This is a genomic window from Rothia sp. 11273D007AR (assembly GCF_053547255.1).
This window is the reverse complement of record NZ_JBPPWJ010000010.1, coordinates 57137-114807: the sequence shown is the minus strand read 5'-3', so window position 1 is coordinate 114807 and position 57671 is coordinate 57137. Positions and strand designations below refer to the sequence as shown.

48 protein-coding genes, 1 tRNA gene, 1 other RNA gene and 2 riboswitches (2 of these 52 running past the window's edge) are annotated in these 57671 nt (G+C 61.4%); of the genes, 14 read left to right on the top strand and 36 right to left on the bottom strand.

Annotated elements, in window-relative coordinates; genetic code table 11:
- Positions 1-43, bottom strand: the start of a protein-coding gene (locus tag ACED88_RS07310; RefSeq protein ID WP_237186906.1) for a DUF6290 family protein. The gene continues 179 nt to the left of window position 1, outside the view; only the first 43 of its 222 coding nucleotides appear in the window; it begins with the start codon at positions 41-43; its stop codon lies off the left edge, out of view.
- A 136-nt stretch (positions 44-179) separates the two neighbouring features.
- Here ACED88_RS07310 and ACED88_RS07305 point away from each other — a divergent pair, with 136 nt between their 5' ends.
- A complete protein-coding gene (locus ACED88_RS07305) occupies positions 180-617 on the top strand; it encodes a GNAT family N-acetyltransferase (protein ID WP_449109204.1) in 438 nt (145 codons plus the stop codon).
- 67 nt (positions 618-684) lie between these two features.
- Here ACED88_RS07305 and ACED88_RS07300 read toward each other — a convergent pair whose 3' ends face one another.
- The 9 genes from ACED88_RS07300 to ACED88_RS07260 all read right to left on the bottom strand — a co-directional run bounded on the left by ACED88_RS07300 (position 685) and on the right by ACED88_RS07260 (position 10332).
- Positions 685-1458, bottom strand: a complete 774-nt coding sequence (locus ACED88_RS07300; protein WP_449109203.1) for a trimeric intracellular cation channel family protein — start codon at positions 1456-1458, stop codon at positions 685-687.
- Positions 1459-1908: a gamma-glutamylcyclotransferase family protein gene (locus ACED88_RS07295; protein WP_237207009.1), complete on the bottom strand. Its 450-nt coding sequence runs from the start codon at positions 1906-1908 to the stop codon at positions 1459-1461.
- A gap of 152 nt (positions 1909-2060) precedes the next feature.
- Positions 2061-3275 carry a glutathionylspermidine synthase family protein gene (locus ACED88_RS07290; RefSeq protein ID WP_449109202.1) on the bottom strand — a complete coding sequence of 405 codons (1215 nt, stop codon included), beginning with the start codon at positions 3273-3275 and terminating at the stop codon, positions 2061-2063.
- Positions 3276-3280: 5 nt separating this feature from the next.
- Positions 3281-3901, bottom strand: a complete 621-nt coding sequence (locus tag ACED88_RS07285; protein ID WP_449109201.1) for a hypothetical protein — start codon at positions 3899-3901, stop codon at positions 3281-3283.
- A 127-nt stretch (positions 3902-4028) separates the two neighbouring features.
- A complete protein-coding gene (locus ACED88_RS07280; RefSeq protein ID WP_449109200.1) occupies positions 4029-6137 on the bottom strand; it encodes an AMP-binding protein in 2109 nt (702 codons plus the stop codon).
- A 317-nt stretch (positions 6138-6454) separates the two neighbouring features.
- Entirely contained in the window at positions 6455-7381 is a 927-nt protein-coding gene (locus tag ACED88_RS07275) for a type IV toxin-antitoxin system AbiEi family antitoxin domain-containing protein (RefSeq protein ID WP_449109199.1), read from the bottom strand.
- Positions 7382-7616: 235 nt separating this feature from the next.
- Complete coding sequence (locus ACED88_RS07270) at positions 7617-8474, bottom strand: ABC transporter permease (protein WP_449109198.1); 858 nt, start codon at positions 8472-8474, stop codon at positions 7617-7619.
- Between the two features lie 2 nt (positions 8475-8476).
- A complete protein-coding gene (locus tag ACED88_RS07265; protein WP_449109197.1) occupies positions 8477-9517 on the bottom strand; it encodes an aliphatic sulfonate ABC transporter substrate-binding protein in 1041 nt (346 codons plus the stop codon).
- 8 nt (positions 9518-9525) lie between these two features.
- Positions 9526-10332, bottom strand: a complete 807-nt coding sequence (locus ACED88_RS07260; protein ID WP_449109196.1) for an ABC transporter ATP-binding protein — start codon at positions 10330-10332, stop codon at positions 9526-9528.
- A gap of 4 nt (positions 10333-10336) precedes the next feature.
- Positions 10337-10430, bottom strand: a riboswitch (SAM riboswitch).
- Between the two features lie 201 nt (positions 10431-10631).
- Positions 10632-10732, top strand: a riboswitch (SAM riboswitch).
- Between the two features lie 108 nt (positions 10733-10840).
- Between ACED88_RS07260 and ACED88_RS07255 the strand changes: the two genes are divergently transcribed.
- Positions 10841-12307, top strand: a complete 1467-nt coding sequence (locus ACED88_RS07255; protein ID WP_449109195.1) for an LLM class flavin-dependent oxidoreductase — start codon at positions 10841-10843, stop codon at positions 12305-12307.
- Between the two features lie 95 nt (positions 12308-12402).
- Here ACED88_RS07255 and cls read toward each other — a convergent pair whose 3' ends face one another.
- Positions 12403-13902 (bottom strand): cardiolipin synthase, encoded by a 1500-nt coding sequence (gene cls / locus ACED88_RS07250; RefSeq protein WP_449109194.1) that lies wholly within the window; start codon positions 13900-13902, stop codon positions 12403-12405.
- 141 nt (positions 13903-14043) lie between these two features.
- Between cls and ACED88_RS07245 the strand changes: the two genes are divergently transcribed.
- Together ACED88_RS07245 and ACED88_RS07240 are read left to right on the top strand one after the other, a co-directional pair.
- Positions 14044-14700, top strand: coding sequence for a TetR/AcrR family transcriptional regulator (locus ACED88_RS07245; protein ID WP_449109193.1), 657 nt, complete (start codon positions 14044-14046; stop codon positions 14698-14700).
- A gap of 111 nt (positions 14701-14811) precedes the next feature.
- A complete protein-coding gene (locus ACED88_RS07240; RefSeq protein ID WP_449109192.1) occupies positions 14812-15774 on the top strand; it encodes a phosphoglycerate dehydrogenase in 963 nt (320 codons plus the stop codon).
- A gap of 331 nt (positions 15775-16105) precedes the next feature.
- Here the strand turns inward: ACED88_RS07240 and ACED88_RS07235 are convergent, their stop codons facing one another.
- Positions 16106-17857, bottom strand: a complete 1752-nt coding sequence (locus ACED88_RS07235) for an ABC transporter ATP-binding protein (RefSeq protein WP_449109191.1) — start codon at positions 17855-17857, stop codon at positions 16106-16108.
- A 119-nt stretch (positions 17858-17976) separates the two neighbouring features.
- On the opposite strand from ACED88_RS07235, the gene ACED88_RS07230 reads away from it, so the two are divergent.
- Entirely contained in the window at positions 17977-18555 is a 579-nt protein-coding gene (locus tag ACED88_RS07230) for a hypothetical protein (RefSeq protein ID WP_449109190.1), read from the top strand.
- Positions 18556-18646: 91 nt separating this feature from the next.
- On the opposite strand, the gene ACED88_RS07225 is transcribed toward ACED88_RS07230, so the two are convergent.
- The 10 genes from ACED88_RS07225 to ACED88_RS07180 form a co-directional block, all read right to left on the bottom strand.
- Entirely contained in the window at positions 18647-19858 is a 1212-nt protein-coding gene (locus tag ACED88_RS07225) for an ABC transporter permease (protein ID WP_449109189.1), read from the bottom strand.
- Positions 19858-21390, bottom strand: a complete 1533-nt coding sequence (locus ACED88_RS07220; protein WP_449109188.1) for an ABC transporter permease — start codon at positions 21388-21390, stop codon at positions 19858-19860. The genes ACED88_RS07225 and ACED88_RS07220 overlap by 1 nt, the downstream gene beginning before the upstream one ends.
- A 149-nt stretch (positions 21391-21539) precedes the next feature.
- Positions 21540-23294 carry an ABC transporter family substrate-binding protein gene (locus tag ACED88_RS07215; protein WP_449109187.1) on the bottom strand — a complete coding sequence of 585 codons (1755 nt, stop codon included), beginning with the start codon at positions 23292-23294 and terminating at the stop codon, positions 21540-21542.
- A gap of 253 nt (positions 23295-23547) precedes the next feature.
- Positions 23548-24027 (bottom strand): GNAT family N-acetyltransferase, encoded by a 480-nt coding sequence (locus ACED88_RS07210; RefSeq protein ID WP_449109186.1) that lies wholly within the window; start codon positions 24025-24027, stop codon positions 23548-23550.
- A 123-nt stretch (positions 24028-24150) separates the two neighbouring features.
- Positions 24151-26286 carry a glucose PTS transporter subunit IIA gene (locus tag ACED88_RS07205; protein WP_449109185.1) on the bottom strand — a complete coding sequence of 712 codons (2136 nt, stop codon included), beginning with the start codon at positions 26284-26286 and terminating at the stop codon, positions 24151-24153.
- Between the two features lie 257 nt (positions 26287-26543).
- Positions 26544-29066 (bottom strand): HAD-IC family P-type ATPase, encoded by a 2523-nt coding sequence (locus tag ACED88_RS07200; RefSeq protein WP_449109184.1) that lies wholly within the window; start codon positions 29064-29066, stop codon positions 26544-26546.
- A 92-nt stretch (positions 29067-29158) separates the two neighbouring features.
- Positions 29159-29935, bottom strand: a complete 777-nt coding sequence (locus tag ACED88_RS07195; protein ID WP_449109183.1) for a heme ABC transporter ATP-binding protein — start codon at positions 29933-29935, stop codon at positions 29159-29161.
- Positions 29932-30924: a FecCD family ABC transporter permease gene (locus tag ACED88_RS07190; RefSeq protein ID WP_449109213.1), complete on the bottom strand. Its 993-nt coding sequence runs from the start codon at positions 30922-30924 to the stop codon at positions 29932-29934. The genes ACED88_RS07195 and ACED88_RS07190 overlap by 4 nt, the downstream gene beginning before the upstream one ends.
- A gap of 48 nt (positions 30925-30972) precedes the next feature.
- Positions 30973-32187, bottom strand: coding sequence for a heme/hemin ABC transporter substrate-binding protein (locus tag ACED88_RS07185; protein ID WP_449109182.1), 1215 nt, complete (start codon positions 32185-32187; stop codon positions 30973-30975).
- A 71-nt stretch (positions 32188-32258) separates the two neighbouring features.
- Complete coding sequence (locus ACED88_RS07180; protein WP_449109181.1) at positions 32259-34433, bottom strand: HtaA domain-containing protein; 2175 nt, start codon at positions 34431-34433, stop codon at positions 32259-32261.
- Positions 34434-34631: 198 nt separating this feature from the next.
- On the opposite strand from ACED88_RS07180, the gene ACED88_RS07175 reads away from it, so the two are divergent.
- Positions 34632-35288 carry a biliverdin-producing heme oxygenase gene (locus ACED88_RS07175; RefSeq protein ID WP_449109180.1) on the top strand — a complete coding sequence of 219 codons (657 nt, stop codon included), beginning with the start codon at positions 34632-34634 and terminating at the stop codon, positions 35286-35288.
- 192 nt (positions 35289-35480) lie between these two features.
- Here ACED88_RS07175 and ACED88_RS07170 read toward each other — a convergent pair whose 3' ends face one another.
- Positions 35481-36587, bottom strand: a complete 1107-nt coding sequence (locus ACED88_RS07170) for a YhgE/Pip domain-containing protein (RefSeq protein WP_449109179.1) — start codon at positions 36585-36587, stop codon at positions 35481-35483.
- Between the two features lie 109 nt (positions 36588-36696).
- Between ACED88_RS07170 and ACED88_RS07165 the strand changes: the two genes are divergently transcribed.
- Positions 36697-37314 carry a TetR/AcrR family transcriptional regulator gene (locus ACED88_RS07165; RefSeq protein ID WP_431463626.1) on the top strand — a complete coding sequence of 206 codons (618 nt, stop codon included), beginning with the start codon at positions 36697-36699 and terminating at the stop codon, positions 37312-37314.
- A 225-nt stretch (positions 37315-37539) separates the two neighbouring features.
- A complete protein-coding gene (locus ACED88_RS07160; protein WP_449109178.1) occupies positions 37540-38436 on the top strand; it encodes a hypothetical protein in 897 nt (298 codons plus the stop codon).
- Positions 38437-38599: 163 nt separating this feature from the next.
- Here ACED88_RS07160 and purL read toward each other — a convergent pair whose 3' ends face one another.
- From purL to purS, 3 genes are read right to left on the bottom strand one after another with little or no spacing between them, the layout of a single operon-like run.
- Positions 38600-40918 (bottom strand): phosphoribosylformylglycinamidine synthase subunit PurL, encoded by a 2319-nt coding sequence (gene purL, locus ACED88_RS07155; RefSeq protein WP_449109177.1) that lies wholly within the window; start codon positions 40916-40918, stop codon positions 38600-38602.
- Positions 40919-40943: 25 nt separating this feature from the next.
- Entirely contained in the window at positions 40944-41753 is an 810-nt protein-coding gene (gene purQ, locus ACED88_RS07150) for a phosphoribosylformylglycinamidine synthase subunit PurQ (protein WP_449109176.1), read from the bottom strand.
- Between the two features lie 5 nt (positions 41754-41758).
- Positions 41759-42010 carry a phosphoribosylformylglycinamidine synthase subunit PurS gene (gene purS, locus ACED88_RS07145; RefSeq protein ID WP_135013794.1) on the bottom strand — a complete coding sequence of 84 codons (252 nt, stop codon included), beginning with the start codon at positions 42008-42010 and terminating at the stop codon, positions 41759-41761.
- Between the two features lie 482 nt (positions 42011-42492).
- Between purS and ACED88_RS07140 the strand changes: the two genes are divergently transcribed.
- Positions 42493-43479, top strand: coding sequence for a Fic family protein (locus ACED88_RS07140; RefSeq protein WP_449109175.1), 987 nt, complete (start codon positions 42493-42495; stop codon positions 43477-43479).
- On the opposite strand, the gene ACED88_RS07135 is transcribed toward ACED88_RS07140, so the two are convergent.
- Entirely contained in the window at positions 43476-44051 is a 576-nt protein-coding gene (locus tag ACED88_RS07135; RefSeq protein ID WP_449109174.1) for a TetR/AcrR family transcriptional regulator, read from the bottom strand. The two genes, ACED88_RS07140 and ACED88_RS07135, sit on opposite strands and share 4 nt — an antisense overlap.
- A 94-nt stretch (positions 44052-44145) precedes the next feature.
- On the opposite strand from ACED88_RS07135, the gene ACED88_RS07130 reads away from it, so the two are divergent.
- Both ACED88_RS07130 and ACED88_RS07125 read left to right on the top strand, forming a co-directional pair.
- The gene (locus ACED88_RS07130) at positions 44146-44529 is read left to right on the top strand and encodes a DUF1304 domain-containing protein (RefSeq protein WP_449109173.1); all 384 of its coding nucleotides are present in this window, start codon (positions 44146-44148) and stop codon (positions 44527-44529) included.
- A gap of 54 nt (positions 44530-44583) precedes the next feature.
- The gene (locus ACED88_RS07125) at positions 44584-45591 is read left to right on the top strand and encodes an NADP-dependent oxidoreductase (protein WP_449109172.1); all 1008 of its coding nucleotides are present in this window, start codon (positions 44584-44586) and stop codon (positions 45589-45591) included.
- 121 nt (positions 45592-45712) lie between these two features.
- Here ACED88_RS07125 and ACED88_RS07120 read toward each other — a convergent pair whose 3' ends face one another.
- From ACED88_RS07120 to ffs, 6 genes are all read right to left on the bottom strand, one after another.
- Positions 45713-46633, bottom strand: a complete 921-nt coding sequence (locus tag ACED88_RS07120; RefSeq protein ID WP_449109171.1) for a 3-methyladenine DNA glycosylase — start codon at positions 46631-46633, stop codon at positions 45713-45715.
- A 427-nt stretch (positions 46634-47060) separates the two neighbouring features.
- Complete coding sequence (locus ACED88_RS07115; RefSeq protein ID WP_431463637.1) at positions 47061-47681, bottom strand: hypothetical protein; 621 nt, start codon at positions 47679-47681, stop codon at positions 47061-47063.
- A gap of 231 nt (positions 47682-47912) precedes the next feature.
- Positions 47913-49202, bottom strand: a complete 1290-nt coding sequence (locus tag ACED88_RS07110) for an aspartate kinase (protein WP_449109170.1) — start codon at positions 49200-49202, stop codon at positions 47913-47915.
- Between the two features lie 147 nt (positions 49203-49349).
- Positions 49350-50459 carry a recombination mediator RecR gene (gene recR, locus ACED88_RS07105; RefSeq protein WP_449109169.1) on the bottom strand — a complete coding sequence of 370 codons (1110 nt, stop codon included), beginning with the start codon at positions 50457-50459 and terminating at the stop codon, positions 49350-49352.
- A 12-nt stretch (positions 50460-50471) separates the two neighbouring features.
- Positions 50472-53417 carry a DNA polymerase III subunit gamma and tau gene (locus tag ACED88_RS07100; RefSeq protein WP_449109168.1) on the bottom strand — a complete coding sequence of 982 codons (2946 nt, stop codon included), beginning with the start codon at positions 53415-53417 and terminating at the stop codon, positions 50472-50474.
- Positions 53418-53691: 274 nt separating this feature from the next.
- An RNA gene (ffs, locus tag ACED88_RS07095) (signal recognition particle sRNA small type) lies at positions 53692-53788 on the bottom strand.
- Positions 53789-53987: 199 nt separating this feature from the next.
- On the opposite strand from ffs, the gene ACED88_RS07090 reads away from it, so the two are divergent.
- Positions 53988-54072 (top strand) — tRNA-Ser (locus ACED88_RS07090).
- Positions 54073-54118: 46 nt separating this feature from the next.
- On the opposite strand, the gene pnuC is transcribed toward ACED88_RS07090, so the two are convergent.
- Together pnuC and ACED88_RS07080 are read right to left on the bottom strand one after the other, a co-directional pair.
- Positions 54119-54994 (bottom strand): nicotinamide riboside transporter PnuC, encoded by an 876-nt coding sequence (gene pnuC, locus ACED88_RS07085; RefSeq protein WP_449109167.1) that lies wholly within the window; start codon positions 54992-54994, stop codon positions 54119-54121.
- Positions 54995-55024: 30 nt separating this feature from the next.
- On the bottom strand, positions 55025-56212 hold the full coding sequence (locus tag ACED88_RS07080) for an AAA family ATPase (RefSeq protein WP_449109166.1): 1188 nt from the start codon (positions 56210-56212) through the stop codon (positions 55025-55027).
- Between the two features lie 117 nt (positions 56213-56329).
- On the opposite strand from ACED88_RS07080, the gene ACED88_RS07075 reads away from it, so the two are divergent.
- Positions 56330-56653: a type II toxin-antitoxin system VapB family antitoxin gene (locus ACED88_RS07075; protein WP_237207049.1), complete on the top strand. Its 324-nt coding sequence runs from the start codon at positions 56330-56332 to the stop codon at positions 56651-56653.
- 15 nt (positions 56654-56668) lie between these two features.
- Here ACED88_RS07075 and ACED88_RS07070 read toward each other — a convergent pair whose 3' ends face one another.
- Positions 56669-57337: a TetR/AcrR family transcriptional regulator gene (locus tag ACED88_RS07070; protein WP_449109165.1), complete on the bottom strand. Its 669-nt coding sequence runs from the start codon at positions 57335-57337 to the stop codon at positions 56669-56671.
- A gap of 219 nt (positions 57338-57556) precedes the next feature.
- Here ACED88_RS07070 and ACED88_RS07065 point away from each other — a divergent pair, with 219 nt between their 5' ends.
- Positions 57557-57671: the beginning of a queuosine precursor transporter gene (locus ACED88_RS07065; RefSeq protein ID WP_449109164.1), read on the top strand. The gene runs 596 nt beyond the window's last position; the window shows 115 of its 711 coding nt (coding positions 1-115); its start codon is at positions 57557-57559; its stop codon lies off the right edge, out of view.

Sequence of the window (57671 nt, the reverse complement as noted above, 5' to 3'; positions counted from 1 at the left end):
GCTGTGCCTCTTCAGTAGCTGTAAACTCAACATGCACGGTCATAGGTTCTCTCCTTACTGTGCTTTCCAGTATGGCAAACGGCTGTACTTTCAACAATAGGATATTGTTCTGGGCTTGCTTTCTGTGATGAAGAAGCTGGGAGTATTTTCAGGGATAAGCGCACGGTAAAGTTTTGCCCATGAACACCGCTTTTACTTTTTCAGTAGGTCTGGTACCCAGCCAGCAGGAACTGGTAGACCTCTACACCTCTGTTGGGTGGAGCGCTTACACCGACCACCCTGAAGACCTGGTACCCATGTGCACCGGTAGCCTTTACCTGGCGGTAGCCCGTGAGGACGCTACTGGTCGACTTGCCGGGCTGGTGCGGGCCGTTGGTGATGGGGTCAGCATTAGCTATATTCAAGACCTACTCATTAACCCGGACTTTCAGAAGTCCGGCCTTGGCTCCCGCCTGCTCGACATGGCGCTGGCTGCCGTGGGTGGCGTCCGCCAGGTCTACATCACCACAGAAACCCACCCTAGCAACCAGCACGTGATTGATCTTTACCGGAGCAGGGGCTTCAATCCTGTCGAGAGCTACGGCTGCGTGACCCTGGCACAATTTACCTTTGACTAGGTCAAAGGGGTCTTTCTTAGGCCCATCATTTTATACTTTTTATACTTTGGAAATCCTAAACTATCCCTTACAGCCGCCCCTCGCGGTGGGCGCGGGCTGTTTCTTCGTCAATAATGCGCATTTCCTGGGTCAGCGGGGCACCGGGCACCCACCGGTCGCGTGAACCTGAGCGGCGGCGTCCTAACCGCAAGCGGGGGCGGGGAACCTTGAACTGAACCGGCTCCGGCAGCTGCCAGCGGCGCCACCGCGCCATAATACCCATGACCAGGCAAGTCACAATGGAAAGAGCCATACCCAGCACCTGCTGATCCCACAAAACCACGCACAGGGCAACCTCAGAAGCCCCCACAAAAGCCACCGTGGCATAGAGCGGGCTCCCACCCAAAATCGCCGGAATACGGTTGACCATAATGTCGCGCAGAGCCCCACCGCCCACAGCCGTCACCACACCCAGGGCAATCGCCGGCAGCCAGTGCAGCCCCAAGGCGAGGGCCTTGATGGTTCCGGTGGCGGTCCAACAGCCCATGCCCAAAAAATCCGCCACGAGCAGGGTGCGGTCAGCCCAGCGGGACCCAAAATCCATCAGATAGGCCAGGGCAGCAGACCCCAGCGCAGCCACCCAATAGTAGCTATCGGTCAGAGCGACGGGAAAACCGGTATCGAGCAAAACATCACGAATAATGCCCCCGCCCATCGCTGTAATGACCGAGAAAATAATGAACCCCACAATATCGAAACGGTGGGCGCGAGCAACCGCCCCACCCAACAGACCGTTGGTGACAATAGCGGCAACATCAATCACACGGAACCAGGTTTCTGGCTCAAAATCAAAAGGGGGCATTTACTCGGTCCACTCGCCGCCCGGCACCAGGGGGTAGCGCTCGCGCAGCTGCGCCTGCTTGCTCACCGGCGGAATGTAGACCCAGGCGGTGACCGGCTCACCGGCGTCCGTTACAACCTCGGCCAGTACCCGGTTGTAGAGGTTGTCATCGTGCACAGGACGCGCGGGGTCGGTTCCCTCAAGCTCATCGAGGGAGGCAGCAACGGCCTCCCAGTCGGCGGGGTCTACAAAGACCAGGGTGCCGCGCACCACCGGGGCGTCCTGCCCGGCGGCGTCGCTGCCGACCGATGCGGACGCCGGGAGCAGGTAGGGGTAGGAGCCGTTCGTGACCAGCTCGTAGCCGGTAATAGTCGCGTCAGTGCGGTTAGAATCAGCCCCGCGGAACCAGCGATTATTGCTCATACCGGGGCGCAGGGTGCCGTAAACAAAAACGGGGTGGTGGGCTGTCATGCCTCTATCGTACCCATTGGGTTTATTGAAGGCGTAGGTGAAGCAGGCTCGCAGCGAAGCTGCTGGCTCGGCGGCTGGCGTGAATCGCTTGTGAGCGTCAGCGAACCAGCGAGAGGGTCGGCAGCGAGCGCGAGCCTGCTTCACCTACTCGCTTACTTGAGCACCGTCGGCACGAACCGGCAGTAGCCGTCGGTAATTGCCCCGTCTGATTCGCGCACGCCGAAGCCCACGGAGCGTCCGCCCACCACCCAGGCCCCGATAACGGGGTAATTGGGTTTGCCGGCGTCCCCGGTGAAGTTGGGCGGCTGCACGTACTGCTGGTAGATGTACTCGTGGTCGGCGGCGGTTTCGGTCATGTAGCCGTCGGTGTGGGCAACCTGCACCCCGTGGGTCGGGGCGTTCACCACGATGCCGTCGCCCTCCCGCCCAAAGATGGGTTTCTTGACCCAGCTGGTGAAGCCGTGGTCTGGTGACAAGGACGCCGGCAGCAGCAGCGGGTGCCCCGGGTAGAGTTCCCAGAGGGCCACCATCAGTACCTTGTTGGAGAGGAACATCTTCCAGGCCGGTTCAAACCAGTTCTCCATGGCAGCGTAGCCGCCGTTGAAGAGGACCTGCCCGTAGGCGTCCTCAACCATGTCTTCCCAGGGGTAGAGCTTGAAGAGGTTGTGCACATGCCGGTCGTGGTGATCGAGCCAGATGCGGCGGTTGGTGTCCCAGTAGAGGTCGTCGATGTGCATGATGTGGGTTTCCCAGCCCGCCATGTGCGCGGCGTGGGCTACGACCTTGAGGTTTTCAATGTCCTCGCCGAGCTCGTCGATTTCTTCGTTCACGCAGGCCAGGTGCAGAACCGGGTGCTTGACCCGCTGGCGGATCTGCGCCCAGCGGGCGACAAAGGCGTTACCCAGGTCGTTCCACTCTTTGAAGCCGCGCAAATCCAGGCGCTGATCCTTGAACCAGGTGGACTGGCTGACTGCCGCCTCCACCAGGCCGGTGGGGGTATCGGCGTTGTATTCCAGGATTTTGAGCGCGTGAGCCTCGGGGTTGTAGACAAAATCAAAGCGGCCGTAGAAGTCGTATTCGTGCCAGCGCCAGGAATCAATCGCCAGTTTCAGCGCAGCGTCGCTCAGCCCAAGCTTGTACTTGAGGGGGCCGGCAATGATGTGGTCGATGGCCGCAACGCACATGCGGTGGGCCTCTTCGACCTGCTCCTGCAGCCAGAGGGCCTCGGCCACGGTGAACTCGTAGGCAGCAAACTCGTTCCAGTAGTGGTCGGTGTCGTCGGGGCCTTCGAGCGAATAGATCAGCCCTTCGGCGGCGATAGTCTGCTCCCAGTTATGGCGGCCCAGGGGGAAGGACAGTCGTCTCATTGGCCTTAGCCTCCCTTGGTTCCGCCGCCGGTCTTCGACCCGCCGCCAAAGCCGCCGCGACTCTTCTTGGTGGTGGTGTCTTTGTTAGCGTCCTGATTGAAACCGCCGTAGGAGTCCCCGCTCTGGCTCGACTTCACCTGCGAGTTCTCCACGGTATAAGAGCTCTTTGACTCGCGAAAAGACTCGGCAAACCCGCCACCCTGCGAGGGCAGGTTACGGAAAATCGTGCCATCGGACGGGCGGCTCTCCGACCCGCCTGCCACCTTCTCACCCACTTTGGGCAGGGTCGATGACGAAGAATAGGGAACCCAGTAGGAGCGCCCGGTGCCGCCCCCGCCGCCACTGCTGCTGGAACCTGAGCCGCTGCCGTCCTCGCACTCGGAGTTCTCAAGACGCTGCCCGGTGCCGGGGTCGTAGCAAATCTCAGCGTACTCCTTGGAGCTGCCGCTGATCTGCGAACTGGTGGAGGAACGTCCGCCCTGCTTCTGCGACGACGAGGACGAGCCGCCCACCAGGGGTGCAACACGGGCCGGGGTGGCGTGGTTGGTGGCGCCAATACCGATAATGGCTGCCCCGCCCGCAAGCAGGGCAAGCACGGTCTTGGTCGCGCGTGAGAACCTTGGCATGGAATCTCCCGATGGTAGGTGAGTGTGTTCCCTCCCTATTTTAGGTCGGGTAGGCGCTCACCTGCGCAAAGGGGGCGCCCGCGGGGCGGGCAGGCGGACGCGGACGCGCGGGGCGGTTCGGGTACCTTTAGCGGGTTGCTAGCACCTGGGCGATAGCTTCGAGAGCTTCCTCGTTCTGCAGGGATGAGGTATCGCCCAGTGACCGGCCCTGGTAGAGCTCACCGAGCAGGCGGCGGGTAATCTTGCCCGACCGGGTCTTAGGAATATCGGCTACCGCAATGACGTCCTTGGGCTTGGCAATCGGCCCAATCTCGTGGCGGATATGCTCGGTCAGCGCCGCCTTCAACTCTTCGGCGCTCAAGGCGCGGCCGGCCTCAGAGAGAGTCACATAGGCAACCGCCTGGTGGCCGGTCAGCTCATCCTCCACCGGGCAGACACCTGCCTCTACCACGGCTTCATGGGTGACCAGGGCAGACTCAATCTCAATGGTCGACAGGCGGTGGCCCGAAATGTTAATAACATCGTCGATACGACCCAGAATGTAGACGTCGCCCTCCTCATCGACCTTGGCGCCGTCCCCAGCCAGGAACCAGCCGCGCTCGCCGTAGTGGCGCCAGTAGGAATCCAGGTAGCGCTGCGGGTTGCCCCAGACCGTGCGGGCCATGGAGGGGCCAATCTTATCGACCACAATAAAGCCCTGGACGCCAGGCTCAACGTCGGCTCCGTGCTCGTCAACCACGCGGGTTGAGATACCCGGAACTGCCCGGGTCGCACAGCCGGGCTTGGAACCGGTGTGGGGCGCGTCGTCCGCGAAGGTGCCAGCGGGCGCGAACTGGGGGTCGTGCGGACGCGGCGAGCAGACGGTCGAGCCCGTCTCGGACTGCCACCAGGTGTCGATGAAGGACGCGGTGCCCCCGCCCACGTGCGTCCGTAGCCACCGCCAGGCCTCGGGGTTGATGGACTCGCCCACCGACCCCAGCAGACGTACCGACGAGAGGTCGTACTTGTCGGCGGGTGGGCCGTCGGGGAAGGCCCCCATGAGGGAACGAATCAGGGTGGGAGCGGTGTAGTAGTTGGTCACCCCGTAGCGTTCAAGCACCTCAAAATGGCGCTCAAAAGTGGGGGTGTTGGGGGTGCCTTCATAAATCACCTCGGTAACGCCGTTGAGCAGCGGCCCGTAGATTTCGTAGGTGTGGGCGGTGACCCAGGCCAGGTCGGCGGTGCACCAGTGAACGGTGTTCTCGACCTTGGCGGGGTCGTTGACGGTTGATAGCTCGTCCACGCGGCGCTGGCCACTCTCGTCCTCAATCTCGGGGAGCAGGTCAAAGAGCAGGGCGTGGGTGTAGGCCACCTGGGTCAGGTAGCCCGCGGACGTGTGCACCAAGCCCTTGGGCTTACCGGTGGTGCCGGAGGTGTAGATGATAAAGAGCGGGGTTTCAGCGTCAAAGAGCTGGTAATCGTGGGTGTCGGGCAGGTTATCGACCAGGTCGTGGTACCAGACGTCGCGGCCCTCGGTCCAGGGCACAGCGGCGTGGGCTTCGGGGGTGCCAGCGGTGCGGTCAACCACAATGACGTGCTCGATATTGTTCTCACCTGAGCAGGCTTCGTCGGCGGTCGCCTTAACCGGGACCACGGTGCCGCGGCGGTTCTGCCCGTCGGTGGTAATGAGTACCTTAGCGCCGGTATCTTCCACGCGGAACTTCAGGGCCTCAGCCGAGAAACCGCCGAAGACCAGGGAGTGAATAGCGCCAATACGGGCGCAGGCAAGCGTGAAGATGATGGTTTCGGGAATCACCGGCAGGTAAATGACCACACGGTCACCCTTGCCGATGCCCAGCTTCTCCAGGCCGTGGGCTGCCTTAGCGATCCGGCGCTGCAGCTCGGCATAGGTAATGGCCTCGCGGTCACCGGGTTCACCCTCGAAGTAGAGGGCCACCTTATCGCCCTTACCCGCTTCGACGTGGCGGTCTACGCAGTTGTAGGCAACGTTGAGCTTGCCGCCCTCGAACCACTTAATCTCGGGCACGGTGAACTGCTCGATACCCTCATCATCGAGGCCCAGGCTCTGAGGCTTGGCGAAGGTGTGGGGGTTGGCTTCGTCAAACATCTCACCCCAGGTCAGGCGGGCCTTGGCCTGGTCAGCCCAGAACTCGATTCGGGCCTCATCTGAGGTGAGTGCCGGGTTGGGCGTGGGATTGAAAGGGTCGGTGTACACGAAGTCGGCAGGTGCGCCCAAGGGTATCTCCCATCGGTAGCTGGCTGTAGCACCGGCGCCGGTTCTCGCAGGACGCCCGTGGGCGGCTTGTTCGGCGTGGTTGCTGCGATCGTCGTAGAGCCAGGTCTCTCGTATCGCTCTTGATGGACAAAATCTCTTTCAGGGTAAGCACCTGCGAGCCACTGCTACTAAACCGTGACGCCCCTTAACGTTTATGACGCCGCGTGACGCGCGTCCGTCCGTCTGCTTCGTCCCCGAATGTAACCGAAACCTTCATCTGCGCGTTCAAAGAACATGCACATGAAGGTTTTGACGACATTCGCCGAGCACACGCCACGTTACCGCACCCCGGCATTGACCAAAAGGATGCGTAAATTTTCCGGGTGATGCACGATGTCTTCCCACTGCACCCTAATGACCCGGTACCCGAGTTTCTCAAGGTCACGGTGGCGTCTTTTCTCAGCGCGGATAGCTGCCCCAGGGTCGCCATAGGTGCCATCATATTTGACGTAACCATCGACTTCTAAGATGAGTTTGAGCTCTTCCCACAGAAAGTCGGGGCGGTAGTAGGAACTTCCCACCCAAATGGTTGCCTGTTCCTTGGGCGGGGTGAACCCCCACATCGCAATTCGATAGCGGGTCACCGTTTCCGCAGGAGATTCTGAGCGTTCGCTCATGAGACGGCTGACCTCACGCGCGTTTTTGACCCCTTTGCAACGTAAACCCGTAATGCTACTGGTGAAATCAGAAGCGGCGATGAGTCCTTGGTTGAGAAAAAAGTCCACGATACACAGGGCATCAAGTATGGGCAGAGTCAGCGCACAGTCGACTGCTGTTTGTAGGGGAGGAGTGACAAAAGCTCCTTGATGGAAGACAGCAGATGAGCACTCTGTCTTTCGGGCACGGCTGACATGGACTTTTGGGGTAGAGCGGACGGTCTCCATTGGATGGCTGACCCAAATTTTGCGGGGGAGCCGCAGTAGGGGTGCATCCCACCACAGCGCTGCGGATATATGGCTGAGCACGAAGTCTGATCTGGTTTTGAGAAACCCTACGTGTTGGGCGATGCAACGGGCGCGGGCATCCCAGCTGTTCCAGGTGGAGGTCTTGATGTAGGCTCCGTGGCAGATGCGACGAAGGGTTCCGCTCTGACATGCCCTGGTGATGCTTGAGGACGACTTCCCGAGATGGCGCAGCTCCGCAGAGGTTTTTACTTCGGTAAAGAATTGTTCCATGCCATGAATGTCTCCGATAGTTTCGTCCATGACAAGGGGTTATATATAAATTGTGGATAACTCGGGGTGTTTTGTGTGGGTTTATACCTCTATGCGTTTGTATGACGCTTGAAGGGCTGTTTTCCACAGGGGAGCTTCACCAGTGCTGTAGGTAGCCAAAAGCTTCATCTGCGTGTTCAAAGAACATGCAGATGAAGCTTTCGGTTACATTCACGGATGGTCGCGCCCTCGCCCCTCAACCCGGCGCGTACGCCCACCCCTTCTTCTAGTTGCTGGGGAACCGGGCCTTGACCCAGCGTTCGAATACACCCAGCAGGGCGTCGGTGATCTTACCCAGGATAGCGAGTAGCACGATGGCCAGGAGTAGGCGGTCGGTGCGGCCGTTGTTCTGGGAGTCGGTGAGCAGGAAGCCCAGCCCCATCGAAGCACCGAGCAGTTCGGCGGCGACCAGGAAGAGCCAGGCCTGCGCCAGGGCCAGCCTCAGACCCGAGACCACAGCGGGCAGAACGGCAGGTAGCTGCACGGTGGTAAAGAGGTTGATGCCGCGGACGCCGAAGGTGCGGGCCGCTTCAACCAGCTTGGGATCCACGTGGGCTAGGGCCGCCGAGACGGTGGTGTAGACGGGGAAGAAAGCGCCGATAGCGATGAGGGTGACCTTGGAGTTTTCACCGATGCCGATCCAGAGCAGCAGCAGCGGCACCCAGGCCAGCGACGGTACAGCGCGTAGGGCGCCGATGGTGGGGGCGGCGAGCACCTGGGCCCAGCGGGAGAGCCCTACCCAGGCTCCGAGCACCAGCCCCAGGATGGCACCGATGCTGAAGCCCAGTACCACGCGCTGGGTTGAGATAGCGACGTGCAGGCCGAGCTGCCCTCGTCCTGCTAAATCAAGGGCAGCGGCAACCACCTTCGAAGGGGCAGGGAGCTGCACCGCGCTAAAGACTCCGGCGGTGCTCAGGTACTGCCAGAGCGCCAGCAGAACCAGGGGAAGCAGGGCGCCGAGCCAGGGTGCCCAGCGGCGGGTGAGCAGGGGGCGGCGGGGTACCTTCGCGGACGCCGGTGTTTCGGTGCGCGCCAGGCGGCGGTGGGTCGCCGGTTGGGTGGTGAGATCAGAGGTAACTGACATGACTACTCAGCCACCAGGGTTGAAATGCGGGCGGGGTCGGCCTTCTGGGCAAAGGTGTCGTTGACGATACTGCCCAGGGCGGTGTCTACTTCGCCCTGTGAGGCAACGTCGCCGGATTCAACCAGGTAGGGGCCGACCTTCTCCAGCACGGCGAGCTGCTTGTCGCCGGGCACGTTGTCGATATCCAGGTAGGTGCGGCCCCAGACGACCTGGGCGGTTTCAAGCTCAATTCCGGAGCCGTCTGCCAGGATCTGCACGGCCTCTTCTTCGTTGGCGAGTGCCCAGTCGCGGGCGTATTCGTAGACGTCAACGATGGTCTGGGCGGCTTCGGGGTCGCTCTCGATGAAGTCCTCGGTGGCGTTCAGGAAGCCGTAGGTGTTGAAGTCGACGTTGCGGTAGAAGAGGGTGTTGCCGTCCTCAATTTCGGCGCTGGCCATGATGGGGTCAAGACCGCTCCAGGCATCTACGGTGCCCTGGTTGAGGGCGGTGCGGCCGTCGGCGTGCTGTAGCTGCTCGATGGTGACTTCATCGGGTGACACACCTGCTTCTTCAAGAGCCTGGAGCAGGAAGAAGTAGGGGTCGGTGCCCTTGGTGACGGCTACCTTTTTATCGGCCAGGTCTTTCACCGATGAGATACCGGTGTCGGTGCGGGTTACCAGAGCTGACCACTCGGGCTGGGAGTAGAGGTCAATCACCTGAATGGGTGAGCCGTTAGAGCGAGCCAGTAGGGCAGCTGAGCCCGCGGTGGAACCCACGTCAATCGCACCGGAGCGCAGGGCCTCATTAGCCTTGTTCGAACCGGCTGACTGTACCCACTCGACATCCTTACCCTGCTCCTGCAGGGCGGTCTCTAGCCAACCCTTTTCCTTGATAATCAGGGAGAGCGGGTTGTAGGTGGCGTAGTCGATGGTGACGGTGGTGTCGCCCGCTGCTGCAGAAGTATCGGCGGTAGAAGCGTTTTCCCCTGCCAGACACCCGGTCAGTAGTAGGGTGCCGGTTGCGAGCAGGGCAGAGGTGGTGGTGAGACGAGAAATGAGTGACATGTGTATTCCTAGTGTTCTTCAACGCCGAGTTCGGCCAAAAGTTCTTTGCGCAGGGACGAGAGCGCGGGGTTGCCGCGGTCGCGCGGGCGGTGATCGGGCACCTCCACGATGCGGGCAATCGTCGCGGGCGCAGCGGGGTCCGGCTTACCCAGCACAATCACCCGGTCTGAGAGGTAGAGGGCTTCTTCCACGTCGTGGGTGACCAGCAGGACGGTGGCCGGGTCGTGGGCATGAATATCGAGCAGCAGATCCTGCATGTTAATGCGGGTGAGGGCATCAAGGGCGCCGAAGGGCTCATCCAGCAGCAGGACGCCGGGGTTCCGCGCCAGCGCCCGGGCCAGGGAGGCGCGCTGAGCCATGCCACCGGAAATCTCACGGGGGCGGTGCTGGGCGTAGTCTGCCAGCCCCACGACGTCCAGAAGGCGGGCAACCTGCTCGCGGGCAACGTCCTTGGGGGTACCCTTGGGCAGACCCAGCGCCACGTTCTTTTCAACGGTGCGCCAGGGCAGCAGGCGCGGCTCCTGGAAACCAATAGCCACACGGGAATCGAGACCCCGTACCGGGCTGCCGTCAATCGTGACGGTACCGGCGGTCGCTGCCCCCAGGCCGGCAGCAGCCCGCAAGAGGGTCGACTTGCCGCAGCCCGAGGAACCAATAATCGAAATAATCTCACCGGGGTAGGCGGTAAAAGAAACGTTTTCAAGGACGGTGCGGGTCTCCCCGCGCTCGCCGATGAAGGTCTTGCCGACGGCATTGAAGTCGATTTCGCAGGCTGTGAGGGTGGTGGGGGTGCGTTCTAGCGTGGGTGCGCTCATGCTTTCTCCATCGTCTCTTGGCGTTAGCACCGACCCCTGGTGGAGGGAGGTTGCTGCGACGTCGTTGAGCCAAGTCTCTCGGTCGCTCTGGATGGTTAACGCTTTCAACGCTAGGGGCGTTTGTTGGAACCGGGCAAGAGTATGACGCGGTATTTCGCCTGGTTACGAGTGTGACGCAGTGGGTGAAACTGACCGGAACTCGCAGGTGAGCGTAACACTGCTCAACACGTGCCACAATGTGAAACGTAGCCTCAGATGCTTGCCTCTTGGCGGGCTGTGAGGGCTACACTAAATCTCAAGATCAAGAGTCCCAACGTCAAGCTCTGGCTAGTTGGGCGGCAACCCTCTCCCGTAGCGGGGTGCCCCAGATGAGGATCAGGCAGTAATGCAAGTACGGCGCACCCAGGCGCCACCTTCGCGAAGGCTCGGCGCCTTTTCCTTTGGGTAAGGACGCCGGCGGCAGCACGGGCGCGGAGGGCCAAGCACCACCTGTGAAAGGGCCCGGTTCATGACCGAGAAGAAGCGCATCGTCGTCAACGCCTTCGATATGACCACTACCAGCCACCAGAGCTTTGGCCTGTGGCGTCACCCCCGTAACCGTGCGGATGAGTACAACACCATTAAGTACTGGACCGACCTGGCCAAGGTCTGCGAGAAGGGTCTGTTTGACGCTGTCTTTATCGCTGACGTGGTGGGTGTCTACGATGTCTACAAGGATTCAGTAGCTCCCGTGCTGAAGGACGGCGCCCAGGTTCCTGTGGGTGACCCCTTCCTGCAGATTTCTGCTATGGCCGCTGTCACCGAGCACCTGGGCTTTGGCGTGACCGCCGCTGTGACCTACAACCAGCCCTACACTCTGGCCCGTTCCTACTCCACCCTGGATCACCTGACCGGTGGTCGCGTGGGCTTCAATGTGGTGACCTCCTACCTTCAGTCTGCTGCTGAGAACCAGGGTCTGCCCGGTCAGATTGACCACGATGAGCGGTACGAGATTGCCGAAGAGTTCCTCGACGTCTGCTACAAGCTGTGGGAAGGCTCTTGGGAGGACGGCTCTGTGCCCCGCGACCGTGAAAACGGTGTCTTTGCTGACCCCTCTAAGGTTCACCCCATCCTGCACAAGGGCAAGTACTTCCAGGTGCCCGGCATCGCCCTGACCGAGCCTTCACCCCAGCGCACCCCCGTGATTTTCCAGGCCGGTGCGTCCTCCCGCGGTCAGGCTTTCTCGGGCCAGCACGCCGAGGCTATCTTCATTACCGCCCTGCGCCCCCACCTGACCAAGGTGCTGACCGAGCGTATCCGTTCTGAGGCTGAGAAGGCCGGCCGCAAGCGCGATGACGTGAAGATTCTGGCTATGCTCTCCGTCGTTGTGGACGAGACCGATGAGAAGGCTCAGGCCAAGTACGCTGAGTACCTCAAGTACCAGAACGTTGAGGCGTCCCAGGGCATCATCGGCGGCTGGAGCGGCCTTGACCTGGATCAGTTCGATGAGGACGAGGCCCTCAAGTACGTTGAGACCGAGTCGATTCAGTCCTTCCTGACCCCCTTCACCCTGCAGGATAAGGAGAAGGAGTGGACCCGCAAGGACATCGCCGAGCACTGCGCCACCGGTGGTATGGGTGCGGTTCTGGTGGGTTCTCCCCAGACTGTTGCCGATGAGCTGGAGAAGTGGATTGACGAGGGCGGCCTGGACGGCATCAACCTGGCCTACCACGTTTCCCCCGGCTCCTTCGAGGACTTCGTTGAGTTCGTTGTTCCCGAGCTGCAGAAGCGCGGCCGCTACCGCACCGCCTATGAGGGCTCTACCCTGCGCGAGAGCCTCTTTGGTGAGGGTAACAAGTACGTGGACGAGCGCCACCCGGCTGCCAAGTACCGCGGTGCTTACGCGGGTAAGCCCTCCGCTGCCGACACCCCGGCTCGTGACTTCCTCAAGCTGGCGCTTGAGAACGCTGAGAAGGCTGAGGCCGCAGGCCACTAGGTCTTAGCGCTGTAAGGACGCCGCCCCGCACCTTCCTGCCAACGGGCAGGGGAGTGCGGGGCGGCGTCCTTATCTTCTTTAAGCCGTGCCGACGGTTAGAGCAGGGCGCTCCACAGGCGGCAGAGGTTCTCGGCAACCTTTTGGTGGTTGGGGCGGTTGACCCACTCGTCGTAGCGCAGGCGCTTGCAGCGGGAGATGTAGTCCCGGGCTACGCCTTCGAGTTCCTGCACCATAGCCTTGCCCACGATAAAAGTGGAGACCTCAAAGTTGAGGGCGAAGGAGCGGGGGTCCATGTTGGATGAGCCGATGAAGGTGATTTCGTCGTCCACAATCATGAACTTGGAGTGCAGCACGGTGGGGCCGGGGTACTGCTGAATGTTCACACCCGAGCGGAGCAGCTGCTCGTAGTAGGAGCGCTGCCCCATAATCGGCAGGAACTGGTCACCCTTCTCGCAGACAATCAGGGTCACGTCGATACCCGAGAGTGCCATGTTGGTCAGAGCCTGCAGCAGGGTCTCTTCGGGCACGAAGTAGGGCGAGCAGATAGTGATGCGGTCTTCTGCGTTGTAAATCAGGTGGTTGATCAGGCGCAGGTTGTTTTCGGTTTCGAACCCGGGGCCAGAGGGCACAATCTGGGCGAGCGGACGCTGGCCCTCCTGCCCTGCCTCGTCGTGGGCTTCGATGTCGGCGTCGATTTCATCGAGCAGAAGTTCCTTGGTCTCGGCGTACCAGTCGGAGACAAAGACCGCGTTGAGCTCGTGTACCACGGGGCCGGTGCAGAAGAAGGAGAGGTCCTTCCACTCTAGGCCCTTTTTGATGTTGCCCTTGAGGTTGTAGGTGCTATCGATAGCATTCTGGGAGCCGGAGAAAGCCAGCTCGCCGTCGATGACCACGATCTTGCGGTGGTTACGCAGGTCGGGGCGCTGCCACTGGCCCTTCCAGGGTTTGAGGGGGAGCATGAGCCGCCAGGGCACCCCTGCATCGTTGAGCTTGCGCTGGAGTTCCTTCCAGCGGGGGTACTTGCGGGAGCCGATATGGTCGATGAGTACATGGACCGCTACACCGCGCTGGTGGGCCCGCACCAGGGCATCCCAGAGGGGCTCAGTGGTGCTATCAAGGGCGGTGATATAGAACTCGAAGTGAACGTACTTCTTAGCCTGGTCGATTTTCTCGGCGATTTCCTGCAGGGCCGCATTGTTGTCGTGGCGTAGCTCGAAGTCGTTGCCGCCAATCAGGGGCAGGGCACCGAGCTTGTAGTTGAGGTTAGCTGCCACCCGCGCAGGCTCAGAGAGCTCCGGGCCGCCCAGCACGGCGTCGTCCCCCTCGATGGAGTCCTTAATAATCTGGTTCATGCTGCGCTGGCGGCTGCGGCGGTGCCGGGGCACCAGGTTGGAACCAAAAATCAAGAAAGCAAACAGGCCCACGAAGGGAATAAAGAAAATCGCCATCAGCCAGCCGAGCGCGACCACCGGTTTACGGTTGTAGGGCAACCAGAAAATAACGGTGATGCGGATGAGGATATCGATAACGACCAGGGTTATCGAGAGCCAATCCGGCAGGTTCGTGATATCGAGAAAAGGTAGGCTGAAGTTCACCTTTCTAAGTCTACCCGGGGTCCGAGTGCGGGGTGGGGCTTGTCCACATAGTCAGAAAGCTCTCTACGCGCGATGCTCGTACCCTGCCCGTAATATCTCACCTAGCTTAGGTTCTCTGCACCTCTGCAATAGACTGGTGGTGTGAAGAAACCCGAGAAGTCCGTGCGCCAGCAGCGCCGGGAGCGAACCCACACCGCGATTCACGAGGCCGCGCTCAAGCTTGTGCTTGAGAAGGGCCTCAAAGCCACCACTACCGACGAAATCGCTGAAGCTGCCGGGGTCAGCCCCCGCACCCTCTTCAACTACTTCGCCAGTAAAGAGGACGCCGTGCTCGGCCTGCGCGCCCCCGTCATCACCGATGACATCCTGCAGCGCGATGCTGCCCGCCAGGACCTCTATATCTTCGAGCGCGTCGCCCACCTGATGCTCGACATCATAGTCGCATCGGTTGATAGCCCCACCTACCCGCAGGTGCGCCCCCTAGTGCAGGAGTACCCGGAGCTGCGCTACCGCCTGAAAACCCACCATATCGAGTGCGAAAAGACCCTGGCTGACCTGCTGCGCACCGTCAACTGGGTGGAGTTCAGCGCGAGCGGACGCCGCGGCCCCTGGCCCTACCTGCCCGAAAGCGAAGCCGGGGAAGGAGCCTCAGAGCCCCGCCTGCGTGCAGCCCTCTGTATCACTTCGGCCCTGCTCCGCTATATGGACTACACCCGCGGTGTGCCCGAGGGCACTGAACGCGATGAGATAATCCGCGAGGCCGTGCAGACCTTCCGCCACCTGCTGCGCGAGGACTAGCCGCGACCCCGTCCGTCATGCTGCGTCACGGGTAGGCCTGGCAGGGCCCTACGAGGGTAAAGTGGCTAGTGGGTGCCCCCGCGCCTAACACTTGGAACAAAGGAGTACACCATGAAGATTCTTCTGCCCACATCAATCACCCTTGACCAGAGCGCCCTGGGCGCTGAAGCCGGCGATGAGCTGGTCAGCTACGACCCCACCGTCAATATCGCCCCCGAACACCACGACGCCGATGTGCTGGTGGCATGGGGTAACACCAACGACCAGCTCAAGGACGCCGCAGCCCACCTTCAGCAGGTAGAGCTGGTCCAGGCGCTGCTGGCAGGCCCCGACCAGGCACGCGCCGCGGGCTTCCGCCCCGAGGCCGTCATCGCCTCCGGCAGCGGCCTGCACTCAAAGACCGTTGCCGAACACACCCTGGCCCTGGCCCTGAACTTTGTACGCTTCCTGCCCACCCTGGCCGAGCACCAGGCACAGAAGAACTGGGCCACCGAACTAGGCGGCCCCCAGGAGCTGCACCCTGCTGACCAGGTCACCACCCTGCTCGGCGCCAAGGTCACCATCTGGGGCTTTGGCTCTATCGGCCAGGCCACCGCCCGCCTCTTCGACGCCTTCGGCGCCAAGGTCACCGGTATCGCCCGCTCAGCAGGTGAGCGTGCGGGCTTCCCCGTGGTCGCCACCGACGACATCGACTCGGTCCTAGAAACCACCGACATTCTCGTCATGATCCTGCCTAACTCCGAGGAAACCAAGAACTCCCTCGACGCCGCCCGCCTAGCCAAGCTACCCCAGCGCGCCTACGTCATCAACGTGGGCCGAGGACCCACCGTCAACGAGGCAGACCTGATTGAAGCCCTCAACTCAGGCAGCATCGCCGGCGCCGCCGTCGACGTTGTAGTGGAAGAGCCCCTGCCCGCCAGCGACCCCCTGTGGGACGCCAAGAACATCATCATCACCCCCCACTCAGCGGGCGGCCGCCCCGTCGAGCCCGAAGCCCTCATCAAACAGAACCTGCAGGCTCTGCGCGATGCCCGCGCGGGCAAGGACGCCGACTGGCGCAACAAGATGAACTAGGGGAGGGGAGTTAAGGGGTAGGGTAGGGCGCAACGTCCGCAGACCCTCTCACTCCTCGCCTGGCGGCTCGTCGTGATTCACGCCAGCCCCGAGCCAGCGGACGTAGCGCCCTACCCCACCCCTGACCTGAACCGGCTGTGCGTGAGGAATGCAAAGGACGTGCTAGAAGCCAGCTGGCTGGGTCTGGCGTGAATCGGGTGAGCGCCCCAGCGCGAGCCCGAGAGGGTCAGCTGGCGCTAGCACGTCCTTTGCATTCTCTGCCACCGAAATACACGTATAGGTACACAAAAGGAGCTCCACCAGAATCTGGTGGAGCTCCTTTTAGTTGTCTTTAGCTGACGACGTGGCCGGTTTCGTCCAGCAGCTTGGCGCGCAGTTCGCGGCGCTCAGCCTGGGCGTCCGGGTCGGGCAGCGGCACAGCGGCCAGCAGGCGCTGGGTGTAGACCTCGCGGGGGTGACGCAGAATCTGCTCGCGCGGCCCCTGCTCTACAATCTCGCCGCGGCGCATCACCGCGATACGGTCGGCTAGGGCGTCGATGACTGCCAGGTCGTGGGTGACGAAGAGGCAGGCGAAGCCCATTTCTTCCTGGAGCTCACGGAAGAGTTCCAGCACGCGGGCCTGAACCGAAACGTCGAGTGCTGAGGTGGGTTCGTCCGCGATGAGTAGCTTGGGCTTGAGGGAGAGGGCGCGGGCGATGCCGACGCGCTGCTTCTGGCCGCCGGAGAGCTCGTGCGGGTAGCGGTTGCGGTAGGAGCGGGGCAGCTCTACCCGGTCGAGGAGCTCCTCGATACGCTTCTGTAGCTCGGCTCCCTTGGCGACGCCGGCAAGCATCATGGGCTCACCGATGGATTCGCCGATGGGCAGGCGGGGGTTGAGGGAGGACGAAGGGTCCTGGAAGACCATACCCACGTGCTTGCGTACCTCGGCCAGGTCCTTGCGGCTGGGCTTGCGCATGTCGACGCCGCAGACGTTTAGCTCACCTTCGGCAACCTGCAGGAAGCCGACGGTTGCGCGGCCGATGGTGGACTTACCGGAGCCCGATTCACCCACAAGACCCAGTACTTCACCGGCACGGATTTCGAGGTTAGCGCCGGTGACGGCGCGGAAGGGGCCAACCCGTCCCTGCTTGGGGTACTCGAGGGCGACGTCCTTGAGGGAGAGGATGACCTCGCCGGTGCGCTGGGGGGCTACCTGCTCTAGCAGCTCGGTGGCAGGACGCTGGTTTTCGGCGGCGTCGTCGATAGCGGCGTTCACGTCGATTTCGTCGCCACCCAGGTGGAGCACGGCACCGAGTAGGGCCTGGGTGTACTCGTGCTGGGGGTTGTTGAAGACCTCGTGAATTTCGCCGGTTTCAACGATCTGGCCGCGGCGCATGACGGCAACACGGTCGGCCAGGTCGGCGACCACGCCCATGTCGTGGGTAATCAGGATGATGGCTGAGTTGAGCTTCTTCTGCAGGTTGCGCATGAGCTCAAGAATTTCGGCCTGCACGGTCACGTCGAGTGCCGTGGTGGGCTCATCTGCAATGAGCAGCTTGGGGTTGGTGGAGAGCGACTGGGCGATCATGGCGCGCTGGCGCTGGCCACCGGACATCTGGTGGGGGTAGGAGTTGAAGGCTTTGATGGGGTCGGGCATTTCGACCATCTCAAGCATCTTGATGGCTTCTTCTTTAGCCTCTGCCGGTGAGACGTTCTTGTGCAGGCGCAGGGTCTCAACGATCTGGTCGCCCACGGTCATGACCGGGTTCATGGCGGTCATGGGTTCCTGGAAGATCACGGCGACTTCTTCACCGCGCACGCTGAGCAGCTCGGTGTTGGTCAGGCCGATGAGTTCGCGGCCGTTGAGCTTGACGGAGCCGGTGACGCGGGCGTTTTTGGGCAGCAGCCCGATCATACCCATGGACGAAACGGACTTACCTGAGCCGGATTCACCCACAATGGCGAGGACCTCACCGGCATGCACCTCGTAGTTGAGGTTCATGGCGGCGGGAACCCAGGTACGTTCGACGCCGAAGTCAACGCTGAGATCGCGGACTTCGAGGACCGGCTGGGCGCCGGTTGGCTGAGTGGTTGGTGTATTCACTGGTTTTCCCAACTCTTGGTTGTTTCTGTAGAAGATTGGTGTGGTGGAGCTGTCTCATCTGAGAGAATCGAGAGACTATGAAGTCTCAGTATTTGCAGAACCCTCCGGTTACCTTTCGCGTGAAGACCGCCCCTTTTTACACCTGGTGCGCTGTGCTGGTTGCAGCGAGCGTGCTGGTGGCCTTAGCTGTCAGCGGTGGCCTTTCGGCCCTACTGACCGGCGGCTGGGGCGTGCTGTGGATGGCCTATACGGTCTGGTACGTGCTGGGTCGTTCCAGCCTGGTTGCTGGTGCCGACGACATCACCATCTATAACCCCTTTGTGACCCACCGGGTCAATTACGCTGCCCTGATTGATATTTCAACCAAGTACCATCTGACCCTGGTGACTCCCACCAAGCGTTTTCAGGCTTTTGGTTTGCCGTCAAGCGGTATGGCGGCGTCCCTTTCTGCCCATCGTCAGGATCTTGAGCGTTTGCCCGCTATCACCTACGGTGCAGAGCGGTCAGTGCGCGCTTCGGATCTTCCGAATTCGGCGGCTGGGGCGGTTGCCCTGGTGCTGCGCGGCTACTGGCAGGAGCTGGTGGAGGACGAGGCCCTGGGGGCGGTTGAGCCACTTCAGCAGTCGCGGGTGGACGCCCGCGGGCTGGTGGTCTTCGTCCTTTTGCTTCTGGCCGCTATGGCTGGCTTAGTCTTCTAAGCTTTCGGTGGGCCGGGAGGTTCTGCCTTCTCTATTCGGTTATCAACGAGGCGGTGAGTGCTGGTGCGCTCACCGCCTCGTGCGATGAGAGCTACTTGTTCTGGGGTGAGCCTGCCGGGCCGTCCAGGTCCTGGTCAAGGGAGTCTGAGGTTCGGCTGCTGGCGGGGGTCTCTACCTCTGAGGCAAGGGAGGTGTGTACCGTGGCGGTGCCTGCCGCGGCAGGAGCTGCTGCGGGGGTGGTTGCTGAGCCGTCGATACCCACGCCGTTTTCGGCTGAGTGGGCGGTACGCTTGGTTGCCTTCTTGGGGTTGAACTTCTTCTGGCGGGGGTCAAAGGCGTCACGCAGGCCGTCGCCAACGAAGTTGACGGCGAGTGAAATCACCAGAATGAAGAGGCCGGGGAACCAGAAGAGCCAGGGGCGGGTAGAGAAGGCTGACTGGTTCGCTGAAATCAGTGAACCCAGTGACCAGTCGGGGGCCTTGATACCGAAGCCCAGGTAAGAGAGCGCGGTTTCGGTCAGAATTGCGGAGCTCATCATCAGTGACACGTTCACGGTGACCACGCCGATGGCGTTGGGCAGGATGTGCTTGAAGATGATGCGCAGGTCTGAGGCGCCTGCCAGGCGGGCGGCGTCCACGAACTCGCGTTCGCGCAGGGAGAGGAACTCTGCACGGACCAGACGGGCCAGGGAGGACCAGAAGAGCAGACCCACGACTACACCGAACATGATGGTGTTCCAGATGCCGTGGAAGTAGCTACCGGCCAGCTTACCGAGCACGGCGGTCAGCAGCATCAGGGGGATGATGATAACCATGTCGGTAAAGCGCATGATGACGGCTTCAATCCAGCCGCGGTAGTAGCCTGCCAGGCCACCGAAGAGTACACCGAGGAAGCCGGCGATGCTGGTAATCAGGATGACCACCAGGAAGGTGTTCTGCACACCGCGCATGGTCATGGCGAAGAGGTCACGGCCGGTGGCGTCCTGGCCAAACCAGTGCTGGGCGTTGGGGGCTGCACCGTTTACGATGGGCTGCATCTCGGTGTAGTTGTACTTCCACCAGCCGGGGATGGGGCCTACGCCGATGGAGGTAATCGCCAGCAGGAGCACGGCGATAAGAATCGCCAGGGAGATAACCGCACCGGTGTTCTGGCGGAAGCGCTTGCGCACAATCTGGCCCTGGGTCTTACCCACGGACTCTTGAGCGCGGATATCGATGTTGGTTTCGACGGAGCGTAGTGCGGTGGTTTCGGTGGTGGGCTCCTTAGCGGGCCCTGAGCTGAGGTTCTTGTCGTTGGTGCTCATTATGCTTTCACCCTCACACGCGGGTCGAGGGCTGAGTAGAGAAGGTCAGCCACAAGGTTGAAAACGAGCGCCAGGATGCCGGTCAGCAGGAAGACGCCCATAACGGGGTTGGGGTCGGTGTGGGCCAGCGAGTCGAGGAAGAGGGTACCCATGCCCTTGAAGGCGAAGATACGCTCGGTGATCGCTGCGCCACCGATGATGCCGCCGATGTCCATGGCGATGATGGTTGCCAGGGGAATCAGGGCGTTGCGGAAGGCGTGCTTCATGACGACGGAGCGCTCTGAGACGCCCTTGGCGCGGGCGGTGCGGATGTAGTCCTGGTTCATGATTTCGAGCATGGACGCACGCGAGTAGCGTGAGTAGGATGCCAGCGAAATCAGGGTCAGGGCGATGGTGGGGAGCAGGATGTGGGTGAGGGTATCTGTGTTCAGAATCCAGAAGTCACCCTGCAGGTTGGGGGTAGAAGCGTTAGCGGTGGGGATAGGACGGCCCTTGATGCGGCTGTTGCTGATGTAGGCGGGCCAGGCCTGCATGAAGCGGTCGGCGATAATCAGCAGGGCCATCACCAGGCCGGTGAGCATACCGACGCGGGCACCCTGGCCCTTGTCGTAGCCACCCCAACCGAGACCGACAATCCAGCCCAGAGCCATGAAGGCCAGGGTGATGAGGACGACCATGAGCATGGTGGCCAGGTCGAGCAGGTCCTGAAGGGGGAAATAGGCCGCCAGGCCAGCGACGACCATGGTGAGACCTGCACCCAGGGCACGGCGGTTACGCAGGCCGGAGACCAGGATGGTGAAGATGACGGCGGCGCCCAGGCCCAGGGGCAGCATGAAGGGGATACCCAGGAAGGGGGTGAGGAACCACTTGGTGGTGGAGACGAAGATGATAGCGCCTGCGGTGATGGCGAAGCCCAGCAGACCCATCAGGTAGCGGGTCTTCTGCTTGCCGAAGGACGCGGAATACCAGAAGAGGCCTGCTAGAACCGATATGAGCAGGGTCGTGGGTATGGTGACCACCGGGTTACGCAGGAAGTCGTTGAAGCCGATAGCGACGAATTCCTTGAGCAGAACTGCGATCCAGAAGGAGGGCAGAGAGAAGAAGAGGAAGCTGGCGAAGGTTACGGTGTAGTCCAGGCCTGAGTACTGGCGCAGGGCTGAGATGATACCCAGGCTGACACCAATCAGGATGGAGAGCACGGTGGCTGCTACGACCAGGGTGAGAGTCTGGTAGACAGCGTTAGAGAGAAGCTGGGTGACGGGTGTGCCTGCCAGGTTCTGACCAAAGTCGCACTTACCTGCAAAGCAGCCGAGCACGCCGCCGAGCCACTTGAAGTAGCGCAGGGGAGCGGGGGTATCGAGGTCAAGCGCCTCGGTGCGCTGGGCAATCAGTGCTTCTTTGTTGGGAGAGGTCGAGGTGCGTAGTTCTTCGAGGGGGTCACCCGCGATAGCTACGAGGTTGTAGATGAGGAACGATGCACCGAAGAGGATGAACACTGCGGTGATCAGGCGCCTCACGGAATACATGAGCATGATGAATCCTGATGGGTAGGGGAGCACACCCTGGGGATAGGAGGGTGCTCTCAAACAGCCAGAGGCGCGGACGCTCGTGAGCGTCCGCGCCGTAGGGCAGTTACAGATTGTTAGTTGCCATCTGTAGCGTGACTAGAGCGTAACTGTACTTACTCTGCGATGTCCCACTCTTCGATGTTCCAGGTCAGGGGCTGCTGACCGGGCTTGGGCTGTACACCGGTGATGGTGTCGGAAACCGAGGTAACAGCGATGGACTGGAAGAGGGGCAGGCCGTAGGCGTCCTTGAAGATTTCGCCGTCTGCCTGCTTCTTCAGCTCTTCGATGCGGGCGGTATCGGTGGTGGTCATAATTTCATCGGCTGCTGCGTCAACGGTTTCGTTGGAGTAGCCGGTGAAGTTGGAGGACGAGCCGGTCTGGAAGATCTGACCCAGTGAGGAGTTACCTACACCCGAGGAAACCCAGCCGAAGATGGATGCCTCGTAGTCGCCGCCCTGAAGCAGGGATGACCACTGCTCGCTACCTGCGTCAACAACCACGAAGCCTGCCTTCTCAGCGGATTCCTTGATCATCTGGAAGGAGTTGGTGCGGTTGGGGTTCGCGTTGTTGTAGAGGATGCGGATGGTGGGGGTCTGGCCGTCCAGCAGTTCCTTGGCCTTCTCGATGTTGGCATCCATGTCGTCTGAGGGGTACTCAGAGGAGTTGTTGCTCTCTACGGCGGATGAGTAGTTCTCGGTGTCAGAAGCTACGTAGAGCTGGGAGTTCAGAACCTCAGCGTCGGCGTCCATGGGCTTGATCAGCTTGTCGACGATGTCCTGGCGGGGAACGGTCAGCAGGAAGGCCTTGCGGACGTTCTCATCGGCGAAAGGTGACCCCTCCTTCATGTTCAGATCCAGGTGGTCGTAGGCCTGGTCAGGCTGGGTCTCGGTAACAACGCCGCTCAGAGCTTCCAGCTGGGAGACAGTGTCGATGGAGGCCTGGGGAGCAACGGCGTTGACTTCGCCGTTCTGCAGGGCCTGAATCTGGGTGGCAACGTCGCCCTGAACCTTGAGCACAACTTCGCCAATAGCGGGCTTCTTGTCGCCCTGGTAGTTGGGGTTGGCGGTCAGGGTAACTGACTGGTTCTCTTCAACAGCGGTGACCAGGTAGGGGCCGTTACCGACGGTGAGAGCCTCGTTGGCAGGCATGGTGGTGGTGTTGTAGCCGGTGTTCCAGGCATCTGCAATCTTGCGCAGCTGCTCGTTTTCTTCACCGGGGGTTGCACCCTCGATAGCGGCAATCAGCTCGTCTTCGGTCATGCCTGCAAGCTCAGCAACAACGTGGGCGGGCTTATCGATGTCGTAGGCGATTTCCCAGTCAGCAAAAGCCTGGGGGTAGGTGAAGGAGATGGAGCGGCCGTCTTCGCTGACAACGGGAACCTCTGCGCCGCCGAGGCCAGCGGTTTCACCTGCGAAGTCGAAGTAGGTGAGTTCGCCGTCTTCGCTGTCGAAGTGGCCTGACTGAGCAGCCCATGCCAGGAGCAGGTCGCCCTTGTCGATGTCGTTGCCATCTGACCACTTCTGGTCGTCGTTGACCTTGTAGTCAACCTTGATGCCTTCGCCCTCTTCAGTCATGGAGTAGGTGCCGAACCACTCGTTGTGGCGGATATCGAAGGTGTTGGTGATGGTGTAGAAGCCACGGTTGGTCATCTGGGCGATGATGCCGTTGGTGTCTGAGTTACCTTCAGCGGTGCCTACGTTCAGTGAGGAGAAAACGTTGGTGATAGCAATTGAAACTGACTTGTCTGATGCAGCTGCGTCGGAGCCTGAGGTGCTGGAGGCGCCGGTGTCGGAGCTGGCGCAGGCTGAGAGAGCCAGGGCAGCTACAGCTGAGAGGCCGAGAGCTGAGGAAATGCGGGTCTTGCGCATTAGTGTCTCCTTGCTGAAAAGGGGAAATGTATGTTGTGGTCCGCGATCTTCACCCTGTGTGCGCGGGGGTGGCGGGAGCCTCCCCAGCTCTTGGGTGTGGTGAATCACACGATGCGTAATGTATATACTAGGTCACTTTTGGGGAACTGTGCCACACAAACCCCTGTTTATATGTAAAACTCTTCAAAAAAATGTAAAAAGTACGTTACAGCGTCGTATTAGCTCATAAAATGGCGCAGCTTTCCTTCTTTTGCTAGCGCTTGATGGGGCGCACCATATGCACGTGCTCGATACCGGCCTCAAGGTAGGGCTCACCTATAATTTCAAAGCCTGCCGCCCCGTAATAGCCCTCAGCTAGGTAGGCCTGGGCGCTAATAGAGATGCGTTCGGCCTCAGTGTTTTCTTCAATCCAGGTCAGTGCCTCATTGAGTAGGCGGCGGCCCAGGCCGGTGCCGCGGGCGTCCGGATGTACTGCCACCCGCCCCAGCGTCCAGGCGCCGGGCTCTGCCGGGTGGGACTCATCCGAGAATGTCGCCAAATCAAAGAGCCGCAGATAGGCCAGCACCTCGCCGCGCTCATTGGCGTGGAAGAAGTGCAGGGCCTGCCGGTCTGCCCGGTCGATTTCGTTCTCTTCGGTAATCTTCTGGCCCACCACAAAGACCAGCCCGCGCAGCAGGTAAATCTCGTTGAGTTCATCAAGAGTCAGGTCATAAAAGGATTTCAGGGTAAACATACAGTCATTCTAAAACCCGTTGAACTGCGCTTATTACCCGCTGGTAACCGCACAAAATGTAAAAAGCCGCCCCGCACCGTCCGGAAGGACGATGCGGGGCGGCACGACTAGGCTGCGGCGGGGTTACTTGGTGGTAACCTTCAGCAGCTCAGAGCCGGGCTGGACGGCGCCGGTAGCGCCCTCAACCTCAGCGAAGCGGTTGGTGTTGGTGACCAGAACGGGGGTTACCAGGGAGTAGCCGGCGTTCTTGATGATCTCGGGGTTGAAGGTCAGCAGGATATCGCCGGGATTGACGCGCTGGCCCTTCTCAACCTTTACGTCGAATCCTTCGCCGTTCAGGTTGACGGTGTCGATACCCACGTGAATGAGCAGTTCTACACCGTTGTCGAGCTTCAGGCCGATAGCGTGGCCGGAAGGCATGGTGACGGAGACCTTACCGGCGGCGGGGGCTACCACGGTGTTGCCGGTGGGGACGATGGCTGCACCCTTGCCGAGCTTTTTGGCGGCAAAGATGGGGTCGGGGGTCTCAGACAGGGGAACTGCCTGGCCTTCGAGGGGGGATGCCATGGTCAGGACGGTGCCTGCTGCGGGGGCTGCTACTTCTTCAGCTGCCCAGGGGGCGGCGTCCTGCTTCTCAGCAACTGCAACGGGGGCTGCGGCTGCGGTGGCGGCAGCAGCTTCGGTGCGCTTTTCAGCAGCGCCGGGGGTGGTTGCCTCAGCGGCTGACTCGCCAATGCCGGTTTCTGCAACGGCTGCTGCCTGAGCAGCTGCTTCAGCCTTCTGCTCCTTAGACTCGTAGCCGAAGATCAGCACACCTGCCATGGCGCCGAAGAAGGCGATAGCCAGACCGATCATGTAGAGGTACCAGGGCTGCATAGCGGGGATAGAAATCAGGGAGGTGAAGGCGAAGGCGTAGGACTTAACGCCCAGAGCCGAGATAGTGGCACCACCGATGATGGCGGGGACCAGAATCAGGGGGAAGACGCGCTTGTAGCGCAGGACAACACCGTAGAGGGAGGGCTCGGAGATACCACCGAGCAGACCCGATGCGGCCGCACCGACGGCGGTCTGGCGGAGTTCCTTGTTGCGGCGAGCAACGATGGCAACACCGGTGACAACGCCGAAGACAGCGAAGTTGTAAGCGCCCATGGGGGACTGGATGAAGTCCACACCGTCGGTCTGCAGGTTGTTAATCATGACGGCGTTCAGGGGCCAGTGCAGACCCAGGGGAACCATGAAGAGGTAGAGACCGGCGATGAGGCCGCCGACCAGCCAGGGGGCGATTTCGTTGACGCCGCCGATGAAGTCAGAGATAGCCAGAGCGAACTTGATGCCGATGGGGCCGATGAGGAAGGCGGTCAGGGGTACCAGGATCATGACGGAGAGCATGGGCACGAAGACCATGTGCAGCATGGTGGGGATGACCTTCTTCAGGAAGCGCTCCAGGGGAGCCAGCAGGGCTGCTGCGAAGAGGGGCGGGAAGATCTGGCCGGTGTAGTTCATGACGTAGAGCGGCAGGTCAAGACCCAGGAAGGGGACGCGGACGACGCCGTCTACCGCGATGTCGGCAAAGCCCTGGAAGGTGCCGGTCATGAGGGCTGCGGGGATAGCCGCACCGACCCACATGTTAGCGCCCAGGCGCTTAGCTGCGGTTGCACCCAGCATGATGGGCATGAACTGCAGGACTGACAGGGAGGCTGCCAGCATGATGAACCAGAAGGGGAAGGCTGCGCGCCACTCGTTGAGCATGGCGGCTGCTGCATCGGCGTCGGCCAGGCGGGGGCCGTTGACGATGTCGATGTTAACGACCTGACCGGTGAGGTCGGTGTACTGACCGAAGTAGCCCAGCTGCTGCAGGAAGACGATCAGGGTCAGGATCATGGAGGTGCCCAGCAGCGCCCAGAGGATGGGGCGGAAGGAGTCTGAGAGCACGTCGAAGACGCGGGTGATTGCGCCGGCCTTCTTCTCGTCGGTGGCTACGGCTCCCTTGGATGAGCTTTCACCGACGGAGCTCATGCCGGGCAGCTTGAGCATTTCGTTGTAGACAGATTCGACCTTGTCGCCGAGGACGACCTGGGTCTGGCCGGACTGCTCGATGATGGAGAGAACGCCGGGGATGTTCTCAATCTTGGTGCGGTCTACGGCGCTGTTGGACTTGGGAGTCACGCGCAAGCGGGTGGCGCAGTGGGTAAAGTGCGAGATGTTCTCGGGGCCGCCCAGGCCTTCGAGAATCTTTTCGCCCATCTGTGAGTTATTCACGAGTGGAACCTTACTGGTGTGTGCGGACTGCTAGCCGGTTGTTTAAGACGAAAAAGACCCGAGTTGCCTATCGAACCGTATGCCCTGATCCGGGTAGACGGGTGCTCATAAAAGTGGGGTGTGGGTGCGGGTGCACCGGTGCCGTATGAGCTGATAGCAACTCAGGTCTTGCCTGCTAAGCCAGTAACAATCCTGATGATTGACTACATAGAGTGTGGGGTGTTAACCCCGTTCGTGCTCAAGCGTACTCCCTGAGGTTAGCCCTGTGCAAGTACCTGGGGGTGTTTAGCTCGCAACCAGGCGGTGTGCAGGCGTAGGTTGATTTCGATAGCTAGGCAGCCCAGGGCGGCTGATCCTACAGTGGCTAGTAAGTATGCCCCGGTGGGAATGGTGAACTGGTGGTACCAGAGTGAGGGAGGAAGCAGCAGAGCCAGGACCAGGCCAGCGTACATGGCCGCCACGATAGCCAGGCGGACGCCGCGCACGGGCCGCACTACGGTGGTGATGTTGTAGATACCCATGAGTACAAGGGCGATGAAGGTGGCGGTCTGAATCTCTGCTGTTGCCACCCCGGCGAGAGCGCGCCCGTAGCCGTTGACGAAGACCAGTACCGCTGTGATGATGATGGCTGTCGGTAGGGCGTAGTGCAGGGCCCTGCCCAAGAAGCCGCTGACGTAGCGACGGGTGTTGGGCAGCATGGTCAGGAAGAAGGCAGGACCCCCCACAATGAGCAGGTCGGCGGTGGAGTACTGACGCGGTAGGAAGGGGAAGCTCCAGCAGAGTACACCCAGGGTGAGGCCCAGCAGGATAGCGAAGGCGGTCTTGGTGAGGAAGAGGTTGGTGACCCGCTCGATATTGGCGATAATCTTGCGCCCCTCGGCGAGTACGCCGGGTAGGCGGTCAAAGCGTCCGTCGAGAAGCACCAGGCGCGATACCGCCTTGGTGGCGGGCGCTGCGTTGCCCATGGCGATACCCAGGTCGGCGTGTTTGAGGGCCAGGGCGTCGTTGATACCGTCGCCGGTCATCGCTACTACGTGCCCGGCCTCGCGCAGACCCAGCACCATGTTCTTCTTCTGTTCGGGGGAGACCCGGCCAAAGACGGCGTGGGTTCGGGCAGCTTCTACCAGCTCAGGGCCAGATTCGGGCAGGGTTGAGGCGTCGACCGCCCCGGCTGAGACGTCCATGCCGGCGGATGCCGCTGCGGCCGCTACCGTGCGGGGGTTATCGCCAGAGAAGACCTTCAGGTCGATACCCTGGCTTCTGAAGTAGGCCAGGGTTTCGGGAGCCTCGGAGCGTACCTGCTCGCGGAAAATCACGAGTACCTGGGGCTCATGACCGGCAGGAACCCGGGCGGCTACCTTGCCGGAAGGCTCGCGCATAAGGGCGGGGGCGTGGGCCAGCACCAGCACACGCAGCCCGCTCTCGGCCAGCTCACCGGCCAGGTCGCGGGCAGCAGAGCCCTCGGGCAAAAGCGCCTCGGGGGCACCGAGTAGCCAGGCACCGGTGCCCGTGAACTCAACGCCGCTAAAGCGCAGAGCAGATGAGAAGGGCAGGACGCCTGCGGCAGCCGGAGCGCTAGCACCGGCAGGGGCTGCGGTGCCCGCTGCCTCAGCAAAGGGCTCTTTCAGGGCAGCCGCGGTGGGGTTGGCGTTCTGGTCGGCTCCCAGCCAACCCAGGGCGGCAGCCCAGCCGTCCTTAACCCGGGAAGCGGCGGCGGCGTCCTGATGCCCGGTCTCTGCCCAGAGCACCTGCCCGGTCAGGGAGCGAACCGAATCAAAGCGCACCCCGCCCTCGGTCAGGGTGCCGGTCTTATCGAAGCAGACGGTATCAACGCGGGCCAGCACCTCAACGGCGGGCTGCTCCTGAATCAGCACCTCGGTGCGGGCCAGCTTAACCGATGCCACGGCAAAGGAAATCGTGGTCATCAGGGCCAGGCCCTGGGGAATCATGGAGGCCACTGACGAGACAGAGGTAATCAGGGCATCACGCCAGGCACCGGAATCAAGGGCCAGGTGCCAGCCGCCAGCGGCCTGCATCTGCCCGTTCAGTACAATTGCAATGATGGGAATCAGGGCCCAGGTAATCCAGGTAACCACCCGCTCCATACCCGCCCGGAGCTCCGAATGGATGGTGGTGAACTGGCGGGCCTCGGCCGTAATTTTCGCGGCACGGGAGGTAGCCCCCACCGCCGTCAGCCGCACCTTGCCCGACCCCCCAATCACGGATGAAGCCGATAGGACGCCGTCCCCCGGTACCTTGCCGACGGGGTCGTTTTCGCCGGTGAGCAGGGATTCATCAAGGTCCAGGCCGTCGCTGGTGAGCACCACGGCATCGGCAGGAACCTGGTCCCCGCGCTTGAGCAGCACAACGTCGTCAAGAACCAGCTCATCGAGGGCAACCGGCACCAGCTTGCCATCGCGCAGGGCGGTGGCGGGGTCTCGGCGCAGCAGAGCAATGCGGTCTAGCTGACGCTTCGCCGAGAACTCCTGGGTGAAGCCGATGACCACGTTGGCAATAGCAGCCAAAAGGAAAAGGGTATCGAGCCAGGAACCCACCAGAATCACCGCCAGCCCGCAGAGCCCCAGCACCAGGTTAAACATGGTGAACAGGTGGGTGCGGATAATGGTGGCGGTAGAGCGGGAGGTCGCATTATTCTGCGTATTCACTAACCCGGCAGAGGTACGCTCAGCGACCTGCTCGCTGGTGAGCCCACCGGCCTCAAGGACGCTGTCTGGAGGGGTACTCACATTCACGCGGTGTGCAGGCGCGGTGTGAGACATAGGGGCTCCTTGGGCGTCGGGCTGGTCAGGGTAGTAACCAGTCTAGTGGGAGAAGCCGAGGGTACACGTCCGTCTCAAGGATGAAAACAGCCTCAGTCGCGGGCAGGAAGCACCAGCAGGCGCCCGGTCACCGGGTGGGTGAGCACCTCGATAGGGTGGCCGTAGACCGCGCTGAGCCGCTCGGCGGTGCAGACCTGCTGCGGGCGTCCTTGCGCCACCACCTGCCCCTGGGCAAGAAGCACCAGCCGGTCAGAGTAAGAGGCTGCAACATCGAGGTCGTGAAGGACCACCACCACAGCAGCCCCCTGCCGGGCGTAGGCGCGGGCGCGGGTGAGGGTCTGCTCCTGGTGCAGAATATCGAGGGCGGCGGTGGGCTCGTCGAGCAGGAGCAGGGGAGTGCGCTGGGCAAAGACCCGGGCCAGGTGGGTGCGGCCGGCTTCGCCGCCCGAGAGGGTGCGGACGTCCCTGCCCGCCAGGTGCCCGGTATCAGTGTCGGCAAGGACGGCGGCGACAATCTCGTGATCCTTCTGGGCTTGATCGGTGCCCCGCCAGGGAGCCCGGCCCATCTGGACCACCTGCTGCACGGTGTAGGAGAAGGCTACCGAGGTGTGCTGCAACAGCATGGCACGGGTGCGGGCCAGCTCTACCGGCCGGTAGTCTGCCAGCGGACGTCCGCCCAGGGTAACCTGCCCCGAGCTGGGGGCAGCATCCCCTGCCAGCAGGGACAGCAGGGTCGATTTACCCGCCCCGTTGGGGCCGATAAGAGCTAGAACCTCACCGGGGGCAACCTCAAGCGAGACGTTGTGCAGAATCTGCCGCCCGTTCACCCGGTAGCTGACCGAATCGGCGACGAGTAAAGGTGCGGTCACAGGGCCCCCTTGGTCAGGGTTCGGCGGAGCAGAACAAAGAAGGTGGGGCCGCCCACCAGGGCGGTGAAGATACCGATGGGCAGGTCGGCGAAGCTCACCAGGGTACGGGCGGCGAGGTCGGAGGCCGCAATGAGCAGGGCACCGCCCAGGGCCGATGCCGGCAGGAGCACCCGGTTGGAGGGCCCCACCACCATGCGGAGCAGGTGCGGCACAATCAGACCCACAAAAGCGATAATGCCCGCGTAGGCGACTGCGGCCCCGGTGAGCAGGGCGGTGCAGACGATGGCTGCCAGGCGCAGGCGCTCTACATGAACACCCGAGTGGGCAGCGGCCCGCTCACCCAGGGCGAGCAGGTTGAGCTGCCGGGCCAAGAGAAAGCTACCGATAATACCGAGACCCACAATCGGGGCACTGGTGGCTACCGCCGCCCAGGTCGCCCCGTTCAGGGAGCCCATCTGCCAGAAGATAATCTGGTCGCGGCTGGCGTCGTCGGCGATAAAGACCATCAGGGCAATCAGGGCGTTAGCCACGGCGGTTACGGCAATACCGGTGAGAATCATCGACAGCACCTCTGCCCGCCCGCCGGAGCGGGAGAAGAGGTACACCAGGGCGGTGGTGGCTAGCGCGCAGGCGAAGGCGCAGAGGGGCACGGTGAACATACCCAGGGCATTCAGCCCCAGCACAATAGCCCCGCAGGCCCCCACCGCAGCCCCGGCTGAAATACCGATGATGCCCGGCTCAGCCAGCGGGTTGCCAAAGACCGCCTGCATCAGGGCGCCGGACGCCCCCAAAGCGGCACCCACCAGCAGCCCCAGCAGAATGCGGGGTAGGCGGATATTCCAGAGGGTAGCGTCTGCCAGCTGCACGGCAGGGTCGGCGGACGCCAGCCCCAGGTTGCGCAGAATACCCCCGGCAACCTGGGGGAGGGGAATCTCAAACTGGCCCAGGCTAGCTGATATGAGTACCGTGCCGAGTAGCAGGAGGGGCAGGGCGGTAAAGACCGCCGTGAGGGTAGAAGAACGTACCTGCACAAGAACCTACTGCTGGGTGTAGATAGCGGTGGCCAACGACAGCAGCACCGCAGCACTGTTGGGCCCGAACGAGAGAACCTGGCCGTCTGCCATGTCGACCACGCGCTGGTTTGCGCCGGCAGTTGTTTCAGCTACCCCGGGGCGGGCGAAGAAGGCCTCGATACCGCCGGTGGACTCCACCCCGCCGGTCATGGTGAGGATCAGGTCGGGGTTAGCCCGCGAGAGCGCTTCGGCGTTAGCGGGCACGGTACCCGAAGCCCCGCCCTCACTGGCCACATCGCGACCACCCAGGGCGGTAATCAGCTCATCGGCCCCTGAACCGTCACCCAGGATAAAGAAGACACCGGCAGTACCCCGAACGTAGAGGAAGGCCATGCCCACCTTCTGCGCCGAATCCTGCGGGGCAACCTCGGCAATGGTGGCTAGCGCCGAATCAATCTCAGCCTGCACCCGGGCACCCAGCTGGGCGCCGGCGTCCGGAACTCCCAGAGCCTGCGCAACCGCCTCAATCTGCGGCACTACCTGGCTCAAGGAACGCGAGGGGTCAAAATGCACCACGGTCACCCCGGCGGAGCGCAGCTGCTCGGTAATTTCGAGGGGGCCGTTGGTGGTGTCCATGAGCACCACGGTCGGGGCGAGAGAAAGAACCGCCTCAGCCGAAATATCGTGGCCGTTCTGGGTCACCAGGGGCAGGTCTGCCAGGGTCGTTTCGGTTGAGGACGTGACTCGTCCTACCAGGTTGTCGCCCAGCCCCAAAGCGACGACAGTCTGGGCTAGGGTGCCGTACATATCCAGGGCCAGAATACGGTCGGCGCTGGTCACGGTCACCTCGGTACCCTGAAAATCGGTGACGGTCACCGGCAGCTGCGGGGCCTGCGGGTTCTCAATCGGCAGCACGTCGGGCACGGACGCCGCCGTGGCTAGACCTGTCAGGCTCTTGGGGTTCTCTACAGCATTGGCTTTGAGGTAGTCCTCGGCCTGCTGCAGGGCGGTGCGGTGCACCTCTTCACTGGCAGGAGCCTCAATGCCCCCGGCCGTTGCCGATGACTCTGCCAGACCCTCAACCGATGACGAAGCTGCCCCTGTCTGCGGGCCTGTGGTGGCGGCGTCCGCCCCGCTATCTGCTGACCCTGAGCAGGCCGTCACCGCCAGAACCAGGGTCGCACTCAGAACAGAAAAACCCCGGCGCAGGGGCAGGGAAGAAAAAGAGCGCGTGAGCACCAGAACCTCCTGAGAGAAAGAAAGGGGGTGGGAACCGGGTAGATTCCGGCTCCCACCCGGGAAAGGGAGAATTAGGACGCGCGGCGGCGGGCTACCACCACAGCACCAGCAGCCAGCAGGGCGGCACCCACAGCAACAAGGGCACCGACTGAAGCACCGGTGTTCGCCAGCTTGCTACCCTGGGCGGCAGCGCGGGCAGCCTCAGCCTTCCGCTCTGCCTCAGCGTTGAGGGCATCGCAGTTAGCGCCATTCTGAGAGACATACTGGGTCTTCTCAATAGTCTGGGAAGCGCCGGTGACGGTCTTTGAACCCAGGGTGCCGGTGAAGCTGATGGGATCAAGGGCCATACCTGCTGAGTAGAAGCCAGCGAAGGCAACTTCGCCCTCAGCAGTTAGGGTGGCAGAAGCACCGCTGACGCTAATGCTGGATCCGTTAACAGTCAGGCCAGCCAAATCGACATTGGCGAAGGGCACCTCACCGTGGTGGGTTGTCTGCCCCTTCATGTCATTAGAACTTACGGTCAGGTAGAGGGTGCCGGTTGAGCCGTTGATCTCAAGGCGGGGGTTAGCCATCAGAGTGTTCAAGGTACCGCCGTGGCCGGTGAAACGCACCGAACCGGTAAAGGAGATGCTGCCCTTGCCGTTGGAGTAGGTGCCACTACCGTTTGCCCAGTTAAAGGTGCTGTTGGAGTAAGTTGTGTCGCTGAGTTCCCAACTGCCCTTAGCGATACCACCGCCGATATAGTTACGGAAGGAGGAACGCACACCCCAGTCGAAAGTAGCAGCTGAGACGGTCCCGTCAGCCTGGGTAGTGGTTGCACCGGCAACTGTCTCAGTGACGGTTACCGGAACACACTGGGGTGCCGGGTCAGCAGGGTTGGTGGAGGGCTGGGTAGAGGGAACGACGGTCGGCTGAGCAGAAGGAGCAGCCGTCGGCTCAACAGAAGGCTGGGCTGAGGGAGCGACGGTCGGCTCGGCAGTGGGCTGGGTAGTCGGCTCAGCCGACGGGCTCGGGGCGGGGGTCTCACTCGGGGCAGGAGCCGGAGTCTCGCTGGGAGCCGGGGCGGGCGCGTCCTCAACTACCGGAGCAGCCACGCGCAGGTAGAGGGGGTCAAACTCCAGGCCCGCAGCGTAACGGGAGCCAAAAATGCTTGCTGCGTGCTCTGTGGCATAGGTGGTGACACCGCTCAGGAGCAGGTTGCCCTCGGCGTCGGTGGTCAGGGCGCTCGCGTCGAAGCTGGCGATGGGCTGGTCAGTGATTTCCCCGGTGTTGGCTGAGGTGCCGGTGGCGTAGATGTAACCCTGGGCCCCATCGGTGACAACCCGGAAGCTGTGCAGATTAATGTTCAGCACCCCGCCGTGGGCCGTCAGGGAGAAGCTGCCCGGAACACTGATGGAATAGCCGGTGTCTGTTGTCTGCGCGGTCGCACCGGCGAAGACAAAGTTGTTGCCTTCAAGGCTGGTGTTTTCGCCGGGAGTAACAGCGTTCTGGGCGATCAGGTAGTTAAGGAAGGAATCCTTGATGCCCCAGGTGACGGTGCCCGCTGCATTGGTGACGCCGTCAGCGGTGGGCTCGGGCGTGGGCGCCGGGGTCTCTGCGGGCTTTTCAGCCAGGTCAGCCGAGAAAGTGAGCGGAGACAAAACCTCGCCTGCCTTGTAGAAACCGGCGAAGGCTGCTGCGCCGTCGGCGGTGAGAGTAACGGGAGCAGCAGTGGCTGATACGGTGCCGTTGCTGAAAGTGACGCCAGAAAGGTCTACGGTAGCGAAGTGGACGTTGGTGGCATCGATATCGGGGGAGCTGTTGTAGCCCTTGGACTTCACATCAGCTACCAGGGTGCCCTGGTTGCCGTTGACGACAAGTTTGAGGTTGGCGTAGGTGATATCAAGTTCACCCTTATGGGCGGTGAAATGGATGGTGCCGGGGTAGGAGATAGTGCCGTTTGCACCGGTGAACTCGCCCTCGGCCCCCTGCCAGGAGAACGTGGAGCCGTTGAAGCTGGGGCCGCCGGTTACCTCGACGCTACCACCGGCAAAAGCGCCGGTAACGTAGCGGATGAAGGAGTCCTTGAGCGACCAGGTCAGCTGGGCATTGCTGGCGACGTGAGTTGCGGACGCGGCCGCGACGGTGCTGCTGGTGGCGTCCGCTGCGTCGGCTACGGACGCGGTGGCTAGGGTCATGCCTGACAGGGTGAGTGCGGCGGTGGCTAGGAGGGCGCAGGAGCGCCGGGCGCTGTGCTGGGGAGACATGGGCATCCTCGTGAAAACTATGTGGTGTAGGGTGGGCACATTTCGTAACATGCCCTGCCTTATTAAATTTAAGGGCATGCCTAAACTAGCATTAAGGCAACCCTAATAAAAATAGGTTACAAGTACTTGACTTAATTCTTTCTTGGTGACAGTCTGTCAATAAATAGTGTTAATCTAGCCCCCAACCAAGGAGGGCCCATGACCACCGCTCTCGCCGATACCGAGCGTCCTACCTTCTCAGCCCGCCTTAAGGCAGAAACTGCTGCCCGCCACGAGCAGGCAGAACACTCCAGCTTCATGGCCGACCTGATGGGCGGCAAGCTCGACCGTAAGGCATACCGCATGCTGCTAACCCAGTACGTCTATATTTATGAGGCCCTCGAAGAAGTAGCAGCCGGCTTCCGCGCCCACCCCAACCCCATCACCGAACCCTTCGTGCTCGAGGGCCTTGACCGGCTTGCTTCTATCAAGGCTGACCTAGCTGAACTGGGCGGCCCCACCAGTGACCAGCCGCTACCGGCAACCGCTGACTATGCGGCAGCTATCCGGGCGACGGCGTCCGCCCCCGAACGCTTCTTGGCCCACCACTACCTGCGCTACCTGGGCGACCTGTCGGGCGGGCAGGCTGTGGCTGCCCTGGTCGCCCGGCACTACGGTGTGCCCGCTGAGGCTCTGAGCATGTACCGATTTGAGGCGCTCCCGAAGCCCAAGGTATTCAAGGACTCCTACCGGGGTCTTCTGGACGATGCCCCGCTGACGGACGCCCAGCGTGACGCCCTGGTTGATGAGGCCCTAGCTGGGTTTGATTACAACACCCGTGTGTTTGCGCAGCTGGGTGAGAGCCTAGCCTCATAGGTGTGTAGCTAGGGGCCTCCATGCTGTGTGCAGGGTTCTTGGGCTGTGTGCAGGGTTTTCTCTGCACACAGCCCAAGAACCCTGCACGGGACTAGAGGGACTAGAGCAAAAGGACGCCTGCCCCGGCTTGCGTGAGCCGGAGCAGGCGTCCTTGGGTGCGCTCTGGGTGTTGCTGAGCGGTAATGGTGTGGGTTAGGCGGCTAGCTCCTTGGGGGCGCGGTTCTTAAGGGCTGCTACCGCAATGAGGGCCAGACCGATGGCTACCAGCCAGAAGAAGGCGCCGGTGTTGGAGTTCAGCCAAGCCTCGCCTGCATAGAGGATGTCGCGTGCTCCCTGCCCTGCGAAACGGGCGGGAATCCAGGGGTAAATCCACTCGCTCCAGAAGGCCGGCAGGAACTGGCGGGGGATGCTGAGGTTCGCAGTGCCCAGCAGCATGGTGAGGGCCGATAGGGCCACGCCCTTAGTGCCCAGTAGGTCAAGGAAGCCGGTGGTCAGGGCAATATAACCAGCAGATAGGGCGCTCAAGAAGAGGGCCAGTTCTGTGAAGGGCAGCTCAAAGCCAGTAATAGACTGCACTAGCCAGGTTGCGCCGAAGCCAACCAGCAGTGCTGCTGCGGCCCCATAAACTACCTGCAGACCAGCGTTCACCCAAGCTGTGGTGCCGCGAGCCTTAGAAACGGAGTGGGATCCGGCAAGCAGGATGGACGACACCAGTGAACTGATGAAGGTGCCAATAAAGAGCATCATGGGGGCGAAGCTGCCAGCAAAACCCCACTCGGTGGGAATCTTGTTTATGGTGGTCACATTGATAGCCACCGGCGAGTTCTGGCTCATGGCGGTCAGGGCGTTGGTTGCGGTTTGCACGCCCATCATAGTCTTGGACTGGTCTACGGTAGCGGTAAGTGCGGACGCCTCGCCGCCTCCAGCCTGTGCTGCTGCGGCAGCCTGAGAGAAGTCAGCTGGAATTTCAAGAACGGCGTAGTAGCCCTCGTCCTCAAGGAGTTCCTCGGCCGACTGGCCGCTAGTGACCAGGGTGAAGTCAAGAACCTGCTGGTCAGCGGAGGTGAGATTTTCAACTGCCTGGGCTCCGGCGTTGATGGTTTCACCAGTCGGTAGGGTGATACCTGAATCTGCATTGACGATAGCTACCGGCAGGTTTTCTGCCTTAGCTCCCAGCATGGGGGTCACTATGAGGTCGGCGACCAGCAGGCCGATAATCGGGGCGAGAAGGGGGAGAATCCAGCGTTTGGGGCTGGAGGTTTGGGTGTGTGAGTCAGTGGCGACTGTTGAGCCTGCCATGTCTGTGCCTTTCTAATGCAACAACTTGTTGTATTTAATCCTAAAATCACCCCGCCCGGGCTAAATTAGACTTAGTACAACACTTTGTTGCATTTTTTAGGAGGAGACCATGGCCCGTCCTCGCAAAGACTCAGCCCAACCCGGCGCCCGTCAGCGCATCACCGAAGCCTACTGGGCACTAGCAGCTGAGCGAGCCTTCCCCGACATCGCCGTCGACCAGATTCTCAAACGTGCTGGGTGTAACCGCACCACCTTCTATTACCACTTTGAAAACCTCGCCGCGGTGCGCGCTGAAGCAGAAAACCAGCGGCTGACTACCGAAAAGTTCCGCGGTATCGTGCGGCTTATCGCGAGCCACGATTTGAGCAGTAGCACGGTGCGGGCCTTCTACGATGAGAACCTTGACCTTATCCGCTACCTAGCCCGCCAGCTGGCAAGTAGCCCCCAGGCTGAAGCCTCTGACAGATTCAGGGCCACCGTGCGCGCTATGTGGATTGAACAGGGGCTATTGCGCGGTGACGGTAGCGACCCCGACCTGCTCCTAGTCACCCACACCTTCCTTATCAACGGGCTGCTGGGGTCTATCGCTTCACTCGCTGATTTGAGCGAGGACGAGTTCTTTGTGCGCCTTGATAGCTTCTCCCAGCTCTACAGCACAATCGTGATGAACGTGCTCGCGGACGTCCTGCCCAACAGTGCCCTGGAAGCGCTGGGGGAAGGAGCATAGGTCTGGGCAGGTTTCTTGGGCTGTGTGCAGGGTTTTCTCTGCACACAGCCCAAGAACCCTGCACAGGGTTAAGAAAGAAGGACGCTCCCCGGGTCGGTAACTGCCACGCTAACGCACCCGACTTATCCACAGGCCTGGCTGCTATATGACCTGTTTGTGAACCAAAAGAGCCTGCGATGTTCACACCCCTTGCAAGAGGTGAACGGGGTCGGTGACACTGCCCTTATGAATGATGTTGCAGAGATTTACCAGCAGGTGCGCTGCCTTAAAGATTTACAAGATATCGGTGTAAGCCCCTCTGTAGCTTCGACCCGTTTTAGGTCTGGTTACTACACCAAAATCAAGCAGGGGATCTATATTGAGACCTCTATATGGAACCAGTGGGGCACTCGCCAGAGATGCATAGCCCACCACGCTGCGCATATCAAAACGGTGCCGAGCGGGGTGCTGAGTCACCAGTCGGCTGCGCTTTGGTTAGGAGCTCCGCTCCTAACCCTACCTCACAAGGTGCATATGAGTTTTGCGTCAGCTTCTGTACAGCACCGCCCTTCAGTAACAGCGCATCGCGGACGCACGGACGTAGTTCGCGAGGCTCAGCTGGTAGTAGGGGCTTCTGTTGCTGCTCCGGGGCAAACTCTGCGCGATGTGGCCTTATCTCTACCTCGCGTTGAGGCGCTGGTGATTGGTGATTATTTTCTGCGGCAGGGTGTTATATCTGTAGCGTCGGCACGTGCTGCTCTGGCTGAGGCGGGTGGAGCTGCGCTTGCCGTGGGGCAGAGACTGAGCGCTTTAGCAGATTCTCCGGCTGAGACAATCGCGCGCGACCTTATCTATGAGTGGAATCTGCCTCTACCTCAGGAGCAGTTCGAGGTATTCACCCACTATGGACGTGTCTATCGTGCTGACTTCGCTTGGCCTGAGTTGGGGGTCATTCTTGAGGTCGACGGTGAGGTGAAGTATTCGGGAGTCTATGGCCGCGCTGACGACGTAGTTCAGGCGGAACATCGACGGCATCGCGAATTAGAGATGGCTGGCTGGAAGGTGGTGCGTACGCGCTGGAAGGAGCTGATGTCGCACCCTGCTACTCTCCGGCAGCGGCTGTGGGAGACCGGTGTCTGGTGAGCCAGACTGGAGGTGTGCAGGTTTCTTGGGCTGTGTGCAGGGTTTTCTCTGCACACAGCCCAAGAACCCTGCACAGGCTAAGACAGAAGGACGCCGCCACGCACCTGCCTGCCCGAAGGCAGGGGAGGGGCGCGGCGGCGTCCTTACACCGTGTAGCTAGAGGCTAGCTGGGGGCAACCTCGCCGAAGTGGCGGGCGAGGGTGCCCTCGTGAGCCTCGCGCAGCTCGTCCAGGTCGATAGCGACCTCACCCTGAATATCCAGGGCGTTAGAGGCGGCATCGACCACGCCGATGCGGGCGAAGGGGTAGTCGCGGGCGGTGCACATGTCCTTGAAGCGAACTTCCTCGGAGCGGGGCACAGACACAACCACGCGGCCCAGGGACTCAGAGAAGAGCAGGGTGAAGAGGTCGATACCGTCGCGCTCAGCAACCTCACCCAGGCCAACGCGGGCACCGACGCCAAAGCGCAGGCAGCCCTCAACCAGGGCAGCAGCCAGGCCGCCGGCAGAGACGTCGTGGGCAGCATCAATCATGCCGTCGCGGCTCATGTTCACCAGCATGTCGCCCAGCAGCTTCTCGGCAGCCAGGTCAACCTTGGGGGGCAGGCCGCCCAGGTGGCCCTTGAAACGGGCCCACTCGGAGCCGTCCAGCTCGTCGCGGGTGGTGCCCAGCAGGTAGAGGGCCTGGCCGTCATGCTCAGGAGCCCAGCCGGAGGGGGTGCGGCGGGTGACGTCGTCCATCACGCCCATCATGGCAACCACGGGGGTGGGGTTAATGGCCTTGCCGCCGGTCTGGTTATAGAGGGAGACGTTACCGCCGGTCACGGGTACGCCCAGTTCCATACAGCCGTCAGCGATACCGCGCACGGCCTCAGCGAACTGCCACATGATGTCCGGATCCTCGGGGGAACCGAAGTTCAGGCAGTCAGAGACAGCCACGGGACGGGCGCCCACGGTAGCCACGTTGCGGTAGGCCTCAGCCAGGGACGCCCTCGCACCCTCGTAGGGGTCGAGCTTGGTGAAGCGGGGGTTAGAGTCGGTTGCCAGGGCAACGCCCAGGCCGGTCTCTTCGTCCACACGAATCACGCCGGAGTCATCGGGCATAGACAGAGCGGTGTTGCCCTGAACGTAGCGGTCGTACTGGTTAGTAATCCAGGACTTGGAGCACATGTTGGGGGCAGCCATAAAGGCCTTGATAGCCTCGCCCAGCTCAGCGCCGGTGGGGCGGGCGTCGTCCGCCTCCGAGCCGGTGAACTTGTCGGCCTGCAGGGCGTCCTGCCACTCGGGGCGGGCGTAAGGACGCTCGTAGGTGGGGCCGTCGTGAGCGACGGTCTTGGGGTCCACATCGACGATAATCTCGCCCTGCCACTCGATGGTCAGGCGGCCGGAGCCGGTGACCTCACCCAGAATGGAGTACTCGACGTCCCACTTCTTCATGATGTCTTCGAAGCGGCTCAGGTTCTCGGGGGTCACAACCGCCATCATGCGCTCCTGGGACTCAGACATGAGAATCTCGCCCGGGGTCAGGGTGGGGTCGCGCAGCAGAACCTTGGTCAGGTCGACGTGCATACCGCCGTCGCCGTTGGAGGCCAGCTCGGAGGTGGCGCAGGAGATACCTGCGGCGCCGAGGTCCTGAATGCCCTCAACGATGGAGTTCTTGAAGAGCTCCAGGCAGCACTCAATCAGCACCTTCTCAGCGAAGGGGTCGCCCACCTGCACAGCGGGGCGCTTGGAGGGCTTGGTGTCGTCGAAGGACTCAGAGGCCAGCACGGAAGCGCCGCCAATGCCGTCGCCACCGGTGCGGGCGCCAAAGAGAATCACCTTGTTGCCGGTACCTGAGGCGTTAGCGGTGCGGATGTCCTCGTGGCGCATGATACCCACAGCCAGGGCGTTGACCAGGGGGTTGGCCTGGTAGCACTCGTCGAACTCGACCTCGCCGCCGATGTTGGGCAGGCCCAGGGAGTTGCCGTAGCCGCCAACACCAGACACAACGCCGGGCAGGACGCGGGCGGTGTCGGGGTGGTCGATGGCACCGAAACGTAGGGGGTCCATGACGGCCACGGGGCGGGCACCCATTGAGATAATGTCACGCACGATACCGCCCACGCCGGTCGCTGCACCCTGGTAGGGCTCAACGTAGGAGGGGTGGTTGTGGGACTCAATCTTGAAGGTCACGGCCCAGCCGTTGCCAATGTTGGTCACACCGGCGTTCTCGCCGATACCGACCATGAGGTCCTTCTTCATCTCGTCGGTGACCTTGGCACCGAACTGCTTGAGGTGAACCTTGGAGGACTTGTAGGAGCAGTGCTCTGACCACATGACCGAGTACATGGCCAGCTCGGCTGCGGTGGGGCGGCGGCCGAGAATCTTCTTGATATCCTCGAACTCGTTTTCCTTCAGACCCAGCTCAGCCCAGGGCAGCTCGGTGTCGGGGGTGGCAGCGGCGTGCTCAACGGTATCGAGGTTAAACTTCTTTTCGCTCAAAATTCTTATTCCTTATGCGAGGCGTTTAGGCCGAAACCAGCTGGTTGAGTACGGAGGTGAAGACGCCCAGGCCGTCCGCGCCACCGCGCAGACCCACGGTGCCAAAACCGGAGGACGAGGGGCCGAAGCCGGGCTCGACCGCGTGCTCGGGGTGGGGCATGAGGCCCACGACGTTACCGCGCTCGTTGGCGATACCGGCGATGTCGTTGCGGGAGCCGTTGGGGTTAACGTCCACGTAGCGGAACACCACGCGTCCTTCAGCCTCAAGAGCCTCAAGGGTCTTGGCGTCGGCGACGTACTGACCGTCCTGGTTCTTGAGGGGAACCACGATGTTCTGGCCCGCTTCGAAGTCACCGGTCCAGGCAGTCTGGTTGGTCTCAACGCGCAGGGTCTGATCGCGGCAGATGAACTTGCGGTGATCGTTCTTAATCATGGAGCCGGGCAGCAGATGGGTTTCGGTCAGAATCTGGAAACCGTTGCAGATGCCGAGCACCGGCAGGGGAGCGGAACCCGAGGTTCCAGCTGCGCTAGCTGCTTCAACGACCTTGCTCATGACCGGGGCCTTCGCTGCGATAGCGCCTGCGCGCAGGTAGTCACCATACGAAAAACCGCCGGGCACAATCACAGCATCTACATCGTGTAGAGCTGCTTCATCGTGCCACAGCGGTACGGGGGTGCCACCTGCCAGGCGGACGGCGCGGGAGGCGTCGCGGTCGTCCAGGGTGCCGGGGAAGGTGATGACGCCAACGCGCACATCGGCCAGGGCAGGGTTGGGAGTGGGCTGGGAGAAGTCGCCCACCAGGGGCACTTCGGTTGCTGCGAGGGATTCTGCCACGTCTTTTAGTCCTCCAGAGCTTCGACGTTGACGACGTCTTCAATCACGGGGTTAGACAGCAGCTCTTCAGCTGCCTGGCGGGCCTGCGCGAGCAGTTCTTCGGTGACTTCACCATCAACGGTTAGTTCAAAACGCTTACCCTGACGAACATCGGTGAAGTTATTCAGACCGATACGGGGAAGCTCGTGAGCGATAGCCTTGCCCTGGGGGTCGAGGATTTCGGGCTTGAGCATAACGTCAACAACAATACGGGCCATGAATGGGCACTCCTTGGGTGCTGGAATCTATATAGAGCCAGGTCTCATTTTACCGGGTTGGGGCACCGCATGCGCCAAAGTGAGACGGTGGGGCGCGGGGCTTTTCTGCGGCGTCCGGTCATGACGAGCGTGCGTTATATCGCTGAGCGTGCGCCCGGCAACCGCACGCTCGGCGATATGGCGCACGCTCGCTGCTGACGAGTAGATATTGGGAAAATAAACCGTGATTTTCTATATAAACAGCTTAATGGGAAAATTGAGGTGCATTTTCTCAAGAGAGACTCGCAGGAGGAAACATGCAGGGTTGGCCATCTCTTACATATACAGAGCGATTGTGGGTGCACCGTGACTCCTTGGCCTCTCGTCGGAGCCAGCGGAAAAATCGAGGTACTTTTCAGGTGCCGCACGTTCCGCATATTTCTGAGGCTCCTGTGAGGCTCAGTGCAGATGTGCTGGCTAGCGCATCTGCGGCATCAGTGGCTATGACAAGGTTCGATCATGAACAGGCATCATTTGCTCACTTCCCGTTCGCTACGGTGCTTTTGCGCGGAGAATCTGCCACAAGTTCACAGATTGAAAATCTGACGGTAAATGCTCGAAAACTCTCGCTTGCTGCACTTGGTGCGCCGGTAGGGGGTAATGCCGAACTTGTCGCCCGCAACGTCCGCGCCATGAAAGCTGCAATCGACGTTGCCCACGAACTCAGCATCGACGCTTTGCTGACTATGCACGAGGAGCTTACAGCGGGTGTTCAAGGTGATGCCGGTGAGCTGAGAAAAGAATGGGTGTGGATTGGGGGAGAATCCCCTGTCACAGCCAGGTACGTAGCACCTGCCTGGGAGGATGTGCCTGGGTTGCTTGAAGACCTCGTTGTCTTTTTGGGGCGCCGGGACCTTGATCCTACCGTGCAGGCGGCTCTTGCTCATGCCCAATTTGAAACTATTCACCCTTTTACAGATGGGAATGGGCGTACCGGGAGAGCGCTCATCTCATCTCTGCTAAAGGCGCGCGGAGTGACGCAGTATGTGGTGGTTCCCCTGTCGAGCGGTTTGCTTTATGACCTTGAGGGGTATGTTTCTGCCCTGGAGGCGTATAGGCGCGGGGATATAGAGCCCATCATCCTGTGTTTTGTGGATGCCATTGAATCATCGCTGGCTAATACTCGTTTGCTTGCCCAGGATATTGAACAGTTTTATGAGCAGATTCTTGCCTCGCGTCCGAGAGTGACTGAAGCGGTGCGTAGGGTGGCAAGGTTCTGCTGCTCAGAGCCAGCTTTCACGGCTGGAATGCTAGAAGAATACGCGGGGGTGGCTAGATCTACCACCTATCGCATTATTGATTCCCTGGTAGAAACCGGTATCTTGCGGCGGGAGCAGAAAGTGCGCGGGCAAAATGCCTGGTCTGCCCCTGCCTTGACGGAAGCGCTTGACGCGTTTGCCCAGCGGGCGGGCCGTCGGCGTTTTGTTTAGTCCTGAACGGCCAGGAGCGCCTGCGCTGCCTGCAGGTTGGCTAGGGCGAGGGTTTTGTTGGTTCGGGCTAGGGCCAGGGCTGAGATGGTGAGGGCAACCAGGGTGCGGGCTTGACCGTCCGCTTCGGCCTCGGTGAGGTGCGGACGCGCCCTGCCCAGCCCCGCACGGAAGGCGGCAAACAACTCGTCGTAGTAGCCGCTGACGGCTGCGCTGACCACTGGGTCGGTGCCCACCGGGGCGTTAGCTGCCGCTATGAGCAGGCAGCCGGGGTGGCTATCGGCAGAGCTGATGGAACTGGTGAGGGTCGCAAAGTAGTCGTTGAGGGCATCGGGCTTCGCGTCACCGCTGGTGATGCGGGCAAGGAGCGGACGGACGCTTTCTGCCAGGTAGTTCTCTACCACCTCGTCAAAAAGCCCCTTTTTCGACTCGAAGGCGTGGTAGAGACTGGAGCGCTTGAGGCCGGTTGCCTGTTCAAGGTCGGGGATTGAGGTTGCCTCGTAGCCCCGGTCCCAAAAGACGCCGCGAGCTGCCCTGACGGCGTCCGCTCGGTCGAAGGTTGCTGTGCGCCCCATGGTGTGCCTCGTTTCATAGCTAAAAAAATTGTGTACTGACCATTCTAGTATATATTGGAATAAGCGTTACAAAAACCTATGAAAGGATATCCCCTTGACCATCGCCGGTATCATCGCCCTACTGCTCGCCGTCGCCCTGCACGTTTTTATCTTCTACCTCGAATCCTTCGCCTGGACCACCCGAGCCCTGCCAGTCTTCGGCATGAGCCGTGAATCAGCCGAACAGACCAAGGAAATGGCCTACAACCAGGGCTTCTACAACCTCTTCCTGGCAATCATCGCCGCTGCCGGTGCCGTGGCCCACTTCGCCGGTGCCCCCGCCGTGGGCCTAGCCCTCATGCTCGCCGGTACCGGGTCAATGCTGGCCGCCGCAGCCGTCCTCTTCATCACCTCACCCGACAAGCGCTCCGCCGCCATGAAACAGGGTGCCTTCCCGCTGCTCGCCGTCATCTTGATCGCTCTTGGCGCAGTCCTTTAACAAAAGTCGCCCACAGGCGTAGAACTGGTTAAACAGCGTTCGAAAGGAAAAATCATGACACAAGCACGTGAAATCCGCCTTGCCTCCCGCCCCAGCGGCTGGCCTACCTCCGACAACTTTGACTTTGCCACCGTTACCCTGTCTGAGCTCGCTGATGGCCAGGTACGCGTTAAAAACGAGTTCATCTCGGTTGACCCCTACATGCGCGGACGCATGAACGACGCTAAGAGCTACGTAGCCCCCTACAACCTGGGCGAACGTATTACCGGCGGGGCCGTCGGACGCGTTGTTGAATCGCACGATGAAAGCCTGCCCGTAGGTACCCTGGTCTCGCACCAGCAGGGCTGGGCAGACTACGCCCAAGGCGCCGCTCGCGAGTTTACCGCCCTGCCGGAACTGCCTGCCGGGGCGCCGTCCTCGCTTTACCTTGGCATGCTGGGCATGACGGCAATGACCGCCTACGCAGGCCTGACCCGCATCGCCCACCTGAAAGAAGGCGACGTCGTGTTCGTCTCTGGCGCAGCGGGTGCCGTGGGCACCGCCGTCGGGCAGATCGCCCGCCTACTCGGCGCCTCCCGCGTTGTCGGCAGCGCTGGATCGGCTGAGAAGGTTGAGCTGCTGACCAGTAAATACGGCTACGATACAGCCCTCAATTACAAGGAGGCCCCCGTGCGGCAGGCCCTGCCCGAGCTGGTTCCAGATGGCGTAGACGTCTACTTCGACAACGTCGGCGGCGACCACCTCGAAGCCGCTCTCGACGTGATGAACCGCGGTGGCCGCCTGGCGCTCTGCGGCGCGATCTCTGCCTACAACACCAACGAGACCGCCCCCGGCCCCGACAACATGACCAACATGGTCAAGCAGGGCCTGACCATGCAGGGCTTCACCCTGGGGGAGTACCTGGACGTCGCCCCCGAGTTCCGCGAAAAGATGGGCCGCTGGTTTGCCGACGGCAAGATCGCCTATGACGAGACCGTCTACGAGGGGCTCGACTCCACCATCGAAGCCTTCATCGCCATGATGCAGGGTGCTAACACCGGCAAGATGGTGGTCAAGCTCTAGGCTCCGGCAAGCTGAACACGCTGAAAGGGGACCGCAAAACCTAAAAGGGACCGCATACTACGCGGTCCCTTTTAAGTTTTCAGGTCCCCTCGCGGTCGAGAGGCAACCCGTGCCCACAGGCTTAGACGCACTCGATAGCATTGAGCAACCTCTGCCGCAGGGCCACAGACCGGTCGGCGAAGAGCCTTTGCTGGCGCACGTACTCGGCCTTACCCTCAGGGGTTTCAATGGCAACCGGCTCATAACCCCAGTCCTTTAGGTCGTAGGGGGCGGCTTTCATGTCGAGTTCGCGCACGTCCCAGGCCAGTTCGAAGCAGTCCATGACCAGGTGCGAGGGTATCAGGGGTAGGAGTTTGTAGGCCCACTTGTAGATATCCATGTTGGCGTGCAGGCAGGCTGGCTGCTCTAGGTTGCGCTGTTGCTCGCGCGTGGGCTGTAGCTCGTTCATGGGCACCGCCTGGGGCATGAAGAACCGGAAGGCATCGAAGTGGGAGCACCTAATTTTATGGCTCTCAACCACCCGGTCGGTGCCCTCTGCCCCCAGGCGCAGTTCTAGGTAGTCGTGGCGGATGTTATTCTCCACCGACTTATAGGCCATAGCCCACTCGTGCAGGCCAAAACAGCCAAAGAAACCGGGCTTGGCCGCGGTTTTGCCCAGGATAATCCGCGCAAAATCAATGGCTGAGGCGCGGGCCTCAGCAAACTTTTCGGTATCGACAAGGACGCTGGTGCCCGCCTGCGCCGCCGCAGCGGCTTCGGCAGGTGGTAGGCCTGCCTCTTCTAGCTCCTGCTGGGTAGCGGCCCGGTAGAACTTCCAGTCTGCCCGCTCACCGGCGTCCTGCAGAATAACCCCCGCACCGGGGTGCCAGCGCATAAACTGCCCGGGCTTGAGGGTGTAGTAGGTGAAGAGGAAGTCTTCAACGGGGTGGGCTTGGCCGCGCTCGCGGCGGCGTGCGAAGGGCAGGGCGTAGCGGCCGGAGCGTTCTTCATGGGCGCGCGCGAGTGCACGCCAATCGTCCGGGGCGAGGAGGGTGAGGGGCATGGGGTCTATTCTAACGGCCCTTCATCCCGCGCTAGAAAAACATCCCTTCCTTTCCCTGCCACCTCAGATAAGTCAAGGACGAAAGAGAAAGGAGAGCACGGAGCAAAAACAATATGCAACATCAAGTCTTCAGAAAAAGGGTTATTTATAAGGGGTAGGTATGCCAGACCCACAGTGACTGTGGGTCTGGCATACCTTATAGATAATAATCTTTAAGTTTCATGCTTCACAGAAAGGACTGTTGCTAAAGTTGTAGAAACTCCGGTGACTGTTACGAGAATAAGGATGATGTACTTGTTAAAGGCAGTCGGATCAATAAAATACCATACCCCATAGAACAAAAGTGGAAGAGCAGATAATAAAGATATCCAGCGTAGTATATTTTTCATTTTATATTTTCCTTGATGGGCTACTGGTAAGATTTTATCTACCGAGGTGTGCACCAGACGGCTGTGCTGTGAGCCCGATGAATATTAATTCCTCGCTGGTTCCAGTTGCAAATTAAAGATGCGGCCGAGACAACCGCGAAAGCTGCTGCAAATCCACCTGCCACTACTGCTCCTACACCAGTTACCGAGGTAATGAATACTGCTACGGTAGAAATTGCTGCACCGCCAGCGAGTAGTGCTGAGAGTCTGTATGAGTTTATGTTATTTAACCAGAGCGTCTGACCCCACCAGTGGAAGATAACGCCACCGCCAGCTGACTGAATTTCATTTCCAGTAGCCTTCGCATGCTGGGGGAGATTGGATAGCGCTTCGCGGCGTTCTTGATTGGATTTGGTGAGAATCTGCTGCAAAATCGCCTTATCTGCGGGGGAAAGATTTGAATCGCTCCTGATTGAGAAATCTCCCATCAGCCCAGTGGTAACATGTCGGTCGTAGCGGTTAATTTGTTCGTCTGAGATGTCGGTAAGGCGAGTGTCGGCCGTTGTTGCGATTGTGCTGGTGGATTCTACCGCATTAGCGCTTGTGAATCCTCCCCCGGATAGTAGACCTGCAAGAATCAGCGTGGTTGCCAGGGTTTTCTGAGTGGTTGTAGCTTTCATAGCCTACTCCTTTAGTGCTTGACCAGCCGGTTGGCTGAATTTGGGGGTAAAGAAGATGTGATGTATGCCGATACTATACCGGTCTATGTATTCTCGACAAGTCTTTAGATAAAAATGCAGAAAATATTTTTTGCACATCCTAGAAGTGGGCAAAAGCCGAGCCCCGGGCCAGCAGCGTGGTGCTGCCAGCCCGGGGCCCGAGCGTCCTCGCGGACAAACCTAGTTCACAACCTAGCGGCCGGTACCACCGTAAACGGTAGCCTCACCCTCGGTATCAAGGTCAAAAGCTGAGTGCACAGCGCGCACCGCCTCATCAAGCTTCTCAATATCGGTGATAACCGAAATACGAATCTCAGAGGTAGAAATCATTTCGATATTCACACCGGCGGTGCTCAGCGCATCAAAGAACTTAAAGGACACGCCGGGGTTAGACTTCATACCCGCACCCACCAGCGACAGCTTACCGATGGACTCGTTGTACTGGACCTCTTCAAAGCCCAGCTCAGCCTTCTTAGCTTCAAGCGCAGCCAGAGCGGCAGCGCCCTGGTCCTGGGGCAGAGTGAAGGAGATATCGGTGACGTCGGGGCGGTCGGTTGAGACGTTCTGAACAATCATGTCGAGGTTCACGTTGGTCTCATTGAGAATACCGAACACCTTGGCCGCGGAACCGGGCACGTCGGGTACACCAATAACGGTGACCTTAGCCTGGCTACGGTCGTGGGCGACGCCCGAGACGAGGGGCTGTTCCAAGGGGATCTCCTTCAAATTAGTTTCCATACCCTCATTGTCGGGGATAACGAGAGTGCCTTCAAGCTGTGAGAACGAAGAGCGAACATGCAGCTTCAGGTTGAAACGGCGCGCGTACTCCACCGAACGCAGGTGCAGAATCTTGGCGCCATTAGCAGCCATCTCAAGCATTTCTTCGCTCGTAACGGTATCGAGCTTGTGGGCGGACGGCACGATACGCGGGTCAGCGGTGAACACACCATCAACGTCTGAATAAATCTCACAGACATCAGCATTCAGGGCTGCCGCCAGGGCAACCGCGGTGGTGTCTGAGCCGCCACGGCCCAGGGTGGTGATGTCGCGGGTCTGGCGGTTCATGCCCTGGAAGCCTGCGACAACGGCGACGTAGCCTTCATCAAGGGCAGTGCGAATACGCTCGGGGTTAACCTCAACCAGGCGGGCAGAACCGTGCACGCCGTCGGTAATCATGCCGGCCTGGGAGCCGGTGAAGGACTGGGCGCGGCCGCCCATGTTGTTAATAGCCAGGGCCAGGACGGACATAGAAATTCGCTCGCCGGCGCTCAGCAGCATATCGAGTTCACGCGAGGGGCCGGCGTTGGGGGTTACTTCAGCCGCAAGGTCGAGCAGTTCATCGGTGGTGTCGCCCATTGCTGAGACCACCACGACGACCTCGTTGCCAGCCTTCTGCGTGTCCACAATACGGCGAGCTACACGCTTAATACCCTCGGCATCAGAAACCGAGGACCCACCGAACTTTTGGACAATCAGGCTCATTGAAACTTCTCCAGTACAAAGGTGTTGAAGGTGCCGGGCATTTTCCGGCCTAAATCTATCGTAGGGGTGGGCGTGGCACTTGAACGATTTTTGCTCAAATGACGGGAATATAACGTGTGTGACGCTAAATTACAGACCCAAGGTTTTTTAGGTCCAAGGGTTCACGTAGGTCTTACCCGGAATCGGCGGGATCTCGGGGGCAACCGTGCGCAGCGGAGTCTTCTTGAGCTCTTCCAGCTTGGCCTCGTAGGCATCGCGCAGCTCTTCTGATTGCACGCCCTCACCGGCCTCTTCAGCCTCAAAGGCGGCGGCCGCCGCGAGTTCAGCCTTCTCTTCGGCAGACAGCTCACCCGGAATACCCGCCAGCTCCTGCTCCAACAGCTCTTCGTTCAGGTCCCCCTGCTGCCCCTCAGCCGGGGAAGGCTCGCTGGGAGCTGTGGGGGCGGCGTCCGGACGCTTCCCCCCGCCCTCCTGCCCTTCGGCAGGGGAGGGGGCAGCGGCGTCCTCGCTATCAAGATCATCGAACATGGAACCAGACCAGCGGGCCCGCGGGCCCTTAGCTGCCTGCTCCGCTGCGGCCTGCTGCTCCTTGGCCTCGGTTTCTGCCTCAAGGGCGGCCTCAAAATCTTCGGCGGGGTTTGCGACCTCAGCGCGGGTGCCCTCGCTGATAATGCGGCGGCCCTCAAGGGCACGGCCCAGGGTGATTTCGTCGGCATATTCCAGGTCGCCACCCACCGGCAGGCCCGACGCCAGGCGCGACACGCGAATACCGATGGGCACCAGCAGGCGCGAGAGGTAGGTTGCGGTAGCCTCACCCTCAAGGTTGGGGTCCATGGCGAGAATCAGCTCGGTGATGCGCTCATCCGACAGGCGGGCCACCAGCTCGCGGATGCGCAGCTGTTCCGGCCCGATACCGGCCATAGGGTTAATGGACCCGCCCAGCACATGGTAGCGGCCGGTGAAAGAGCGGGTGCGCTCAACGGCCACCACGTCCTTGGACTCTTCCACCACGCACAGCACCGCCGGGTCGCGCTGCTCGTCGCGGCAGATAGCGCAGAGCTTGGTTTCAGAGACATTGCCGCAGATCTCGCAGAAGCTCACGGTCTTCTTCACACGTGCGATAGCGTCGGTGAGCTTGGCCATCTCAGAGCTTTCCGCATTCAGAATGTAGAAGGCGATACGCTGGGCTGACTTAGGGCCCACGCCGGGTAGGCGGCCCAGCTCGTCAATCAGGTTCTGGACGGCACTCTCGTACACAAAAACTCCTTGTTAGCCCTGGTGAAGGGGCTGTTCGTCAATTACTTTGCCGCCCAAAATCTTCTCAACGGCCCGCTGACCAATCAGCACGGACGACTCAAGGGCGGCGTCGTCGTCGCTGGGGGTGAAGTCCTCGGGGGCTTCTGCCGGGGCGGGGGTCTGCGCCTGCTGGACGGCCCGCTGGCCGGCCGCAATCTGCGCCGCGTGGCGTTCGCGGAACGAGAGCTTCTTACCACTGCCGGGCTGTGGGGTGGTGGCCTGCTCGGCGGCTGGCTGAACAGCTGGTTGAGCAGCTGGTTGAGCTGGGGCACCCTGCGGAGTCTTAGCCTTAAGGTAGCCGACCCCGGCGACGTACTCGGGTTCGTCCTCGGGGGCATCGTCAAAGTAGCCGCCGTCGTAGTCAGCGTACTCGTAGGCCACCGGAGGCTGGTTCTGTGTCGGTGCTTGGGCTGGCGCCTGGTTTGGGGCCTGAGCCGGTGCCTGTTCCTGGTGTTGAGCCTGGGGCATGGCGCTGTTCTCGCCCTTGGCCTCTTCTTGGAGGGCGGCGTTGTCGGCGTCCTTATGCCCCTGCTCGGCCAGGCCCTCACTGTTGGGGACGGGCTCAAGGGAAACCGCGTGCGGGCTATCCTCGTGGGGCTCCTGGGAGGCGGCTTCGGCGTCCTCTGACTCCTGGGCGGTATCGCGCGCCAGGGCAATATTCTGCTGTTCCTGGGGGCCGCGGGAGGGGTGCTGGGCCTTGGCGATCTCAACGGGGTCTGCCTCACCCTCAATCACGCGCAGACGCGGGGCTGATGGCGCCTGTTCCTCGGGGGTCTCGGCCGCATCGCCACTGGGGATAGCTGCTACCGACCAGGAGGTGACGGGGTTGTTCCAGTCATCGGGGCTCCACGAGGGAGGCTCCGGTGAGCGGGGCTGGCCGTGCGCTGCCCAGGCCTGGTCGCCACCGCGCGGGCCCTCAGCGACATCGGCAGCGGGCTGCCTGTTCGCAGCCTGAGGCGCGGGGGTCGGGCTTCCGCCTGACGGGCCGGAGCCGCCGGGGCCGCCGGGACGTCCGCCACTAGGGCGCCCACCGCCGGGGTTATCGCCGCCGTCGCCGGGCTTCTTGATTTCACCGCGCAGCTGCACCTGCAGACCCAGCACCTGGAAGAGAGCCTGCTGAAGCTGGGGCAGGTACTCCTTGACGGCCTTAAGTACGGGCAGCTCGGCCCGCAGGAAGAGGGCCCCGTTTTCAAACTTGGACGGCTCACACAGGGCAAACTGAGCCCGGGCAAAGGGGGCAGGCACCTTAGCCACTACATCGGTCCAGGAGTTCGCCACCATATCGACCGTGTTTTCACCGGGCACCGGACGCGCTGGGCTCTGAGGAGCGGACGCCTGCTGCCCGGTCTGGACAGGCTGGGCGCTCTGGGGAGATTGGGCAGACTGCTGCGGCCCACCGAGCGGCGGAACGCCCCGGCCTGCTAGCGGGGCACCGCTCAAGGGAGTGCCCGCTAAAGGAGCCCCAGCCAAAGGGGCACCGGACGTACCGGGCGTACCGGCTAGAGGCGCGCCGCCCGACTGGGCAGGAGCCTGAGGTTGCTGAACTGGCTGGCCCTGCTGGCTGGGCTGGTCTTGACGTTGGGGCTGAGCCTGCTGCTGAGATTGAGCCTGCTGAGCAGGGGCTTGACCTTCGACGCCACCCTGCTGGGCTAGCTGCTGCCGGGCGCGTGCCAGGGGGCTGGCGGCGTCCGCACCGGTGCCAGACGCGGAACCTGCGGGTGCAGAATGACCGCCCGCGGGCGCAGGGAACTGCCCCGACGCCAGCTTGCGCTCAAGCCGATCAAGGCGGGCAGCTAGGTTGCCGACGCCCTGCTCCCCGGCAGCCAGCAGAATGCGGGCGCAGAGTAGCTCCAGGTGAAGCTGGGGGTTCATTGCCCCGCTCATCTCGTTCAGGGCTTCATTGGTGACGTCCGCAGCCCGCGACAGCTCAGCAGAACCCAGCTGCTCAGCCTGGGCGCGCATACGGTCGAGCTGGTCAGCGGCAAGGCCGCGCAGAATCGAGCCCGCTGAGTCGGGCACGGCCTTCACAATAATGAGGTCGCGGAAGCGCTCGAGCAGGTCCTCTACAAAACGGCGGGGGTCCTGGCCTGTCTGAATCACCCTATCGACCGACGCGAAAACCTCGGCGGCAGAGCCAGAAGCAAAAGCATCGACAACCTCGTCGAGCAACTCGCCGTGGGTAAAGCCCAGCAGGGCAACAGCCAGGTCGTAGGAGATGCCCTGCTCGTCAGAGGCACCCGCCATGAGCTGGTCAAGGATCGACAGCGAGTCACGCACTGAACCGCCACCGGCGCGGACGACCAGCGGCAGCACACCGTCGGCAACCTTAACACCCTCTTCGGCGCAGAGCTTAGCCAGGTAGTCCCCCAGGATCTGCGGGGGCACCAGGCGGAAGGGGTAGTGGTGGGTACGCGAACGAATAGTGCCGAGCACCTTGTTAGGCTCGGTGGTCGCAAAAATAAACTTAATGTGCGCCGGGGGCTCTTCCACGATCTTGAGCAGAGCGTTGAAGCCCTCGCGGGTGACCATGTGAGCCTCGTCGATAATGAAAATCTTGTAGCGGTCACGCACCGGCGCAAAAGTAGCGCGTTCACGCAGGTCACGGGCGTGATCCACACCGCCGTGGCTAGCGGCGTCCATCTCAATCACATCGAGGGAACCACCACCGTCGCGGGAAAGCTCCTTACAGGACTCGCACACACCACAGGGAGTAGGCGTAGGGCCCTGGGCACAGTTGAGGCAACGCGCCAAAATACGCGCCGAGGTGGTCTTGCCACACCCGCGCGGACCCGAGAACAGGTAAGCGTGATTGACCCTGTTCTTCTCAAGGGCAGTCATGAGAGGTTCGGTGACATGCTCCTGCCCGATAACGTCGGCAAACGACTCAGGGCGATAACGGCGATACAGCGCAGTGCTCACAATAAACCTTCGGTTGAGTGCAGAAAAACTGAGCCCGGCCCAGGGAGAAAAGCAGAGAGAAAGAATCAGGCGCTCGCCGCCCCGGGTGTGCTGGTTAACAGTGTAGTGGGGGTGGCTGACGTTTTAAGAACCGTGCGCGAAAGGCTTAAGCTGCTCCCGGCGTCCGCCCCGCTGTGCGTCAGTAGGGACCAGATTCCTCCCGAAATCCCTAACGCCCACACATACTATTGTGATTTTTCTGGTCCCTAGTGGGGAGGCTGGCAGATTTGGGCAAAATAAAGACCCCCTACGCACCCGTCAGAGCCCAGATACCCTTGCTGCCTTCCGGCCCTGGGGGAGTTTTCCAAGATGACGCCACGTAAGGGGCTCCAATAACTGTACCCTAAGCCGCCGCGAAAAACAAAGGACGGTAGAGAGAGCTTCTTAAATAAGGGCGGGGTGCCCGCGGGCGCGATGAGGGGAGGGCAGGCACGCCCGCCGCAGCTATGAATTTGCGCGGACGCCCGGGCATGGGGTATGCTCGTATCTGTTCGCTTTCGTGAAGCTATGCAAATAGCTAAGCAACAGCCTGGAGGATTCGCCTAGCGGCCTATGGCGCACGCCTGGAACGCGTGTTGGGTTCACGCCCTCGGGGGTTCAAATCCCCCATCCTCCGCTGAAGCCGGTTTCATCGCCCACTTGATGAAACCGGCTTTTTCTTTTTAGCTCTTGCGAGACAGCTTGGTCCAGTTGTACCAGCCGTAGACCGAGTTGGCGATAAAGCCCAGGTACATGGCCATGATGGCCATGTTGCCGCCGCCCTCCACGGTTGACCACAGGTAGATCTGCACGGCGTTCAGTACCAGCCAGCCGACCCACTGCTCGCGGAAGCGGTAGACCATCAATACCTGCGAAATCAGGGCGATGACGGTGGTGAAAGCGTCAACGTAGGGCTGGTTAGAACCCCAACCGTTCAGTAGCACCCCGTAGCCCCACGATGCCGCGGCCAGTAGCGCCAGCACGCCCGCGATAGCGGGCAGGGTCAGGCGGCGGGTCTGCACATCCAGCGGGGTACCCTCGGCGGCACGTGCCAGAGCGGACGCACGGCCCTGCCCACCGGCGTCCGCGCCCCTAGTTCCGGTACCGCTGGTCACCGCGCGGCTACCGGCCAGCTGCCCAGCCCCGTCAAAGGAGGCGCCGCCGAGCTCGTGCTGCTCCTTGGCTGCCCGCATGTTCTTGCGCCACATGTAGAGGCCCCAGAACTGGGTGAGCACGTAGAAAGCGGCGATGGTGATTTCACCGATGAAGTAGGCCTGGTAGGCCAGAATCAGGTAGGGCACGTTCTGCACGATGCCGAAGAAGTAGTTCGATAGGCGCCCCTTGCCCACCAGAATCACGCAGACCATGCCCGCAAAGGCCGTGATGAAGCTCAGCCAGCCCTCAAAGGCCACGGTGCTGACCACGACCTGCAGCAGAATCAGGGCCGGGAAGAATACCTTCTCAAAGGGGGTGTAGCCGGTGAAGAGGTCGGTGTAGGTGGCCTTGGCAAGGCGGGCCAGGGGGTTGGCCGGGGCCTGGCCGGTGGTGGGTGCGCTCATGATGAATCTTTCGGGTGACAGGGGTAGGGGCTAGGGGAGGAGGCGTTCGATAGCGGCCTTGGCCTGCTCGTAGCGCTCGGCGTAGTCGGCGCCGTCGAGAAGCACCAGGCGGTCAAGCAGCCCGGCTGCCTCAACTTCGGCCAGCATGATGCGGGAAATCTCGCTGAGGTAGTCATCGGAATTGTTGGTCTGCGACCGGAAGCCGTCGAGGGTGTAGCCAGAGGCCCCCACCGGCGGGATGAAGAGAATGAGATCCCAGCGGGCCTTGGCAATCAGGGAGTCGGCCAGGGGTAGGAGCTTGGCGTAGTCGGTCTCGCTCAGTTCGCTGGCGGGGTCGGCGGCGCTCATGGCGGCGTAGGCCTTGGTGACCATGGCGTCGGTGTCCATGAGGGTGAGCCCCCGGTTGCCGGGGCTGTCGATGGTTTCGCGGTTGAGGTTGAACTGGCCGGTGAGCACGTTCTGGTAGTCCAGCAGGTCGTAGTCCTCATCGCGGATGTTGGCCTCGACCTGGTAGACCCGCGCGTACTCGTAGGAGTAGGGGGCATTGTAGAGTTTGCCGAGGTCCTCTACCAGGGTGGTTTTTCCGCCTGAGGCAGCCCCCATGACCAGGACGTTGCGGGTAAAGAAACGGCGGAAGGGCGGGGCGATGAGGTCCCAGTGGGCCAGCGGGTTTTCCCGGATGTCCGGTTCGGACGCCGGCAGCTGGCAAGGTGCCAGGCGGGCGGGAAGCTGCCCGTCGGCGTCCTGATACCCTGCCCGAAAGCGGGAGATGTGCTCTTCATCGAGCAGGTAGAGGCGGCGCTCAGCGCCCGCCGCCACGTGGGTAGCCCAGAAGCCGTCCAGGGCGTCATCCCAGGCTTCGGGGCTGGTGAGATCGGTTTCATCGAGGGAATCGACAATGACGAGGGGATCGTTCTTAAAGTGCTCAGACACATAGCGGTAGCGCTTGGTGTGCTTCATGCCTGCCTGCTCACCGGCGTCCTGCTGGGAACCGGCGACAATTACCAGGGTGCCGCCGGGGTTCTCTTTCTTGGCGCGTAGAATCTGGTCGATATGGCCGCGGTGCAGGGGAGCGAAGCTGCCAACCACGAGCCCCACGTGGGAGCCGGTGAGCTGTTTTTTGTAAAGCATGGTGTCCTTGGGCTGGGGCGGGCTGGTAGCCCGCGCATAGCCACGATTAAACACCGCGCGGGCAACCAAAGCAAATAAGGTCAACATGACTTTAAGTAATAGAGTGTCATGAATATGATCGGCGGCACGTTGGGGTGCCGGTGGGGCAATTCTCACCGGGCTTTACTTAGGCCCTGCCCCCCCGCCCGGCGTACAATAGACCGCATGATTTTCAAAGGTGTAGGCGACACGCGCCCTTACCCCGATCACGGGCTTACTCAGCGTACCTGGGGCTCCATTGCCCCCTCACAGGTGCGCCTCGATCGCCTGATCACCACCCAGAAAAACCTCAACCTCGAAACCCTCCTGGCCGAAGACTCCACCTTCTACGGTGACCTCTTCCCGCATGTCGTCCGCTATCGGGGTGAACTCTACCTTGAAGACGGCGTCCACCGCGCCCTGCGTACCGCCCTACAGCGCCGCGCCGTCATGTACGCCCGCGTGCTCGACCTAGATGCCCTAGCCCCCTCGCTGCTGGCCCAGGGCTAGGGGTGCCAGCTACAGCTAGGAAGCAGCTACCAGGTGCACCTCGGGGGTGCCGTCTAGGCGGACGGGGCGCCCGCTCTCATCAAAGCGTGCACCCAGACCCAGCTGAATAAAGCGAATCGTGTTTTCAATATGGCGCTCGCGGGCTGCCCTATCGCTAGCCTCGTCGGTGCGGTCGGCGCTGGATGATAAGGAGCCATGTACCAGCTGAGCCAGCTCACGGATATCATTCTCGGGTAGGTAGCCGCGCTCAATCGCCGCGGAAAGAATGCCTGCCAGAACCATCTGCAGCTCGCGCACGTGATCGCCCAGCTTGGCGAAAGCCTCGGGTGAAAGAACTGACCGCATAGCGGGGCCGGGAGGCATGTGGCGGCGGGAAAGGTCCTCAATCTGCAGGCGCACGTAGACAGCCAGCTGGTCGATGGGGTTCTCAATCCCGGCCAGAGCCTCGCGCAGCTCGGTGAGAAAGCGCTCGGTCTCGTCGAGGGCATAGGCAATGAGCAGTTCGCCCATGTCGGCAAAGTAGTTGTAGACCGCGGTGCGGCCGATGCCGGCGGTCTTGGCCACGTGGGTCATGGTGAGGCCGGGTAGACCGCGCTCATAGAGCAGACGGCCGAAGGAATCGAGAATAGCGCGCTTGGTGTTCTCGCGCTGGGCAGCATTGGTGGCGGCGGTAATTCGAGGCATAATGACACCTTACCGCTATCTGTCACTAAAACCTATTTTTCACGACAGAACCCAGCAAACTGTCAGCAAAACCTGCCACTGGTCCACCGGTGCGGACGCCACTGCGCCCCACCCCACACCCGGCGGCTCGTGCGACGCCGCCCAAAAATCGGTAAGCTAGTGGGCGCCCAGGTGGCAGGTGGGCACCTTTCAAACCGATACTCAACCCAGGGGATAACTGTGTCTACACCCACCAGCAGCTCACCGGCGTCCGCTCATCACACCACCGCCGATACCGGCTTTGCCCGCCCCACCCGCACCTACTACGACCTGCTTCTGGCAGCTACCTGCGTGG

Excerpts from the sequence above, each read along its gene's own strand:
- ACED88_RS07305 (WP_449109204.1), top strand. The coding sequence starts at position 180 with ATGAACACCGCTTTTACTTTTTCAGTAGGTCTGGTACCCAGCCAGCAG.
- ACED88_RS07300 (WP_449109203.1), bottom strand. The coding sequence starts at position 1,458 with ATGCCCCCTTTTGATTTTGAGCCAGAAACCTGGTTCCGTGTGATTGAT.
- ACED88_RS07295 (WP_237207009.1), bottom strand. The coding sequence starts at position 1,908 with ATGACAGCCCACCACCCCGTTTTTGTTTACGGCACCCTGCGCCCCGGT.
- ACED88_RS07290 (WP_449109202.1), bottom strand. The coding sequence starts at position 3,275 with ATGAGACGACTGTCCTTCCCCCTGGGCCGCCATAACTGGGAGCAGACT.
- ACED88_RS07285 (WP_449109201.1), bottom strand. The coding sequence starts at position 3,901 with ATGCCAAGGTTCTCACGCGCGACCAAGACCGTGCTTGCCCTGCTTGCG.
- ACED88_RS07275 (WP_449109199.1), bottom strand. The coding sequence starts at position 7,381 with ATGGACGAAACTATCGGAGACATTCATGGCATGGAACAATTCTTTACC.
- ACED88_RS07270 (WP_449109198.1), bottom strand. The coding sequence starts at position 8,474 with ATGTCAGTTACCTCTGATCTCACCACCCAACCGGCGACCCACCGCCGC.
- ACED88_RS07265 (WP_449109197.1), bottom strand. The coding sequence starts at position 9,517 with ATGTCACTCATTTCTCGTCTCACCACCACCTCTGCCCTGCTCGCAACC.
- ACED88_RS07260 (WP_449109196.1), bottom strand. The coding sequence starts at position 10,332 with ATGAGCGCACCCACGCTAGAACGCACCCCCACCACCCTCACAGCCTGC.
- ACED88_RS07255 (WP_449109195.1), top strand. The coding sequence starts at position 10,841 with ATGACCGAGAAGAAGCGCATCGTCGTCAACGCCTTCGATATGACCACT.
- ACED88_RS07240 (WP_449109192.1), top strand. The coding sequence starts at position 14,812 with ATGAAGATTCTTCTGCCCACATCAATCACCCTTGACCAGAGCGCCCTG.
- ACED88_RS07225 (WP_449109189.1), bottom strand. The coding sequence starts at position 19,858 with ATGAGCACCAACGACAAGAACCTCAGCTCAGGGCCCGCTAAGGAGCCC.
- ACED88_RS07220 (WP_449109188.1), bottom strand. The coding sequence starts at position 21,390 with ATGCTCATGTATTCCGTGAGGCGCCTGATCACCGCAGTGTTCATCCTC.
- ACED88_RS07215 (WP_449109187.1), bottom strand. The coding sequence starts at position 23,294 with ATGCGCAAGACCCGCATTTCCTCAGCTCTCGGCCTCTCAGCTGTAGCT.
- ACED88_RS07210 (WP_449109186.1), bottom strand. The coding sequence starts at position 24,027 with ATGTTTACCCTGAAATCCTTTTATGACCTGACTCTTGATGAACTCAAC.
- ACED88_RS07200 (WP_449109184.1), bottom strand. The coding sequence starts at position 29,066 with ATGTCTCACACCGCGCCTGCACACCGCGTGAATGTGAGTACCCCTCCA.
- ACED88_RS07180 (WP_449109181.1), bottom strand. The coding sequence starts at position 34,433 with ATGTCTCCCCAGCACAGCGCCCGGCGCTCCTGCGCCCTCCTAGCCACC.
- ACED88_RS07175 (WP_449109180.1), top strand. The coding sequence starts at position 34,632 with ATGACCACCGCTCTCGCCGATACCGAGCGTCCTACCTTCTCAGCCCGC.
- ACED88_RS07170 (WP_449109179.1), bottom strand. The coding sequence starts at position 36,587 with ATGGCAGGCTCAACAGTCGCCACTGACTCACACACCCAAACCTCCAGC.
- ACED88_RS07165 (WP_431463626.1), top strand. The coding sequence starts at position 36,697 with ATGGCCCGTCCTCGCAAAGACTCAGCCCAACCCGGCGCCCGTCAGCGC.
- ACED88_RS07160 (WP_449109178.1), top strand. The coding sequence starts at position 37,540 with ATGAATGATGTTGCAGAGATTTACCAGCAGGTGCGCTGCCTTAAAGAT.
- purS (WP_135013794.1), bottom strand. The coding sequence starts at position 42,010 with ATGGCCCGTATTGTTGTTGACGTTATGCTCAAGCCCGAAATCCTCGAC.
- ACED88_RS07140 (WP_449109175.1), top strand. The coding sequence starts at position 42,493 with ATGACAAGGTTCGATCATGAACAGGCATCATTTGCTCACTTCCCGTTC.
- ACED88_RS07135 (WP_449109174.1), bottom strand. The coding sequence starts at position 44,051 with ATGGGGCGCACAGCAACCTTCGACCGAGCGGACGCCGTCAGGGCAGCT.
- ACED88_RS07125 (WP_449109172.1), top strand. The coding sequence starts at position 44,584 with ATGACACAAGCACGTGAAATCCGCCTTGCCTCCCGCCCCAGCGGCTGG.
- ACED88_RS07120 (WP_449109171.1), bottom strand. The coding sequence starts at position 46,633 with ATGCCCCTCACCCTCCTCGCCCCGGACGATTGGCGTGCACTCGCGCGC.
- ACED88_RS07115 (WP_431463637.1), bottom strand. The coding sequence starts at position 47,681 with ATGAAAGCTACAACCACTCAGAAAACCCTGGCAACCACGCTGATTCTT.
- ACED88_RS07110 (WP_449109170.1), bottom strand. The coding sequence starts at position 49,202 with ATGAGCCTGATTGTCCAAAAGTTCGGTGGGTCCTCGGTTTCTGATGCC.
- pnuC (WP_449109167.1), bottom strand. The coding sequence starts at position 54,994 with ATGAGCGCACCCACCACCGGCCAGGCCCCGGCCAACCCCCTGGCCCGC.
- ACED88_RS07080 (WP_449109166.1), bottom strand. The coding sequence starts at position 56,212 with ATGTTGACCTTATTTGCTTTGGTTGCCCGCGCGGTGTTTAATCGTGGC.
- ACED88_RS07075 (WP_237207049.1), top strand. The coding sequence starts at position 56,330 with ATGATTTTCAAAGGTGTAGGCGACACGCGCCCTTACCCCGATCACGGG.
- ACED88_RS07070 (WP_449109165.1), bottom strand. The coding sequence starts at position 57,337 with ATGCCTCGAATTACCGCCGCCACCAATGCTGCCCAGCGCGAGAACACC.